The organism is Streptomyces sp. NPDC049970 (genome assembly GCF_040660235.1).
Taxonomy (GTDB): Bacteria; Actinomycetota; Actinomycetes; order Streptomycetales; family Streptomycetaceae; genus Streptomyces.
In genome coordinates this window covers 89,487-137,648 of the sequence record NZ_JBFALP010000018.1, presented here as the reverse complement: position 1 = coordinate 137,648, position 48,162 = coordinate 89,487, and the positions used below count along the sequence as shown (strand labels likewise).

Annotated in this window: 44 protein-coding genes; 14 read left to right on the top strand and 30 right to left on the bottom strand. The window is 72.7% G+C overall.

Translation table 11 applies throughout. The annotated features are described in order from the left end of the window. Positions 1-70 precede the first annotated feature (70 nt). The 6 genes from trpC to hisI form a co-directional block, all read right to left on the bottom strand. Positions 71-880 (bottom strand): indole-3-glycerol phosphate synthase TrpC, encoded by an 810-nt coding sequence (gene trpC / locus AB0I83_RS26215; RefSeq protein WP_356533641.1) that lies wholly within the window; start codon positions 878-880, stop codon positions 71-73. Positions 881-994: 114 nt separating this feature from the next. Next, entirely contained in the window at positions 995-1,438 is a 444-nt protein-coding gene (locus tag AB0I83_RS26210) for a DUF2752 domain-containing protein (protein WP_356841349.1), read from the bottom strand. Between the two features lie 125 nt (positions 1,439-1,563). After that, complete coding sequence (locus AB0I83_RS26205; protein WP_356533639.1) at positions 1,564-1,815, bottom strand: HGxxPAAW family protein; 252 nt, start codon at positions 1,813-1,815, stop codon at positions 1,564-1,566. A 94-nt stretch (positions 1,816-1,909) separates the two neighbouring features. After that, complete coding sequence (locus AB0I83_RS26200; RefSeq protein ID WP_356533637.1) at positions 1,910-2,569, bottom strand: TIGR02234 family membrane protein; 660 nt, start codon at positions 2,567-2,569, stop codon at positions 1,910-1,912. Positions 2,570-2,610: 41 nt separating this feature from the next. Continuing rightward, entirely contained in the window at positions 2,611-4,104 is a 1,494-nt protein-coding gene (locus AB0I83_RS26195) for an anthranilate synthase component I (protein WP_363306349.1), read from the bottom strand. A gap of 11 nt (positions 4,105-4,115) precedes the next feature. After that, a complete protein-coding gene (gene hisI / locus AB0I83_RS26190) occupies positions 4,116-4,496 on the bottom strand; it encodes a phosphoribosyl-AMP cyclohydrolase (RefSeq protein ID WP_356533635.1) in 381 nt (126 codons plus the stop codon). A gap of 84 nt (positions 4,497-4,580) precedes the next feature. Here hisI and AB0I83_RS26185 point away from each other — a divergent pair, with 84 nt between their 5' ends. Next, positions 4,581-5,213, top strand: a complete 633-nt coding sequence (locus AB0I83_RS26185) for a TIGR03085 family metal-binding protein (protein ID WP_363306348.1) — start codon at positions 4,581-4,583, stop codon at positions 5,211-5,213. Positions 5,214-5,240: 27 nt separating this feature from the next. On the opposite strand, the gene AB0I83_RS26180 is transcribed toward AB0I83_RS26185, so the two are convergent. The 3 genes from AB0I83_RS26180 to AB0I83_RS26170 form a co-directional block, all read right to left on the bottom strand. Continuing rightward, positions 5,241-6,842: a cation acetate symporter gene (locus tag AB0I83_RS26180; RefSeq protein WP_363306347.1), complete on the bottom strand. Its 1,602-nt coding sequence runs from the start codon at positions 6,840-6,842 to the stop codon at positions 5,241-5,243. Positions 6,843-7,177: 335 nt separating this feature from the next. Beyond that, positions 7,178-8,536: a helix-turn-helix domain-containing protein gene (locus tag AB0I83_RS26175; protein ID WP_363306346.1), complete on the bottom strand. Its 1,359-nt coding sequence runs from the start codon at positions 8,534-8,536 to the stop codon at positions 7,178-7,180. Between the two features lie 128 nt (positions 8,537-8,664). Beyond that, positions 8,665-11,466: a LuxR family transcriptional regulator gene (locus tag AB0I83_RS26170; protein WP_363306345.1), complete on the bottom strand. Its 2,802-nt coding sequence runs from the start codon at positions 11,464-11,466 to the stop codon at positions 8,665-8,667. 162 nt (positions 11,467-11,628) lie between these two features. On the opposite strand from AB0I83_RS26170, the gene AB0I83_RS26165 reads away from it, so the two are divergent. Next, entirely contained in the window at positions 11,629-12,402 is a 774-nt protein-coding gene (locus AB0I83_RS26165; protein ID WP_363306344.1) for an alpha/beta fold hydrolase, read from the top strand. A gap of 107 nt (positions 12,403-12,509) precedes the next feature. Here AB0I83_RS26165 and AB0I83_RS26160 read toward each other — a convergent pair whose 3' ends face one another. The 9 genes from AB0I83_RS26160 to hisD all read right to left on the bottom strand — a co-directional run bounded on the left by AB0I83_RS26160 (position 12,510) and on the right by hisD (position 19,362). After that, the gene (locus AB0I83_RS26160) at positions 12,510-13,442 is read right to left on the bottom strand and encodes an alpha/beta hydrolase (protein WP_363306343.1); all 933 of its coding nucleotides are present in this window, start codon (positions 13,440-13,442) and stop codon (positions 12,510-12,512) included. 189 nt (positions 13,443-13,631) lie between these two features. Then, the gene (gene hisF, locus AB0I83_RS26155) at positions 13,632-14,387 is read right to left on the bottom strand and encodes an imidazole glycerol phosphate synthase subunit HisF (RefSeq protein ID WP_356533624.1); all 756 of its coding nucleotides are present in this window, start codon (positions 14,385-14,387) and stop codon (positions 13,632-13,634) included. Further along, a complete protein-coding gene (locus tag AB0I83_RS26150; RefSeq protein ID WP_356533623.1) occupies positions 14,384-14,782 on the bottom strand; it encodes a RidA family protein in 399 nt (132 codons plus the stop codon). The genes hisF and AB0I83_RS26150 overlap by 4 nt, the downstream gene beginning before the upstream one ends. After that, a complete protein-coding gene (priA, locus tag AB0I83_RS26145; protein ID WP_356533622.1) occupies positions 14,779-15,504 on the bottom strand; it encodes a bifunctional 1-(5-phosphoribosyl)-5-((5-phosphoribosylamino)methylideneamino)imidazole-4-carboxamide isomerase/phosphoribosylanthranilate isomerase PriA in 726 nt (241 codons plus the stop codon). Before priA ends, AB0I83_RS26150 begins: the two co-directional genes overlap by 4 nt. After that, the gene (gene hisH, locus AB0I83_RS26140) at positions 15,504-16,145 is read right to left on the bottom strand and encodes an imidazole glycerol phosphate synthase subunit HisH (RefSeq protein WP_356533620.1); all 642 of its coding nucleotides are present in this window, start codon (positions 16,143-16,145) and stop codon (positions 15,504-15,506) included. The genes priA and hisH overlap by 1 nt, the downstream gene beginning before the upstream one ends. A gap of 7 nt (positions 16,146-16,152) precedes the next feature. After that, positions 16,153-16,320, bottom strand: a complete 168-nt coding sequence (locus tag AB0I83_RS26135) for a hypothetical protein (protein WP_356533618.1) — start codon at positions 16,318-16,320, stop codon at positions 16,153-16,155. After that, a complete protein-coding gene (hisB, locus tag AB0I83_RS26130) occupies positions 16,317-16,919 on the bottom strand; it encodes an imidazoleglycerol-phosphate dehydratase HisB (protein WP_356533616.1) in 603 nt (200 codons plus the stop codon). Before hisB ends, AB0I83_RS26135 begins: the two co-directional genes overlap by 4 nt. After that, positions 16,916-18,043 (bottom strand): histidinol-phosphate transaminase, encoded by a 1,128-nt coding sequence (locus tag AB0I83_RS26125; RefSeq protein WP_363306342.1) that lies wholly within the window; start codon positions 18,041-18,043, stop codon positions 16,916-16,918. The genes hisB and AB0I83_RS26125 overlap by 4 nt, the downstream gene beginning before the upstream one ends. Next, positions 18,040-19,362 carry a histidinol dehydrogenase gene (gene hisD, locus AB0I83_RS26120; RefSeq protein WP_356533612.1) on the bottom strand — a complete coding sequence of 441 codons (1,323 nt, stop codon included), beginning with the start codon at positions 19,360-19,362 and terminating at the stop codon, positions 18,040-18,042. The genes AB0I83_RS26125 and hisD overlap by 4 nt, the downstream gene beginning before the upstream one ends. A 160-nt stretch (positions 19,363-19,522) precedes the next feature. Here hisD and AB0I83_RS26115 point away from each other — a divergent pair, with 160 nt between their 5' ends. From AB0I83_RS26115 to AB0I83_RS26095, 5 genes are all read left to right on the top strand, one after another. Next, positions 19,523-21,124, top strand: a complete 1,602-nt coding sequence (locus tag AB0I83_RS26115; RefSeq protein ID WP_363306341.1) for an oxidoreductase — start codon at positions 19,523-19,525, stop codon at positions 21,122-21,124. 232 nt (positions 21,125-21,356) lie between these two features. Beyond that, on the top strand, positions 21,357-22,391 hold the full coding sequence (locus AB0I83_RS26110; protein WP_356533779.1) for a hypothetical protein: 1,035 nt from the start codon (positions 21,357-21,359) through the stop codon (positions 22,389-22,391). 11 nt (positions 22,392-22,402) lie between these two features. Continuing rightward, positions 22,403-23,179, top strand: coding sequence for an LON peptidase substrate-binding domain-containing protein (locus tag AB0I83_RS26105; protein WP_356533609.1), 777 nt, complete (start codon positions 22,403-22,405; stop codon positions 23,177-23,179). Between the two features lie 17 nt (positions 23,180-23,196). Beyond that, complete coding sequence (ybaK, locus tag AB0I83_RS26100; RefSeq protein ID WP_356533607.1) at positions 23,197-23,697, top strand: Cys-tRNA(Pro) deacylase; 501 nt, start codon at positions 23,197-23,199, stop codon at positions 23,695-23,697. 78 nt (positions 23,698-23,775) lie between these two features. Further along, a complete protein-coding gene (locus tag AB0I83_RS26095; protein WP_363306340.1) occupies positions 23,776-24,168 on the top strand; it encodes a TraR/DksA C4-type zinc finger protein in 393 nt (130 codons plus the stop codon). A gap of 29 nt (positions 24,169-24,197) precedes the next feature. Here AB0I83_RS26095 and AB0I83_RS26090 read toward each other — a convergent pair whose 3' ends face one another. The 5 genes from AB0I83_RS26090 to AB0I83_RS26070 all read right to left on the bottom strand — a co-directional run bounded on the left by AB0I83_RS26090 (position 24,198) and on the right by AB0I83_RS26070 (position 28,542). After that, on the bottom strand, positions 24,198-24,395 hold the full coding sequence (locus AB0I83_RS26090) for a hypothetical protein (protein WP_363306352.1): 198 nt from the start codon (positions 24,393-24,395) through the stop codon (positions 24,198-24,200). Positions 24,396-24,505: 110 nt separating this feature from the next. Further along, positions 24,506-25,243 carry an ABC transporter permease gene (locus AB0I83_RS26085; RefSeq protein ID WP_363306339.1) on the bottom strand — a complete coding sequence of 246 codons (738 nt, stop codon included), beginning with the start codon at positions 25,241-25,243 and terminating at the stop codon, positions 24,506-24,508. 34 nt (positions 25,244-25,277) lie between these two features. Continuing rightward, complete coding sequence (locus tag AB0I83_RS26080) at positions 25,278-26,126, bottom strand: ABC transporter permease (protein ID WP_363306338.1); 849 nt, start codon at positions 26,124-26,126, stop codon at positions 25,278-25,280. Positions 26,127-26,181: 55 nt separating this feature from the next. Next, positions 26,182-27,165 carry an ABC transporter ATP-binding protein gene (locus AB0I83_RS26075; RefSeq protein ID WP_363306351.1) on the bottom strand — a complete coding sequence of 328 codons (984 nt, stop codon included), beginning with the start codon at positions 27,163-27,165 and terminating at the stop codon, positions 26,182-26,184. Positions 27,166-27,288: 123 nt separating this feature from the next. Continuing rightward, the gene (locus AB0I83_RS26070) at positions 27,289-28,542 is read right to left on the bottom strand and encodes an NYN domain-containing protein (RefSeq protein WP_356533776.1); all 1,254 of its coding nucleotides are present in this window, start codon (positions 28,540-28,542) and stop codon (positions 27,289-27,291) included. 282 nt (positions 28,543-28,824) lie between these two features. Between AB0I83_RS26070 and AB0I83_RS26065 the strand changes: the two genes are divergently transcribed. Further along, positions 28,825-29,004 carry a hypothetical protein gene (locus AB0I83_RS26065; protein WP_356533599.1) on the top strand — a complete coding sequence of 60 codons (180 nt, stop codon included), beginning with the start codon at positions 28,825-28,827 and terminating at the stop codon, positions 29,002-29,004. Positions 29,005-29,082: 78 nt separating this feature from the next. On the opposite strand, the gene dnaE is transcribed toward AB0I83_RS26065, so the two are convergent. Next, positions 29,083-32,619 (bottom strand): DNA polymerase III subunit alpha, encoded by a 3,537-nt coding sequence (gene dnaE, locus AB0I83_RS26060; protein ID WP_356533597.1) that lies wholly within the window; start codon positions 32,617-32,619, stop codon positions 29,083-29,085. 222 nt (positions 32,620-32,841) lie between these two features. Here dnaE and AB0I83_RS26055 point away from each other — a divergent pair, with 222 nt between their 5' ends. The 4 genes from AB0I83_RS26055 to AB0I83_RS26040 all read left to right on the top strand — a co-directional run bounded on the left by AB0I83_RS26055 (position 32,842) and on the right by AB0I83_RS26040 (position 37,590). Further along, positions 32,842-34,167 (top strand): DUF2252 domain-containing protein, encoded by a 1,326-nt coding sequence (locus AB0I83_RS26055; protein ID WP_363306337.1) that lies wholly within the window; start codon positions 32,842-32,844, stop codon positions 34,165-34,167. A gap of 60 nt (positions 34,168-34,227) precedes the next feature. Continuing rightward, complete coding sequence (locus AB0I83_RS26050; RefSeq protein WP_363306336.1) at positions 34,228-34,950, top strand: hypothetical protein; 723 nt, start codon at positions 34,228-34,230, stop codon at positions 34,948-34,950. A 51-nt stretch (positions 34,951-35,001) separates the two neighbouring features. Then, on the top strand, positions 35,002-35,817 hold the full coding sequence (locus AB0I83_RS26045; protein ID WP_363306335.1) for a DsbA family protein: 816 nt from the start codon (positions 35,002-35,004) through the stop codon (positions 35,815-35,817). Between the two features lie 123 nt (positions 35,818-35,940). Next, positions 35,941-37,590: an alkaline phosphatase D family protein gene (locus tag AB0I83_RS26040; RefSeq protein ID WP_363306334.1), complete on the top strand. Its 1,650-nt coding sequence runs from the start codon at positions 35,941-35,943 to the stop codon at positions 37,588-37,590. A gap of 54 nt (positions 37,591-37,644) precedes the next feature. Here AB0I83_RS26040 and AB0I83_RS26035 read toward each other — a convergent pair whose 3' ends face one another. Further along, positions 37,645-38,223: a dienelactone hydrolase family protein gene (locus tag AB0I83_RS26035; RefSeq protein ID WP_356533589.1), complete on the bottom strand. Its 579-nt coding sequence runs from the start codon at positions 38,221-38,223 to the stop codon at positions 37,645-37,647. A gap of 37 nt (positions 38,224-38,260) precedes the next feature. Here AB0I83_RS26035 and AB0I83_RS26030 point away from each other — a divergent pair, with 37 nt between their 5' ends. Further along, positions 38,261-39,403, top strand: a complete 1,143-nt coding sequence (locus AB0I83_RS26030; RefSeq protein ID WP_363306350.1) for a mechanosensitive ion channel domain-containing protein — start codon at positions 38,261-38,263, stop codon at positions 39,401-39,403. 22 nt (positions 39,404-39,425) lie between these two features. On the opposite strand, the gene AB0I83_RS26025 is transcribed toward AB0I83_RS26030, so the two are convergent. The 5 genes from AB0I83_RS26025 to AB0I83_RS26005 form a co-directional block, all read right to left on the bottom strand. Next, entirely contained in the window at positions 39,426-41,012 is a 1,587-nt protein-coding gene (locus tag AB0I83_RS26025; RefSeq protein WP_356533586.1) for a Na+/H+ antiporter, read from the bottom strand. Positions 41,013-41,176: 164 nt separating this feature from the next. Beyond that, the gene (locus tag AB0I83_RS26020) at positions 41,177-41,653 is read right to left on the bottom strand and encodes a GNAT family N-acetyltransferase (RefSeq protein ID WP_363306333.1); all 477 of its coding nucleotides are present in this window, start codon (positions 41,651-41,653) and stop codon (positions 41,177-41,179) included. Beyond that, entirely contained in the window at positions 41,650-42,591 is a 942-nt protein-coding gene (locus tag AB0I83_RS26015) for an RluA family pseudouridine synthase (protein ID WP_356533583.1), read from the bottom strand. Before AB0I83_RS26015 ends, AB0I83_RS26020 begins: the two co-directional genes overlap by 4 nt. Positions 42,592-42,614: 23 nt before the next feature. Continuing rightward, entirely contained in the window at positions 42,615-43,208 is a 594-nt protein-coding gene (gene lspA, locus AB0I83_RS26010; RefSeq protein ID WP_363306332.1) for a signal peptidase II, read from the bottom strand. 99 nt (positions 43,209-43,307) lie between these two features. Further along, positions 43,308-44,138 (bottom strand): TraR/DksA C4-type zinc finger protein, encoded by an 831-nt coding sequence (locus AB0I83_RS26005; RefSeq protein WP_356844132.1) that lies wholly within the window; start codon positions 44,136-44,138, stop codon positions 43,308-43,310. Between the two features lie 564 nt (positions 44,139-44,702). Between AB0I83_RS26005 and ileS the strand changes: the two genes are divergently transcribed. After that, entirely contained in the window at positions 44,703-47,852 is a 3,150-nt protein-coding gene (ileS, locus tag AB0I83_RS26000; protein WP_363306331.1) for an isoleucine--tRNA ligase, read from the top strand. Positions 47,853-48,162: the final 310 nt, after the last annotated feature.

The following is a 48,162-nucleotide window of genomic DNA, read 5'->3' as shown; positions in this document are numbered from 1 at the left end:
CGCCCCCCCGGGGGGGGGGGGGCCCCCGGCCGGATGCGGGAGGCGGGACGGTCGGCGCGCACGGGTGGGGTCAGCTCCGTCCGTGCCGGAGCGCGGGGTGGGCGCCGGCGGCGACCAGGTCGGCCACGGCGGCCCTCGGGTCGCGGCCCGTGACCAGGGACTCCCCCACGAGCACCGCGTCGGCGCCGGAGTTCGCGTACGCGATGAGGTCGTGCGGACCCCGGACACCGGACTCCGCGACCTTGACGATGTGGTCGGGGATCTCGGGGGCGACGCGCTCGAAGGTGGAACGGTCGACCTTGAGGTCCTTCAGGTTGCGCGCGTTGACGCCGATGATCTTCGCTCCGGCGTCCACGGCGCGCTCCGCCTCCTCCTCGTCGTGTGCCTCGACGAGCGGCGTCAGGCCGATCGACTCGGCACGCTCGATCAGCGAGACGAGTGCCTCCTGGTCGAGGGCGGCGACGATCAGCAGCACGAGGTCGGCGCCGTAGGCCCGTGCCTCCCACAGCTGGTACGAGGTGACGACGAAGTCCTTGCGCAGGACCGGGATGTCGACCTTGGCGCGGACCGCCTCCAGGTCGGCGAGCGAGCCGCCGAAGCGGCGCTCCTCGGTGAGTACGGAGATGACGGACGCGCCGCCCGCCTCGTAGTCGGCGGCGAGCGCGGCCGGGTCGGCGATGGCGGCGAGCGCCCCCTTGGAGGGGCTGGAGCGCTTGACCTCGCAGATGACGGTCACGCCCTCGCCGCGCAGGGCGGCGACTCCGTCCTTGGCCCCGGGAGCGCGCGCTGCGCGTTCCTTGAGCTCGTCGAGGCTGACACGCGCCTGCCGCTCCGCGAGGTCGGCGCGGACGCCGTCAATGATCTCGTCGAGCACACTCACGCGAGCGGCCCCCTTCCGAAGCGGTGATGAGGATCAGGATCAGCCATCTCGATGGTATCCGCAGGATGGCGCTGACCCCGCATCCAGTGACCGTACGTCCCACCGGCTGGGCATTCAGGGAGCCAGCGCCGAGCCGATGGGAAGGTTCCTGATCACCGAGAAGACCAGCAGCAGCGCGCCGGCAGCCCACCAGTAGGCGGGCGCGAGGGCGATGCGCATGGGCCGGCCCCGGCTCGCACGGACCGCCCAGAGCAGCCAGACGACTGCGAAGACGGCGTAGCCGACGACGGCCAGGGCGTTGGAGCCCAGGGCCGCGGGGATGTCCCCGTGGGCGAAGGCGTGGGCGCTGCGCAGACCGCCGCAGCCGGGGCAGAGCAGTCCGGTGAACCGGAGCATGGGGCAGACCGGGTAGTGGCCGGATTCGTTCGGGTCGACCGCGGCGACGTAGCCGAAGGCGCCGACGACGACGGCCATGACACCGACGGGGGTGGCCAGCCGCCTGAGCCGGGAGGCCGGGGCGGGAGGCGGCGGGAACACGGGGCCGGGCGCGCGGGGCACGGGGGCCGGGTCAGGGGCGACGGGAGAGGCTGAGGCGTCCACGCGCCGATTCTCCCCGCTCGCGCGGAAAGGCGCAGCCCGGTCCGGGCTGCGCCTCGCTTCGTGTCGCCGTGGCGGCACCGTCCTCAGGCGGAGGTCTGCGCCTGTCCGGCGCGGGCCCTGGCCGCGGCGAGCTCGGACGACTCCTTCGGCATGCCGAGACCGGCGGCCTTCATCGCGAGACCGACGACCCCGCCGAGGAGGGTGACGGCGATGCCGGCCCAGAAACCGAGCGGGTTCGCCGCGACCATGAAGACGCCTGCGACGCAGAAGCCGATGAAGCAGATGATGACACCGGTCCAGGCGGCCGGGGTGTGTCCGTGGCTGCTGCCCGCCATGAGTTGCTCCTCGTTGGTGTTGCGCTGAAGGTGGCGCTGTGCTGAAAGCTCGGTTCCATTGTCCCGTACGTCCTGTGGGACCCGAGCCCGGGGGTCATGCCTCGCGCGTCGGGTCCTCGCCACGGTCCAGGGCCTTCCACAGTTCCTCGGGCCGGTCGGGGTCCGGGGCCGTGCGGGGGGCCTTGCGGGGTCGGGGGGTGCCGTCGCGCTCGTACCGGCCGGACATGGCGGGCCAGCGGCTGCCGAAGCGCAGGGCGAGCAGTCCTGCGAGCAGGATCAGCAGCCCGCCGGCTGCGGTGACGTAGGGCCAGGCCGTGTGGCTGAGGGCCTCGACGGTCGCGGACGCGTCGCCGGTGGTCTGCGCTGCCCGCTCGTCCAGGGCCGCACTGTCCGAGGCGCCGGCCCAGGCGCTCAGCCCGGCGCCGAGGCCGCTGAGGGCCAGCAGGCCGGCGACGACGGTCCGGCCCGCGCCGCGCACGGCGAAGACGGCGACGAGGGCGGCCAGGCCGACGACGGCCAGTGCGGCCGGGAGTCCGGTGACGTCCTGTCCGTCGGCGCTGAGCGGCAGGACTCCGCCGCCGACGGACGCCTTGCCCTCGGCCCAGGTCTGCCCCGAGGCGAGGAGTACGACGGTGGCTCCGGCGGCTCCGAGGAGCAGGCCGGCGCCCAGGCTCCGGCGGCTTCCCGCGCTGTCGGGCGCGGAGGCGGCACGGGCACGGGGCTGGGGTACGGGGACAGCACTCACGTACTCCACTATCCCCTACCGGCTCGGACCGCCCGGCGGACGGGTCGGTCTCAGCCGGTCCGGAGCCGGTTCGCCGTGTGGACCGCGCGCAGGACGGCCGCGGCCTTGTTGCGGCACTCGGTGTCCTCGGCGACGGGGTCGGAGTCGGCGACGACGCCCGCTCCGGCCTGGACGTACGCGGTGCCGTCGCGGAGCAGGGCGGTCCGGATGGCGATGGCGGTGTCGGAGTCCCCGGCGAAGTCGAGATATCCGACACAGCCCCCGTACAGGCCGCGGCGGCTCGGTTCGAGCTCCTCGATGATCTGCAGGGCCCGGGGCTTGGGCGCACCGGAGAGGGTCCCGGCGGGGAAGCACGCGGTGAGCACGTCGAAGGCGGTGCGCCCCTCGGCGACACGGCCGGTGACGGTGGAGACGATGTGCATCACGTGCGAGTACCGCTCGACCGACATGAAGTCGACGACCTCGACGCTGCCGGGTGCGCAGACCCGCCCCAGGTCGTTGCGGCCGAGGTCGACGAGCATCAGGTGCTCGGCGCGTTCCTTGGGGTCGGCCAGCAGTTCGTCGGCGAGGGCCTGGTCCTCGTGCGGGGTGGCCCCGCGGTGCCGGGTGCCGGCGATGGGGTGGACCATCGCGCGGCCGTCCTCGACCTTGACGAGCGCTTCGGGGCTGGAGCCGACGACGTCGAACCCGTCGAAGCGGAAGAGGTACATGTACGGCGAGGGGTTGGTGGCCCGCAGGACCCGGTAGACGTCCAGCGCGCTCGCCGTGCACGGGGTCTCGAAGCGCTGGGAGGGGACGACCTGGAACGCCTCGCCGGCCCTGATCCGCTCCTTGACGTCCTCGACGGCGTCCTGGAAGGCCTGGCCGCCCCAGAGCGCGGTGTACGGCGGGAGTTCGGAGGGGGGCAGCGCGGTGGGGACGTTCTCCACGGGCCGGGACAGGTCGCGTTCCATGGCGTCGAGCCGGGCGACCGCGTCGGCGTGGGCCTCGTCGACGCCGGTGTCCAGGTCGTTGTGGTTGATCGCGTTGGCGATCAGCAGGACGGTGCCGTCCCCGTGGTCGAGCACGGCGAGGTCCGAGGTGAGCAGCATCGTGAGTTCGGGGAGCCCGAGATCGTCGCCGCCGTGCTCGGTGATCCGCTCCAGCCTGCGTACGACGTCGTAGCCCAGATAGCCGACCATGCCGCCGGTGAACGGCGGCAGGCCGTCGCCGTCGACCAGGTCACGGGGGGTGTGCAGGGTCTCGACGGTGGCCCTCAGGGTCTCCAGCGGGTCGCCGTCGACCGGGACGCCCACGGGCGGGGTGCCGTGCCAGTGCGCCTGGCCGTCGAGTGCGGTCAGGGTGGCGGCGCTGCGTACCCCGATGAAGGAGTAGCGGGACCAGGTGCGGCCGTTCTCCGCGGATTCGAGGAGGAACGTGCCGGTGCGCTCGGCCGCGAGCTTGCGGTACAGCCCGACCGGGGTGTCGCCGTCCGCGAGGAGCCGGCGGCTGACGGGGATGACACGCCGGTCGACGGCGAGCTTGCGGAAGGTCTCGAGATCCATGGCGGCTGACCTTACCGGGGGCCGGTGATCGGGAGGACGTCCTCGTCGAAGCAGGTGCGGGCGCCGGTGTGGCAGGCGGCGCCCGTCTGGTCGACCTTGACCAGGACGGTGTCGGCGTCGCAGTCCAGGGCGACGGATCTCACCCGCTGGACGTGGCCGGAGGTGTCGCCCTTGACCCAGTACTCCTGGCGGCTGCGCGACCAGTAGGTGCAGCGGCCGGTGGTCAGGGTCCGGTGGAGGGCCTCGTCGTCCATCCAGCCGAGCATGAGCACCTCGCCGGTGTCGTACTGCTGGGCGACGGCCGGGACGAGTCCGTCGGGGCCGCGCTTGAGGCGGGCGGCGACGGCCGGGTCGAGATTGCTGGCGGGTACGGGGCCGGGCGTGCTGGTCATGATCCCCATTGTGCCGCCCCGGAGGGGGTGTCCGGCCGCACGTCCACTGGGCGGACGCCGTGCGGCGGCCGTACGCTGGCGGGCATGTCGACCCATGCGAAGCGTGAACGTCTCCTGCTCGCCGACCTGTTGGAAGCGGCGGGCCCGGAGGCCCGGACCCTGTGCGACGGCTGGAGGACGCGTGACCTGGCCGCCCATGTGGTGGTGCGCGAGCGGCGTGCCGACGCCGCGGGCGGGATCGTGCTGGGCGTGCTGAAGAACCGGCTGGAGCGGGTGCAGGCCGAATTCGCCGCCAAGCCGTACGAGGAGTTGATCCAGCTCATCCGTACGGGTCCGCCGCGGATGTCCCCCTTCGGCCTGAAGCAGTTGGACGAGGCTGCGAACACCGTGGAGTTCTACATCCACGCGGAGGACGTACGCCGGGCCCAGCCCGACTGGTCGCGGCGGGACCTGGATCCGGTCTTCGCCGACGTCCTGTGGTCGCGCACCGAGAAGAGCGCGCGGATGATGGGCCGTCGGGCGCCGGTGGGTCTGGTGCTACGGCGTCCCGACGGCCAGACCGTGGTGGCCCACAAGGGCACCCCGGTGGTGACGGTGACCGGGGAGCCGGGTGAGCTCCTGCTGTTCGCCGCGGGCCGCCAGGACGCGGCGCGGGTGGAGCTGGAGGGCGACAAGGACGCGCTGGCCAGGCTGCACACGGCGGAACTGGGCCTGTAGCGGGGACGCGGACCGGGCCCCCGTCGCTCAGGCTTCACCGCCGGGCCGGGCGGGTGCCCGCCGGGCCCGGTGGCGGGAGTGTTCCCCGGCGGTGGTGTCCGGGCCGGGGCGTGTTCCGAGCAGCCCCAGCAGGAAGCCCGCGGGGATCGTGACGAGGCCGGGTGTCTGGAGGGGGAACACGTCGAAGTCCCACTCCGGGAACAGGGCGACGGGCGTGCCGGAGAACGCCGGCGAGAGGATCATCAGTACCGCGATCAGGGGCAGTGTCCCGTACACGGTCAGTCGGACCCCGCGGGCGTCGAAGCCGGGCCGGAAGAGGGCGTACAGCAGGACGGGCGGCAGGATCGAGGCGGCCGCCGCGAACGACAGGGAGAGCAGCACCTGCGGGTTGCGGTCGTGGGTGTACGCCGAGAGGAGCACGGCCGTCGCCCCGATCGCGGCGACGGCCCAGCGTGCGCGGCGGATCTCCTTGCGGGAGGCCTTGCCCTCACCCTGGGCTCCCGAGTCCACCGCGAAGTCGCGGGTGACGGAGGAGGCGGCTGCGAGGGTGATGCCGGCGACGGCGGCCAGGGTGGTGGCGAACGCGGCGCAGGCGACGAGGGCGAACAGCGGGCTGTCGCGCGGTCCCGAGGCGCCCGGGTCGAGGGCCCCGGTCACCATCAGCAGGGCGGTGCCGCCGGCCGGGTCGGCCGCGCGCAGCAGGTCGCGGCCGACCAGCGCGGACGCCCCGAGTCCGACGACGACGATGCCGGTACAGAGGAGGGCGACCGGGGCGACGGCCCAGGCGCCGGTCCTGCGCGCGGTCCGGGCGTCGCGGATCGGGTGGAGCCGCATCATGATGTGGGGCATGCAGGCGGCGCCGAGCACGAGCGTGGCCTGGAAGCCGATCAGGTCGAGCCCGCCCGCGAGTCCGTGGCCGAACTGGAGCCCGGGCCGTGCGTAGGCGCCGCCCGCCTGGCTGCCGGTCCGCGCGGCGTCGAAGAGGGCGAACGGGGACCATCCGAAGCGCGCGAGGACGAGTCCCGCGAGGAGGGTGACGGCGCCGAGGACGACGGCCACCTTGAGGATCTGGATGTAGCCGGTGCCGCGCATGCCGCCGAAGGCCGAGTAGCAGACCATGAGCGTGCCGCTGGCGACGGTGCAGCCGGTGAGCGCGCCGTCGGGCAGTCCGAACATGGCCGTCATGACGTGCCCGGCGGTGGTGAGCTGCACGAGCAGCAGCGGGGCCAGCACGACGAGGGTGGCCACGCCCAGCGCACGGCGTACGGAGCCGTCGCCGAGCCGGTCCGCGAGGAAGTCGCCGAGGGTGAACACGCCCTTGCGGCGCAGCCGTTCGGCGAAGAGACGCATGACGAGGGCCAGGGAGGCGACGGTGGCCAGGGCGAACAGCAGTCCGTCGAACCCGGCCAGCGCGACGGAACCCGTGGTGGAGAGCAGCGTGGCGGCGGAGACGTAGTCCCCGGCGATGGCCAGGCCCCCGCCGACGGGGCCGAGGGCGGCGCCGCCCGCGTAGAAGTGTTCCGGGTCGTCCTGGTCGGCGGCGGCGAGTCCGCACAGCAGCAGGGACACGGCGACGAAGCCGAGGAAGATCACCACGGCCAGGGACCGGGCGTCGATCGCGCCGCTCACCGGACGCGCTCCGCCGGTACGGCTCTGCAGGCAGGTTGGGGCATGCGCGCCATGGCACCAGCCGGGGCGCGGACGGCACAGGGGGCGGGTGCGGTGCGCGGCGCCCGTACAGCGCGTACGGACAGGGTCTGTGCGGCCGCACAGGGCCGGGCGGCCGGAAGCCGGGAGTCCGCCCGGGTCGCCGGTGCACGCTCGGGAGGGGGCGCGGCCCCGGGCGGGCTCGTGCCCTGTGCCGGGAGCGCCGAAGTCGCGGCCTCGGGGCCCGGCCTCCGCCCGGGTCCGGGGTGTCCGGGGTGTCCGGGGTAGGGGCCGCGGCCGGTCGGCCCGGGGTGGGTTCAGCCCTCCAGCAGCCGCCGCGCGGCGAGGGCGAGTGACACCTCGACCGCGTCCGTGGGCCGCGTCAGGCAGCGCCCGGTCAGCTGCTCGAAGCGCCGCAGCCGGTTCAGCACGGTGTTGCGGTGGCAGTAGAGCCGGGCCCCCGCCCGCTGCGCCGAGCCGTCCGAGTCGAGCCACGCGGTCAGCGTCTCTATGAGCACGTCCCGGTCCGCCGGGTCGAGCCGGCCCAGCGGCCCGAGGACGCGGTCGGCGAGTGCCGCGCCGAGCCCGGGCGAGGACACCACGAGCGCGGCGGGCAGTTGTTCGTCGAGCAGGACGGTGCCGCCGGACGCCGGGCAGGTGCGCAGCGCGGTCTCGGCCATGCCCCGGGCGTCGCCGACGAAGGCGAGCCCGTCGACCACGGAGCTGATCCCGACCCTGGTCCCCGGAGGCGCCGTCAGCCCGGCGGCCAGCGCGGCGAGTTCGCCGTCCGCTCCGGGGCCGGCACCGGCGAGGGGGCCGGGGTCGGCGGCCGGGGTCCCGGCCTCGCCCGGCGGTTCGGTGTCCGCCGCGGGTTCCGCCCCGAGCGGCAGGATCGCCAGTTCGACCTCGCCCGCGGAGTGCCAGAGCGCCTGGGTACCCTCGGCCAGGGTGAGCGGGGGCCGGCCCGCGCCGTGCGGGGCTCGGCGGGCGCCGGCGACCGCGAGTACGGCGTACCGGCCCTGCACCGGCAGTCCCAGCATCGCCGCGGCGTCCGGCAGGTCCGCGATGCGTGCGGTGCCGTCCAGGAGTGCCGCGGTCATCAGGCGCTGCTGGTTCTCCCTGCGCCAGGAGAGCCGCCGCTCGGCCTGCCGGTAGGCCTCGGCGACCACCGCGCAGTGCTCGTCGACGAAGTTCCAGACGTCCGCGGCGACATGGACGAGCAGCCGGGTGTCCTCGGGGTGGCGCCGGGCGGTGTCGTCGACCAGGTCCTGCCAGACCATGGCCCCGCCCATCCGGAAGGCGTGCATGACCGCGTCCAGGGGTACGCCCTGTTCGGCGCGGCTCTCGCCGATCCACCGAGAGGTGCGGTGGGCGGCCTCGCGGAACTCCCGGGGCTGGATCAGTGAGGCGACGTTGTGCCGTAGCGAGTGGTGGACCTCCTGCCAGATCTCGGCGGGTTCGGTCTCCATGGCGGCGCGGTAGGCGGGCTCCTGCTCCCGCAGCGCCTCGACCAGCCGGTCGGTGAGCTCGGGCAGCGCCTCCAGCAGCACGCGGGCCGCCCGGTGGAGCACGGCCACGGCCTCGCGGTCGGCCAGCGAACGGAAGCGGCGCGGCAGGGGTGAGACGGGGGGCGGTCCGTGCAGCGCCCTGATCCGTGAACGTACGACCTGTGGCATGGCGGCCCTCCACCGGGAATCGGCCGGCCGCGGTTGGGCCGGCCCCGGTGTGCGCCCGGCCTCGCGTTGGGCAGGTGCACACCGATCGATCCTGACGACCGCAGAATGGCATACCGCCCGGTCGGTACCTAGGGGTGTGCGCGGTTCTTCTCATCACGGTCCTGCAACCTCGCCCCGGCCTCACGGTCCAGCAGCCGTGCCAGCTCGGTCCTCGAGCGGACGTTGAGCGCCGCGAAGACGTTGCGCAGATGGTGGTCGACGGTCCGGGGGCTCAACGAGAGCCTCAGCGCCACCTCACGGTTGGTGGCGCCCTCGGCGACGAAGCGGGCGATCCGCTGCTGCTGCGGGGTGAGTCCGGCCAGCGGGCCGGGGCCGCTCCTGTCCGGCCCGTCCACCGCCTCCCCGGCGGCCCGCAGCTCCCCGCCCGCCCGGTCCGCCCACACGCGGGCCGAGCAGCGTTCGAAGCCGACCAGCGCGTCACGCAACGGGCCGCGCGCCTCGCGGGTACGGCGCAGGCGTCGCAGCAACTGGCCGTGGAGCAGCCGCGTGCGGGCGCGCTCGAAGTCGCCGCCGGCGCGGTCGTGGTGGACCAGCGCCTCCTCGTACCGTGCTGCGGCCTCGTCGGGCGGTGCCAGCAGGGCGCGGCAGCGGGCCAGTTGCGCGGGGACCTGCGGGTCGGTGGTCCGGGCGGTCCACAGCGCGAACTCTTCGACCGCGCCCGCCAGTTCGGCGGCTCCCTCGTCCGCTCGGCCGGACAGCGCCATCGCCTCGACGTAACACGGCACCGCGAGCATCCGGGTGGCGAAGTGCCCGGTACCGGGGCCGGGCCTGACCAGTGGTCCGAGCCGTGCCGCCGCCTCGCCCGGCCGGCCGGCCGCCAGGTCCGCGCGGGCCACCGCCCAGGTCGCGAGCGTGGCGGCCTGGGCCAGGCCGTGCGGACCCGCGCCGGCCAGCGCCGCGTCGGCGTGGGCGGCGCACGCCTCGGCGGGCCCCTCGACGGAGGCCGCGAGCGCGAGCACGGCGTGCAGATGTGTCGCGGAGTTGGGCTGGCCCGTACGCCTCGCGGCGTGCAGCCCCTCCAGCGCGTGGGCCCGTGCCCTGGCGTGCTGCCCGGCCCGCAGTTCGGCGTAGGCGAGTTGTTCCAGGGCCTGCGGCAGCAGGGATTCCGGTCCCCGGGTGCGGACGGCGGCGAGCGCGCGGGCTCCCGCCCGGCAGGCCGCCTCGACCTCGCCGAGCACCAGAGCCGAGGCCGCCGCCCGCAGGAGCTCGCCCGCGCACTCGGCGCGGTCGGCCGAGTCCAGGCAGCGGCGCAGCAGGGCGTGGCCGCGGTCGGGGTGGCCGGCGAGCACGGCGCACATGCCGGCCCGGTACCGGGCCATGGACCGGTCGGCCGCCGCCACGGGTATGCGGTTCATGGCGTCCAGGTAGGCGATGGCGTCCCCCATGTGCCACGCGGCCTCCGCCGCGCCGAACAAGGCGTCCAGGGTGCGGCGCGGGTCGTGCGGGGCGAGTAGTTCGGCCGCGGTCAGCAGTGCCTCGCGGGCGTCGGCGGCGGGCCCGTCGCGCAGGGCGAGCATGCCGCGTACGTAGGGCGCCGCGCCCCCGGCGGGGCGCGGTCCGACGCGGGCCAGCATGGCTCGTGCCCGGCCGGTGTCCCCGGCCAGCCTCGCCTGCTCGGCGGCGGCCGTGAAGCGGGCGGCGCGCAGGGTGTCGTCGGCGGAGAGGACGGCGGCGCGGGCCAGCGCGGCCGAGCGTTCGCCGTGCGGGCACGGGGCGGCGGCGGCCGTCTCCAGCCGCTCCGCGAGGGCGGCGTCGGGTCCGGGCGCGGCACAGGCCCGCTGGACGAGCGCGGGCAGCGGGGGCGAGCCGGGTCCCGCGAGCAGGCCGGCCAGCAGTTGGTGCGCCGCGCGGCGGCGGCCGGGCGGCGCACGGTGCAGGACCGCGCGGCGCAGCAGCGGGTGGCTGAAGTGCACGCGGCTGCCCGCTCGCTGGAGGGCGCCGGCGGTCCCGGCGGGGGCGAACAGCACCTGGTCGAGCTGTGCGGTGGCCAGCCCCGCGCGGGCGCCGGCCCGCAGCAGCAGGGCGGCGTCCGAGCCGGCCCCGTCCGGCTCGTGCTCCTCCGCCGCCGCCGCGAGCAGCAGCAGGGTGCGGGTGTCGGCGGAGAGCTCGCCCAGGTGTTCGGCGTGGGCGTCCAGGACGCCCTCGGCGCCGGGCAGCGGATACGGCAGCGCGGTGCGTCCGGCCAGCTGGCCCGGGGTGAGGCGGCCGACGAGCCCGGTCAGCAGCCGCGGGTTCCCGGCGGCCTCGCGCAGGAGTTCGCAGCGTACGACGGGGTCGACGTCTCCCGCGGCGCCGGTCAGCCGGTCCAGGAAGGCGGTGGCGGCGTCGTCGTCGAGCGGGCCCAGGCGCAGCGCGGGGAGTCCGGCGAAGGCGGTCTCGTCGGCCGCGCCGATCACCACCGCGACCCGGCTGCCCGCGCCGAGCCTGCGGGCGGCGAATCCGAGGGCGGCACGCGAGTCGGGGTCCCAGGCGTGCGCGTCGTCCACGCACACCAGCAGGGGCTGTTCGGCGCCCAGGTCCCGCAGCACGCCGAGGAGGCCGCCCGGGGTGATCCCGGAGCGCAGGAGCGTGTCGGGCGGTACGGGCATGGGGCCCGGCGCGGAGCACAGGAGCGCGTGCAGCCCGCTGTAGGGCAGTCGTTGTTCGGTGGGGGCCGCGGCGGCGAACAGCACGGGGCCGCCGTGGCGTCCGAGGTGGTCGGCGGCGGTCCTGCGCAGCAGGGCGGTACGGCCCAGGCCGGGCGGCGAGGTCAGCACGAGCGCTCCGCCGTCCCCGCCCCGCAGCCGCCCCAACAGGGTTTCCAGGATGGCGAGTTCACCGCTGCGGCCGTACAGCCGGAGCGGACTGTGCACGGTCGTCGATGAGGTCACCCCATGCACGTTACTTCCGCGTAAACAGCGTCGGAAGGCTCGCGTCCGCTCCTGGTTCCCGGGCGGCGCGGTGCGGTGCGGGCTCCCAACACAACGGCGTCGGTACTGTGCGGGGGCACAGAACCGGGGCGTTCCCCGGCGGCACGCCCATAACTTCGTCACATGACGGATGAATTGCGTACACACGACGGTCTGACGCTGCGCTACTGGTCCTGGTCGCGGAATCCGGACGCCTCGCTGCCCCCGGTGGTGCTGCTGCACGGCTTCGCCGCCCACGCCCGGCTGAACTGGGAGGGCCCCGGGGTCGTGGAGGCGCTGGTGGCCCGGGGGCGCCGGGTGTACGCCCTGGACGCGCGCGGGCACGGCGAGTCGGACGGGCCGCACACCGACGCGTACTACGGGGAGTCGCTGATGGCCCGTGACGTGCGCCTGCTCATCGACCGGATCGGCGCGGACCGCGTGCACGTCGCGGGGTACTCCATGGGCGCCGTGGTCGCGATCCTGGCAGCGGCGGACGACGCTCGGATCAGCGGGCTGGTGGCCGGCGGGATAGGCGCGGGCGCGGTGGAGGTCGGCGGGCTGGACACCCGGGTGATACCTCCGGAACTGGTGTCGGCGGCGCTGACGGCCGAGGACGCGGCGGACGCGCCCGAGCGGACCCGGGCCTTCCGTGTCCTGGCGGACACCGCGGGCTGCGACCGGCTGGCCTTGGCCGCGCAGATCCGCTCGGTGCACCGGGACGCGCTGCCGCTGGACCGGATCGTGGTCCCGACGCTCGTCGTCGCCGGGGCGGGCGACCCCCTCGCGACCCGGCCCGAGGTGCTGGCGTCGGCGATCGGCGGGGCGGAGCTGGTGGTGCTGCCGGGGGATCATCTGACGGCGGTACGCGACCCCGGGTTCGCCGCGGCGATCGCCACGTTCCTCGCCCGGGGCTGATCCGGCCGCGCGGGTACGGGACCGGTCCGAGCACCTCGGACCGGTCCCGGGGCGCGGGAAGGGGCCGGGCCGCGGTACGCGCGGCCCGGCCCCGGCTGCCGGCGTGGTCAGGAGGTGTGCGGGCAGTTGCCCCTGTACTCGGCGATCGTCAGGCTGGTCGACGGCAGCGGGCACAGGAACTGCTCGTAGCGGGTGTCGTTGTCGATGAAGCGCTTCAGCCACGAGATGCTGTACTTCGCGATCGTCGTGTTGGAGGAGTTCGGGGTGAAGTGGCTCGCCCCTCGCAGCTCCAGGTACGCCTTGTCCAGCGAGCTGGGCAGCGAGTTGTAGAACGGCTCCGAGTGCGTGGCAACCGGGGCGACCGTGTCGCCGTCCGCACCGATGACCAGGGTCGGGGTCTTGACCTCGGGCCAGGTCTTGTCGGTGTTCCAGCCGGTCAGCGGGATGGCGGCCTGCAGCGACGGACGGTCCTTCGCGGCCTCCAGCGTGCCTCCGCCGCCCATCGAGTGCCCCATCACACCGAGCCGGGACGAGTCGATGCGGGTACGGGCCGAGCTCCTCTCCGTGAGGTAGTCCAGCGCGGCGAGCAGCTGGTCGCCACGGCTGGCGGGCTGGTCGACCGTGGTGTTGGTGTCGATGGTGAAGACCACGAAGCCCTGCGAGGCCAGACGCGGGCCGAGCCAGGCGATGCTCGACTGGTAGGCGGTGAAGCCGGGGGCGATGACTACGGCGCCGAACGTACCGTCGGAGGTGGACGTGGGGTAGTAGATCGTGCCGCCGCCGAAGCCGCTGACACCCAGTGAGGAGACGGTGGTCTGCGACGTGGCGTACGAGCCGCGGCTCGCCTCGATGCTGGAGTTGCTCGGGGCCGGACCGCGCTCGTAGGGGTTGTCGGCGGCCTGGGCGCCCGGCATCAGGGCGGTGACCAGACCGGCGGCGGCCGCCGCGGCCGCGACGGCGAGTCCGGCCGTACGGGAGCGGCTCTTCGACATCCGGTGGCGGCGCGGGGAGATGTCGCCGGAGGGGAGGTGCTGCTGCACGAGGGGGGATCCTCTCGGTTGTGGCGGCACCGCACGCGCCGGCCCTCGGCCCGTCGTCCGGGGGCCTCGGGTGGAGCACCGCGTGGGTGGCGCCGTCATTCGTTGACGATCGCCACTCTCGCGGCGCTCCCCCGGTGCGGACATCGGCGAGATCGCCGGTCCTCGCGTCGGGCGTGCTCCCCCGGCGGTTCAGCGGACCGGGTGTCCGGCCTCTCGCAGCGCGGCCTTGACCTCGGAGATCCGCAGGTCACCGAAGTGGAAGACGGAGGCGGCGAGGACCGCGTCGGCGCCCGCGCCGACGGCCGGCGCGAAGTCGTCCAGCCGGCCCGCACCGCCGGAGGCGATGACGGGGACGGTGACGTGGGCGCGTACGGCCTCGATCATCTCGGTGTCGTAACCGTCCTTCGTGCCGTCGGCGTCCATCGAGTTGAGCAGGATCTCGCCCGCGCCGAGCCCGGCCGCCCGGTGCGCCCACTCGACGGCGTCGATGCCGGTGCCCCTGCGGCCGCCGTGGGTGGTCACCTCGAAGGTGCCCTCCGGGGTGCGGCGGGCGTCGACGGAGAGCACGAGCACCTGGCGTCCGAAGCGTTCGGCGATCTCGCGGATCAGCTCGGGGCGGGCGATGGCCGCGGTGTTGACCCCGACCTTGTCGGCCCCGGCGCGCAGCAGCTTGTCGACGTCGTCGGGGGTACGGACACCGCCGCCGACGGTGAGCGGGATGAAGACCTGCTCGGCGGTGCGGCGCACCACGTCGTACGTCGTCTCGCGGTCACCGCTGGAGGCGGTGATGTCGAGGAACGTCAGCTCGTCCGCGCCCTCGGCGTCGTAGAGCTTGGCCATCTCGACGGGGTCGCCGGCGTCGCGCAGGTTCTGGAAGTTGACGCCCTTGACGACGCGGCCGTTGTCGACGTCCAGGCACGGGATGACCCGTACGGCGAGGGTCATCGCCCACCGGCCCGGAAGGCCTCGACCTCGACCTCGACGACCAGGGACGGGTCCACGAATCCGGACACGATGATCATCGAGGCGGCGGGGCGCACGTCGTCGAACAGCTCCTTGTGGGCGCGGCCGATCTCCTCCACGTCCCGGGAGTGTGTGAGGTACATACGGGTGCGGACGACGTCCTCGCGTCCCAGGCCCGTCTGCTTCAGCGCGTCGAAGGCGACCTGGAAGGAGGCGACCGCCTGCTCGTACGGACTGCCCGGTGTGATCCTGCCGTCGACGACCGAGGTGCAGCCGGACACCAGGACCAGCCCGCCGGGAAGCTGTACCGCGCGGGAGTAGCCGAACTCCTCCTCCCACGGGGCGCCGGAGGAGACACGGCGTACGGAGTCCGTCATGCGGAGACCGCCTTGAGTGCCTCCTCGAGGGTGAACTCCTTCGCGTACAGCGCCTTGCCGACGATCGCGCCCTCGACGCCTTCCGGGACGAGCAGGGAGATCGCGCGCAGGTCGGCCAGCGAGGAGACGCCGCCGGAGGCCACGACGGGCCGGTCGGTCGCGGCGCAGACGTCGCGCAGCAGGCCGAGGTTGGGGCCCTCCAGCGTGCCGTCCTTGGCGATGTCGGTCACGACGTACCGGGCGCAGCCCTCGGAGTCGAGGCGGGCGAGCGTCTCGTAGAGGTCGCCGCCGTCGCGGGTCCAGCCCCGGCCGCGCAGCGTGGTGCCGCGGACGTCGAGGCCGACGGCGATCTTGTCGCCGTGCTCGGCGATGACCTTGGCGACCCACTCGGGGCTCTCCAGGGCGGCGGTGCCGAGGTTGACCCGGCGGCAGCCGGTGGCGAGGGCGGCGGCGAGCGAGGCGTCGTCGCGGATGCCGCCGGAGAGCTCGACCTTGATGTCCATGGCGCCGGCCACCTCGGCGATCAGGGCGCGGTTGTCACCGGTGCCGAAGGCGGCGTCCAGGTCGACGAGGTGCAGCCACTCGGCGCCGGAGCTCTGCCAGGCGAGGGCCGCTTCGAGCGGGGAGCCGTAGGAGGTCTCGGAGCCGGATTCGCCGTGCACGAGGCGGACGGCCTGGCCGTCGCGCACGTCTACGGCGGGGAGCAGTTCAAGCTTCGGCATTACAGCGTCTCGATCCAGTTGGTCAGCAGCTGGGCGCCGGCGTCGCCGGACTTCTCGGGGTGGAACTGGGTGGCCCACAGCGCGCCGTTCTCCACGGCGGCCACGAACCGCTCGCCGTGCGTGGCCCAAGTGACCTTGGGGGCACGGATCTTGGCGTTGGTCACTTCGAGGGACCAGTCGTGCGCCGCGTAGGAGTGCACGAAGTAGTAGCGGGCCTCGGGGTCGAGGCCCGCGAAGAGCTGGGAGCCCTCGGGGGGTTCGACGGTGTTCCAGCCCATGTGGGGTACGACGTCCGCCTTCAGCGGTCCGACGGTGCCGGGCCACTCGTCGAGGCCCTCCGTCTCGACCCCGTGCTCGATCCCGCGCTCGAACAGGATCTGCATGCCCACGCAGATGCCCATGACGGGCCTGCCGCCGGCCAGCCTGCGGCCGACGACCCACTCGCCGCGGGCCTTCCTCAGTCCGGCCATGCAGGCCGAGAAGGCGCCTACGCCGGGGACGAGGAGCCCGTCCGCGTTCATCGCGGTGTCGAAGTCGCGGGTGATCTCCACGTCCCCGCCGACGTGGGCGAGGGCCCGCTCGGCGGAACGGACGTTGCCGAAGCCGTAGTCGAAGACGACGATCTTCTTCTTGTCGGTCACGGTTTCCTCAGCCCCAGAGTCCCTGGATCCGCATGACGCCCGCCACCAGGCACATCACGGAGCCGATTCCGAGCAGCACGACGACGCCCTTGGGCATGTCCTGCTTCCAGAAGGAGTAGACGCCGCCGGCCAGGAAGAGGCCGACGACGATGAGAACGGTGTTGAGGCCGGTCACAGGGCCCCCTTCGTGGAGGGCAGGATGCCGGCGGCGCGCGGGTCGTGCTCGGCGGCGTACCGCAGGGCGCGGGCCAGTGCCTTGAACTGGCACTCCACGATGTGGTGGGCGTTGCGGCCGTACGGGACGTGGACGTGCAGGGCGATCTGCGCCTGGGCGACGAAGGACTCCAGGATGTGCCTGGTCATCGTCGTGTCGTACTCGCCGATCATCGGCGCCATCTTCTCCGGCTCGGTGTGCACCAGGTAGGGGCGGCCGGAGAGGTCGACGGTGACCTGGGCGAGCGACTCGTCCAGCGGGACGGTGCAGTTGCCGAAGCGGTAGATGCCGACCTTGTCGCCGAGTGCCTGCTTGAAGGCGGCGCCGAGCGCGAGGGCGGTGTCCTCGATGGTGTGGTGCGAGTCGATGTGCAGGTCGCCCTCGGTCTTGACCGTGAGGTCGAAGAGCCCGTGCCGGCCGAGCTGGTCGAGCATGTGGTCGTAGAAGCCGACCCCTGTCGACACGTCGACCTTGCCGGTGCCGTCGAGGTTGATCTCGACGAGCACGGAGGTTTCCTTGGTGGTCCGCTCAACTCTTCCTACGCGGGCCTCGCGAGTCATGCGTCGTGCTCCTTCTTCAGTTCGCGCACCGCATCGAGGAACGCGTCGTTCTCTGCCGGGGTTCCCGCGGAGACCCGCAGCCACCCCGGTACGCCGTTGTCCCGTACCAGGACGCCCCGGTCGAGGATCTCCTGCCACGCGGCGTGGCTGTCGGCGAAGCGGCCGAACTGGACGAAGTTGGCGTCCGAGTCGGTGACGGCGAAGCCGAGCTCCCGCAGGCTGCCGACCAGCCGGTCCCGCTCGCTCTTGAGCTGCGCGACGTACCCGAGGAGCGTATCGGTGTGCTCCAGGGCGGCGAGCGCGGTGGCCTGGGTGACGGAGGACAGGTGGTAGGGCAGCCGCACCAGCTGGACGGCGTCCACGACGGCGGGGGCCGCCGCGAGGTAGCCGAGGCGCAGGCCCGCGGCGCCGAACGCCTTGGACATGGTCCGCGAGAGCACCAGGTGGGGGCGGCCCTCGATCAGCGGGAGCAGCGAGGGGTGGTGGCTGAACTCGCCGTACGCCTCGTCGACGACGACCATCGAGGGCTGGGCGGCCTGGGCCGCGTCGTACAGCGCGACGACGGTGTCCGCGTCCACGGCGGTGCCGGTGGGGTTGTTGGGCGAGGTGATGAAGACGACCTCGGGCCGGTGCTCCGCGATCGCCTTCTTCGCGGCCTCGACATCGATGGTGAAGTCGTCGTTGCGCGGCCCGGAGATCCAGCCGGTGCCGGTGCCGCGGGCGATGAGGGCGTGCATGGAGTACGAGGGCTCGAAGCCGATCGCGGTGCGCCCGGGGCCGCCGAAGGTCTGCAGCAGCTGCTGGAGGACCTCGTTGGAGCCGTTGGCCGCCCAGACCTCGGCAGCGGTGACCTGGTGCCCGGCGGTGCGGGTGAGGTAGCGCGCGAGCTCGGTGCGGAGCTCCACGGCGTCACGGTCCGGGTAGCGGTTGAGGTGGCGGGCGGCCTCGCGGACGCGCTCGGCGATGCGGTCGACGAGCGCGTCGGGCAGCGGGTAGGGGTTCTCGTTGGTGTTCAGCCGGACGGGTACGTCGAGCTGGGGCGCCCCGTACGGGGACTGGCCGCGCAGCTCGTCGCGGATCGGGAGCGCGTCCCAGGGGTTACCGGTGGTGCTGCTGTTCGTCACGCCTGCGGAACCTTCCAGCCGAACCTGGCCTTGAGCGCGGCGCCGTGGGCGGGGAGGTCCTCCGCCTCGGCGAGGGTCACCACGTGGTGGGTGACCTCGGCGAGCGCGTCGCGGGTGTAGTCGACGATGTGGATGCCGCGCAGGAAGGACTGCACGGACAGGCCCGAGGAGTGGCAGGCGCAGCCGCCGGTGGGCAGGACGTGGTTGGAGCCGGCGCAGTAGTCGCCGAGGGAGACGGGCGAGAAGGGGCCGACGAAGACGGCTCCGGCGTTGCGGACCCGGTCGGCGACGGCGGCGGCGTTCTCCGTCTGGATCTCCAGGTGCTCGGCGGCGTACGCGTCGACGACCTTGAGGCCGTCCTCCAGGTCGTCGACGAGGACGATCGCGGACTGGCGGCCGGCCAGCGCGGGCTCGATCCGGTCGGTGACGTGCTTGGTCGCGGCGACCTGCGGCCCCAGCTCGGCCTCGGTGGCGGCGGCCAGCTCCTCGGAGTCGGTGACGAGGACGGCGGCGGCCATCGGGTCGTGCTCGGCCTGGCTGATCAGGTCGGCGGCGACGTGCACCGGGTCGGCGCTCGCGTCGGCCAGGATCGCGATCTCGGTGGGGCCGGCCTCGGCGTCGATGCCGATGCGGCCCTTGAGGAGGCGCTTGGCGGCGGCGACGTAGATGTTGCCGGGCCCGGTGACGAGGTCGACGGGCAGGCAGTCCTCGGTGCCGTACGCGAACATGGCGACGGCCTGGGCGCCGCCGGCGGCGTACACCTCGTCGACGCCGAGCAGGGCGCAGGCGGCGAGGATCGTGGGGTGCGGCAGTCCGCCGAACTCCTTCTGCGGCGGGGACGCGACGGCGATGCCCTCGACGCCCGCCTCCTGCGCGGGGACCACGTTCATCACGACCGACGACGGGTAGACCGAACGCCCGCCCGGCACGTAGAGCCCGACGCGCTCGACCGGCACCCACTTCTCGGTGACGGTGCCGCCGGGTACGACCTGGGTGGTGTGCGTGGTGCGGCGCTGCTCGCGGTGGACGAGGCGGGCGCGGCGCACCGACTCCTCCAGGGCCGCCCGCACGGCGGGGTCGAGCCGCTCCAGCGCCTCGGTGATCGCGGCGGCGGGGACCCGGATCCCGGCGATCCGCACGCCGTCGAGTTTCTCCCCCCACTCGATCACTGCCGCGGAGCCACGATGGCGTACGTCCTCGCAGATGGGCCGCACCGTCTCCAGGGCGGCTTCCACGTCGAACTCGGCACGGGGCAGCAGGTCGCGCAGGGCGCCGCCCTCGGGGAGGGCGGTACCGCGCAGATCGATTCGAGAGATCACACCGCAATTCTCTCAGACCGGTTCCGGCCTCCGGTCGCCCGTATCACTGGCTGATACATGTCCCGGCTGTCACTGCTGACCGTTAGCGTTCACGTCGTCACACAGCGGGAAGAACGGTTGTACGAAGCGCGGGAAGGACCGCGCGGGCGGAGGTGGGGCAGTGACCGAGCCGCACGACGGAGAGATCCCGGACGGACTGAGCGCCGCGGAGCTGGGCATGTGGCAGTCCTTCCGGAACGGTACGACCTACGATCTGCGCTCCCACGACCCGGTGCGCGACGATCCGTTCGCACCGCACGTCTGGGGGCCCGAACGGAGCGTCGGGGCGAGGACGGTGGCCCGGCTGCTGCTGAGCGGGCCGGCCGCGCGACCGGGACGGGTGGCCGCCCTGAAGCTCCGGGGCGTCCGCATCACGGGGAAGCTGGACCTGGCCGGTGGGCGCGTCGCACCCTACGTGGAGCTGACGGGCTGCCGTTTCGAACAGGAGGTGGTGCTCCCCGAGTGCCATTTCACGACACTGCGGATGGTGGGCTGCGCGGTGCCGCGGCTGGACGCCGCACGGCTGCACACGGAGGGCGACCTGCACCTGCCGCGCTGCCGCATCGCGCGCGGCATCCGGCTGACCGACGCGCAGATCGGCACGGACCTGCTGATCAACCAGCTCTTCGCCGGCCCCGACCGGCGGGGCCGCGCCTTCGTCGGCGACGGCATGTCGGTGGCGCAGGACCTCCAGGCGGAGATGATCGACACGCGGGGCGAACTGAGCCTGCGCGGGGCGAAGGTCGGCGGTTCGCTGAGCCTGCGCGGCAGCCGGCTGCGCGCCTCGGACGGGCGGCGGGCGCTGAACGCCCCGCAGCTCAGCGTGGAGCGCACGCTCTACATGACCGAGGCCTGGGTCAGCATCGAGACGGGCAACCAGGGCACCACCCCGCCGTTCGGCATCGCACGCGGCGGCGGTCCCGCGCGCGGGACGCGGGCCCAGCCCTTCGAGTGCCGGGGCGCGGTGCGCCTGGACGACGGCCGGTTCGGGGACGCGGTGGACCTGCACAAGGCCCGGTTCGTCCTCGCCGGGCGGGAGGAGCTGTCACTGCGCCGCATCGTCACACCGGAGCTGCGCTTCAACGCGGAGCGCCCCCGCGAGGGGCGGGTCGTGCTGAACGGCGCGAAGGTCGTGACGCTGATCGACGTGTCGACCAGCTGGCCGGGCCCCGGCGGCCTGGCGATGGGCGGTTTCGTCTACGAGAACCTCGTCCCGTACGGCCACTTCCCGCTCTCCCGGCGCCTGGAGTGGGTGCTGGCCGCGACACCGGAGTACGTACCGGAGCCTTACGAGCGCCTCGCGACGGTGCTGCGCAGCTGCGGCGAGGACGCCGACGCCCGCGAGGTCCTGCTGGCCAAACAGCGGCGCAGGCGCGAGACGCTGCCGGCGGCGGGCCGGATCTGGGGCTACCTGCAGGACTGGACGGTGGCGTACGGCTACCGCCCGGGCCGCGCCCTGGTGTGGATGGCGGTGCTGTGGGCCGGGGGCGCGATCGCCTTCTCCCAGTACGACCCGGAGTCGATCAAGGGCGGCGAGCATCCGCAGTGGAATCCGGCGCTCTACGCGCTGGACCTGCTGGTCCCGGTGATCAACCTCGGGCAGGACGGCTACTGGATGATGAGGGGCGGTTGGCAGTGGACGGCGGCGGCGCTCGTGCTGCTGGGGTGGATATTGGCCACGACGGTGGCCGCGGGAGCCTCCAGGCTGCTGCGGCGCGGGTGACCGGCGAGGCCCCCCGAGGACTCGCCCGACTCGCCGGATCCCTGCGGCCACGGCGGTCGAAAGGTCTGTCGAGGCCCGGCAGGACGGGCGGTGCGCCATCGCCGGACCGTCGGAAATGAGCCGAACCGGAACGTTTCCTTTGCCTTTTCTTGACTCTTCTCGGGGCAACCCTTCCACTCACCACAGAAGCTTCACAGTGCCCCTCTGGCGCCGCCTCCACCTGCGTTTTTCAATGGTCTGCACCATGGCATTCCTTCGTGCACTGCTGAGTTCCACGCACGCGCTCCGGTACGGCCCCGGGCTCACTGCCGGGCTCCCGGCGGACGACGCGGTGCTGCTCGACGCCCCTGACGAAAGGCTCTCCCCGGCACTGGTCTCCGCTGCCCTGGGGGACTTCGAACCCGCGGCCAAGCTCCTCGCCACCACCCGGGACGCCGCCGACTGGGAGACCCGCGACCGCTGCCTGGTCCGGCTCACGGCCTTCGCCCGCAACCGCGACGGCTGGCTCACCGAATGGCTGGCCGCCTCCCCGCGCGACCCGGACGCCCTGCTCGTCAAGGCCGAACTGGCGGTGCGCCGCGCCTGGGCGTCCCCCGCCCACGCCGAACTGCTGCGCGAGGTCGGCCCGCTGATCACGGCCGCCGCCGAGGCCGACCCCAGGGACCCCGTGCCGTGGCGGCTCGCACTGGACCACGCGCGTGGCACCCACGCACCGCACACGGTCTTCGAGTCGCTGTGGGAACAGGCCGTGCGCCGCTGCCCGCACCACTACGGCAGCCACGTCGCCGCCCTCAGGTACCTCTCGGCCGCCTGGTACGGCTCGCACCGGGAGTGCTTCGACTTCGCGGAGCGGGCGGCCGACGACGCCGCCGCCGACTCCCTGGTGCAGGCGCTCCCCGTACGGGCGGCGTTCGCGCTGCTGCGGGACGAGAAGGCCGCCGGGCGGGCCACCCCCGTGCAGCGGGACCGGGTCGACGCCGCCGCCGACCGGGCGATCGCGCTCTCCGCCGGGTTCCCCGCCGGTGACCCCTGGTCGGCCGAGGTCCGCAACCTCCTCGCGTACGTCCTGGTCGCGGGGGGCCGCGCGGACGACGCGCTGGATCAGTTCCGCCTGATCGGGCCGTACGCCACGTCGTTCCCGTGGGCCTCCGTGACCGGCGAGGCGCTCGGCGGATTCCTGGACGCACGGGCCGACACCCGGCTCCGCGTCGCCTCTTCCACGCCCTGGCGGGTGAGGCCGGAGCACAGCGGGCGCCGCGGCCATTAGGCTTGCCCGTTGTGACCACCGCTCGCCTGCCACTGTTCCCGCTGAACGCGGTGCTGTTCCCCGGCCTCGTGCTGCCCCTCAACGTCTTCGAGGAGCGGTATCGCGCCATGATGCGCGAGCTGCTCGAGATCGACGAGGACGAACCGCGCCGCTTCGTGGTGGTCGCGATCCGCGACGGCCGCGAGACCGCACCGACGGCCACCGGGATGCCGGACACGGTCTCCGCCGCGCCACCCGCGGAGCGGGCGCCGGCCGACGGCTTCGGACCCGATCCGGTCCAGAGCTTCCACCGGGTCGGCTGCGTCGCCGACGCGGCGAAGATCCGGGAGCGCGCCGACGGCAGCTACGAGGTCCTCGCCACCGGCACCACACGGGTCAGGCTGCTCTCCGTCGACGCGAGCGGCCCGTTCCTGACGGCCGAGGTCGAGGAGCTGCCCGAGGATCCGGGGGACGGCGAGGCCGACGACGGGCCGTCGGACGAGGCCGGAGCCCTCTCCGAGGGGGTCCTGCGGGCCTTCCGCAGCTACCAGAAGCGGCTCGCCGGAGCCAGCGAGCGCTCCCTGACGACCGGTGCCGACCTGCCGGACGATCCGTCGGTGGTCTCGTACCTGGTGGCGGCCGCCGCGGTCCTTGACATCCCCTCGAAGCAGCGGCTGCTCCAGGCCCCGGACACCGCGACCAGGTTGCGCGAGGAGCTGGCGCTGCTGCGCAAGGAGACCGCCGTCATCCGGCACCTGCCGTCGCTGCCGGCCACCGAGCTGACCCGCGCCCCGACACACCCCAACTGAGCCCGAGGACGAGTCCGGTGGCGAAGAAGCCCAGGAAGCAGCAGTCCGGCGGAACCCCGGCCACGGTCGCCCTGACGTCGGCCGGTACCGCGTTCACGGTCCACTCCTACGACCACGACCCGTCCGCGCCGTCGTACGGCGAGGAGGCGGCCGAGGCGCTGGGGGTGCCGCCCGACCGGGTGTTCAAGACCCTGCTGGCCGACGTGGACGGCGAACTGGTCGTCGCCGTCGTCCCGGTCGCCGGATCCCTGGACCTGAAGGCCCTGGCGTCGGCGGTGGGCGGTAAACGGGCGGCCATGGCGGACCCCGCGGCGGCGGAGCGCACCACAGGCTACGTGCGTGGCGGCATCTCCCCGCTGGGCCAGCGCAAGCGGCTGCGCACGGTGCTGGACGCGTCGGCGGGATCGCATGCCACGATCTGCGTCTCGGCGGGCCGCCGGGGCCTGGAGGTCGAACTGTCCCCTTCGGACCTGGCGGCCCTGACGGACGCCGTCCTGGCCCCGGTCGGCCGGGCGTGACGGAGGCCGTCCGCGGGCGGGGCGGCGCGCGGAGGTCCCACGCGGAATGCGGTTCCGGGCGGGACCGTTGTCGCACAGGTGAACCCGTTTTCCAGACCTGAGCGAGCCGGACGGGACGACCGCGCCTCCGTCCGCGAGCGGCTGGAGGCGGAGCGCCGCGACACGGATGCCCGGATCACCGCCCTGCGCGGCGATTTCGAGGGGATCGTCGAGGCCAACGCACTGGTCGCGGTCGACGACGAGCACGACCCCGAGGGCGCGAGCACCGCGTTCGAGCGGGCCCACGTCGCCTCGCTGCTCGCTCAGGCCCTGGTCCACCTGGACGAGGTGGGCCGGGCGCTGGAGCGACTGGAGCGAGGCGCCTACGGCTGCTGCGAAGGGTGCGGTGAGCCGATCCCGCCCGGCCGCCTGGAGGTGCGCCCGGCAGCGACGACCTGTGTGCGGTGCGCCGCCGCCCGCACCCCCCGTTGACCCGTGCGGTGCCCGTCGGCGGCTCGGGGTCAGGGCCTGAGGGTGTCCTTCGACTTCTCCTTGGCGGCCCTGCCCTTGCCACGGGCCTCGAGCGCCGCGCCCTTGGCGGCGGTGGTGTCCCTGCCGGCCGCGTGGGCTACCTTGCGTACGGCCTTCCCGACGATCTGCTCGGTCCTGGCCTTGGTCTTCTCTCCGGCGCCCATGTCGGTCCTCTCGTAGGTGCTCACCTGGTCACCTGCCCTTGACCAGGGTGCGGAAACGCTCCTGGGACCCCGGTCGCCCCGGTCTCGCCGGAGCGGCGTGGCGCGGACCGCGCGCCGCGCCGTACGGGCCCGGACTACGAGCGCTCCGGCCACTCCCCCCGCGCCTTGCCGTTCCCGGCGGGACCTTCCGGACCCGGCCCGAAGGCCGCTCCGGGCTCGGAGGCCGAAGGGGCCGCAGCATCGGGCGCCCCGTACGGGACACCCCACTCCGGCTCGGGGTCCCTCGGCCCGAACAGCGCGGTGAGTCCCAGGTGCACGATCATCGCGGCGATGGGCCAGGCGAGCATCGCCGCTCCCACCGCGTGCAGTTCGAGCGGCGCGTCGAAGGTGACCCCCTTGCCCACCTCCTTGGCGTGGGCGACCACGTCCGAGGTCGGCCCGAACCACGTGCCGATCCCCCACGCCAGCAGGGAGCCGAGGAGCCCTCCGAGGGCGAGTCCCACCACCAGCGGGATACCCCCGCGCCTGCGGTAGAGGAAGACGGCGGTCGCGGACACCAGGCCGAAGGCCAGTGCGAGCAGTACGAACGTGCCGTCGGCCCCGATGGCCTGTTCGCCCTCGCTGTTCTTGAGGAACACGGCCGTCTCGTCGGAGACCAGCGGCACCCGGGGCGCAAGCAGCAGCCAGAGGAGCCCGAGCACTGCTCCCGCGACCGTCAGCAGTACGGCGATCACGGCGCCCTGCCGCAGTTCCGCCCGCCGGTCGTCCGTCTCCGGCTGTTCTCCGCCCGGCACGGCGTGCGACCCGGACGGCGGGTCCTGCCAGGGGTCGTGGGGCTGGGGCTGGTGAGGCGGAGTCAACGGTGCGGTCACGGTGCCATCGTGCCAGGCCGCCCGGCGTCCCGCCTCACCGGACCGCCGCCCGGCGGTACGCCCATGTGGCCACGGCGAGCGACAGCACGCCCACCGCCGCACAGACCGCGAGGTCGAGCCCGACGACCGCCCAGTCGGGATGCGCGTCGAAGGAGCGCGACAGCGCCTCGACGCCGTACGTCGAGGGCAGCAGGTCGCGCGCCCACCCGACGGGGCCGGGCAGCCGCTCGGCCGGCAGCACCCCCAGCAGCAGCGCGGCGGACATGCCCAGCTGCCCGAGCAGCGTCGCCAGCTCCTGTCTCGGCGCCAGCAGACCGAGCGCGGCGCCCAGCCCGGAGAGCGCGGCCCCCGAGAGCGGGATGACCGCGACGAGTACCCACAGATGCGTCATGGGCAGTCCGAACAGCGCGCTTCCCGCCACCGCCGTGACGATGGTGCCGGGCACGGTGAACGAGGCGTACGCGCCCGCCGCCCCCAGCACCACCGCGGCGGGCGGCACCGGCAGGGTGGCGTAGTGGTCCAGCCCGCCGTCGGCCCGGAGCCGGCCGAAGTACTGGGCGAGCAGGTTCAGCGCGACGAAGGCCACGACCAGCACGCTGGAGCCGGCGACCACGGCACGTGCCTCGGCGCCGCCGTCCACGACCCCGCGCATCAGCACCATGATCCCGATGGACTGGAAGGTCGCGACGAACAGCAACGGGATCCGCGCGACCCGCGCCCGCGAAAGCTGCGCCCGGTACACGGCGGCCAGCGACGGCAGGAGCCGGGCCCGTGGCGCGAGGGGGGCGGGCGCGGTACGGGCGGGCCGGCTCGGCCGTACCGCCGCGGTCCGCGCCCTCGGTCCCGTCGTCTTCGCGGACTCGGTGGGAACGATGCTCGTCACCTGGTGCTGCTCCCGTTCCACTCCGACTCGTGTCCCGACACGTACTCCGCCATGCTCACGCCTTCACCAGTCCCTCGGTGGCCCTGGCCGCGTCGCCGCCGAGCGCCAGATAGACGTCCTCCAGGCTGGGCGTGGCCAGTGTGAAGTCGTCGAGCGACGAGAAGGCCGCCCCGCCGGTCACCGCAGCCACCGCCGCACGTGCCTCGTCGGGTCCGAGCCGCAGCACCCACCGGCGCCCCGACTCCTGTGCGGACGCGCGCAGTGCCGCGACCTCCGGGACGTCCAGGGGTGCCCGCTCGCGCCACACCAGCTCGACCCTGACCTCGCCGGCCACCCGCTCCTTGAGCCCGGCCGGGGTGTCGCACGCGATGACCTTGCCGCGCTCCAGGACGGCGACCCGGTCCAGGACCGTCTCCGCCTCGATCACGTTGTGGGTGACGAGCAGCACCGTCGCGCCGTTCTCCGCGCGACGCCGGTCGACGGCGGACCAGACGGCGCGCCGGGCCACCGGGTCCATCCCGGTCGTCGGTTCGTCGAGCACCAGGACGGGTCGCTCGCCGACCAAGGCCGCGGCGAAGCAGGCGAGCCGCCGCTGGCCGCCGGACAGCTTGTTCAGCGGACGTGCGGCGAGCCCGGTGAGACCCAGTTCCTCCAGCACGTCGTCGCGCGCGGCCCGCGCCTTACGCACCGGCATGCCCCTGAGCCGCCCGGTGGTCTCGGCGGCGAGCGACACGGTCAGTTCGTCGAGGGCGGTGGACTCCTGGCCGAGGTAGCCGATGAGCCGGGAGGCCCGCTCGGGGTGGCGCACGAGGTCGTGCCCCAGCACCTCGACGCTCCCGGAGTCGGGTCGCATCAGTCCGGTGAGCTGGCGCACGAGCGTCGACTTGCCCGCGCCGTTGGGTCCGAGCAGGCCGAAGATCTCACCGCGCCGGACGTCGAGGCCGACCCCGTCGGTCGCCCGCACCTCGGGGGTGGCGGCCCGGCCGCGCCGGCCGCGTACGGCCGGGTAGGTCTTGACCAGATCACGCACCGCGCACACGGTCTGTGCCTGTGCCGTGCCCGAAGCCTGTCCTGTGCCCGTACTCACGAGGAACGAGACTACGGGGTCGGATGCCCCGTTTGACGCCCGGGGCCGGGCGGCGCCGCCCTTTCGCGGCCGGGGTCAGTCCCCCGCGGGAGCGTGTTCGGCCGCGGCCCGTACGTCGACCTCGCGCCAGAACCCCGCCCTGATGGCGTAGCGGTCGTGCTCGTCGATCTGGTCGTCCTTGTGCGCGAGCAGGCCGAAGCGCGCCGCGTACCTCAGCAGTTCCCCGTCGATGCGGTGCGGGATGCGGGGGTACATGGTGGACAGCTTCTGCAGGTGGACCGTCTCAGCCAGCCGTTCCATCCAGCGCCGGGCGAAGACCTGGCCGACCTCGAAGGGGTCGCCGCCGACGGTGGTGATGTCCTCCTCCCGGTCCGCCCAGCGCTGCTCGGCGCTGGTGAGCTGGGCCAGGGTGGGCAGCGACGCGGTCTCCGCGGGCTCGCCGAGGGGGCCTCCGCGCTCCACCCACCCCTTGTCGGACGACCAGCGCAGGGTCGCGTTGGCGACGGGGTGCGGCGCGGGGTGCTGCGCCGCCTGGGCACCGGGGGCGCGCAGGCTCGCCAGGTCCTTGGGGGTGGGTACGCCCTTGTGGCCGGGCGCGGACTGCGTGTGGGACGCGGCCTCGTCGGCCGGTGCGCCGGTGCCGGCCACGGCGGCCCGGGCCTCCGACGCGCGCTCGGCCGACGCGGCGAGCGCGGCCTCGGGCAGGGGGGCGGAGAGGATCGCCGCGATCTCGGGGCGCGGGACCGGGGGCGGCGCGCAGACTCCGCCGGTCTCCTTGGCGCGTACGGCCTTGGTGATCCAGGCCCGGTCGAGCACCCGGCGTTCGTCGGCCTCGGCGACCAGGTCCTCGGACTGGTTGTAGTCGCCGTCCGCAGCCTGCACGGCCCAGAGGTGGACGGCCACGCCGTGTTCCTTGGCGGACATCAGCCCCGGCAGCAGGTCCCCGTCCCCGGTCACGAGCACCACGTCGGAGCAGGCACGGTTTCTGGCCAGTTCGGTGAGCTCCGCGTGCATGGCGGCGTCGACGCCCTTCTGCGCCCACCGGCCGTCACTACGGGTGAGGGCGCCCAGTCGAACGGTCACCCGGGGCATGACCCGCAGCCGGCGGTGTTCGGGCTGCGGTACGCGGTCGGGGGCGCCGTCGAACCAGTAGATGCGCAGCAGCGGCTGTTCCGTGTCGGCCTCGGCGCGCTCGCGCAGGCCCTGGATCAGCGCCGCGTGGTCCACGGTGATGCGGGAACGGGCGGGCTCTCCGGCCAGCAGGCTCGCGGCTGCGCCGAGCAAGTAGCCGGCGTCCACCAGGACGACGCAACGGTCCACGCGTTCCACCCTCTTCCAGGAATTCGTGAGCGGATCAGCGGGCCCGGACATGGGGGGTGGGTCCGCTTACCCGGGGTTCGCTCACTCAGGGTTTCCTTCGAGTCTGCCCGACGGCGAGGGGGTTGAGGTCCGGAACTCGATCATCGGCGTGGCGGATCCGGAAAACCGCGCATGATACCTCCCCTACTACGCTGGGTAATGATCCAACATGCGGCTTATAAGGTGCTATGTGAGTCTGACAGCGGCTCTGGACCCCCCGGAGCCCTCTCCCTCACAGGAGGCATCAGCACCATGGCGAAGAACAAGAACCGCAAGCAGGGCAGCCAGCACGACCGCGCTTCCGCCGCCGAGCGCGGCTCGGAGGAGGCCAAGTCGACGGCGTACGAGTCGCAGACCCAGCCGCAGTCGCAGGCTCAGGGCAGCCCCTCCGACGTTGCCCGCAAGCACCAGAAGCGCTTCGGCCACAACTGACGGTCCGCGTGGCCGACAGGCCGAGAGGGGCGCCCCGCCGATGGCGGGGCGCCCCTCTCGCGGGTGCGGTGGAGGCCGTCAGCCGGCCAGGCAGGACGGGCCGAGCAGCACCTTCAGATCGCCGAAGAGGGCGGGATCGGGCTTGACGCGGTGCCGGTCGAGCCGGAGCACCGTGGTCTTGCGCGGCCCCTGGAGCCTGATGCGCACCTCCGTGTCGCCCCGGTGGTTCTTGAGGACCTCACCGAGCCGGCTGACCATGGGCGGGGTGACCCTGACCGTGGGGATGGTCAGCACGACGGGGGCGTTGGTGCCGGCCGACGAGATGTCGGGGACCTGCATCTCCATCGCGACCAGCCGGGGCACGTCCTCGCGCTTGTCGAGGCGCCCCTTGACGAAGACGACGGTGTCCTCGACGAGCTGGGTGGAGACCAGCTGGTAGGTCGCGGGGAAGAACATGCACTCGATGGAGCCCGCGAGGTCCTCGACGGTGGCGATGGCCCAGGCGTTGCCCTGCTTGGTCATCTTGCGCTGGAGGCCCGAGATGATGCCGCCCACGGTGACGATCGCGCCGTCGGAGTGCTCTCCGCCGGTGAGCTGGGAGATCGCCGCGTCCGACTTGTCGGACAGGACGTGCTCCAGCCCGAAGAGCGGGTGGTCGGAGACGTAGAGCCCGAGCATCTCGCGCTCCTGCGCGAGCAGGTAGGACTTCTCCCACTCGATGTCCGAGAACTCCACGTCGAGGCCGAAGCCGGGCTCGCCGCTGTCCTCCTCGCCACCGCCGAAGAGGTCGAACTGCCCCTCGGCCTCCTTGCGCTTGACCTGTACCACGTTGTCGATCATCGGCTCGTGGTGGGCGACGAGCCCCTTGCGGGTGTGGCCCATCTCGTCGAAGGCACCGGCCTTGATGAGTGATTCGACGGTGCGCTTGTTGCAGACGACCGCCTCGACCTTGTCGAGGAAGTCGGGGAACGTGGAGTACTTCCCCTTCGTCTTGCGGCACCTGATGATCGAGTCGACGACGTTCTGGCCGACGTTGCGGATGGCCGTCAGCCCGAAGAGGATCACGTCGTCACCCTGGGCGGCGAAGTTCGACTCGGACTCGTTGACATTCGGCGGGAGCACCTTGATGCCCATGCGCCGGCACTCGTTGAGGTAGACGGCCGACTTGTCCTTGTCGTCCTTGACCGAGGTCAGCAGGGCCGCCATGTACTCGGCCGGGTAGTTGGCCTTGAGGTACGCGGTCCAGTAGGTGACCAGGCCGTACGCGGAGGAGTGCGCCTTGTTGAAGGCGTATCCGGCGAAGGGCACCAGGACGTCCCACAGGGCCTTGATGGCCGCGTCGGAGAAGCCGTTCTTCTTGGCGCCCGCCTCGAAGAGGACGAAGTTCTTGGCCAGTTCGTCGGCCTTCTTCTTGCCCATCACACGGCGCAGGATGTCGGCCTCGCCGAGCGAGTACCCGGCGACGATCTGGGCGGCCTTCTGCACCTGCTCCTGATAGACGATCAGGCCGTAGGTGAGGCCGAGGACCTCCTTGAGGGGCTCCTCCAGCTCCGGGTGGATCGGGGTGATCTCCTGCCGGGCGTTCTTGCGCTCGGCGTAGTTCGTGTGGGAGTTCATTCCCATCGGGCCCGGGCGGTAGAGCGCCGAGACGGCGGAGATGTCCTCGAAGTTGTCGGGCTGCATCTGGCGGAGCAGCGAACGCATGGGCCCGCCGTCGAACTGGAACACGCCGAGCGTGTCGCCTCGGCAGAGCAGTTCGTACGTCTTGGGGTCGTCCAGCGGCAGGGCGAGCATCTCCAGGTCGATGCCCTTGTTGGCCTTCACCATCTTGATGGCGTCGTCCATGATCGTCAGGTTGCGCAGGCCGAGGAAGTCCATCTTCAGCAGGCCGAGCGACTCGCACTGCGGGTAGTCCCACTGCGTGATGGTGACGCCGTCGGAGTGCCGCACCCAGACCGGGGCGTGGTCGACGATGGGTTCGCTGGACATGATCACGCCGGCCGCGTGCACACCCATCTGCCGGACGAGGCCCTCGACGCCCTTCGCGGTGTCGATGACCTTCTGGACGTCCGGCTCGTTCTCGTACATCCCCCGGATCTCGCCCGCCTCGCTGTAACGCGGGTGCTTGGGGTCGGTGATGCCGCTGAGGTCGATGCCCTTGCCGAGGACGTCTGCGGGCATGGCCTTGGTGAGCCGGTCGCCCATCGCGTAGGGGTAGCCCAGGACGCGCGCGGAGTCCTTGATCGCGTTCTTGGCCTTGATCTTGCCGTAGGTGCCGATCATGGCGACCTTGTCGGCTCCGTACTTCTCGGTGACGTACCGGATGACCTCGACGCGCCGGCGCTCGTCGAAGTCGATGTCGACGTCGGGCATGGAGACGCGCTCGGGGTTGAGGAAGCGCTCGAAGATCAGCCCGTGCGTGATCGGGTCGAGGTCGGTGATGCCCATGGCGTACGCCACGATCGACCCGGCGGCCGAGCCACGGCCGGGGCCGACGGCGATGCCGTTGTTCTTGGCCCACATGATGAAGTCGGCGACGACGAGGAAGTACCCGGGGAACCCCATCTGGATGATGATGTCCATCTCGTACTCGGCCTGCTTCTGCCGGTCGTCGGGGACGCCGTCCGGGTAGCGGCGGCCCATGCCGACCCGGACCTCCTCCTGGAACCAGGTGACCTCGGTGAAGCCCTCGGGGATCTCGAACTTCGGCATGAGGTCGCGCTTCTCGAACATGCCCGTGGTGTCGATCTGCTGCGCGACCAGCAGGGTGTTGGCGCAGCCCTCCTGCCAGGCGTCGGAGGAGTCGACGCCGTACATCTCGTCCGTCGTCTTGAGGTAGTAGCCCGTGCCGTCGAAGCGGAAGCGGTCCGGGTCGGAGAGGTTCTTGCCGGTCTGGATGCAGAGCAGGGCGTCGTGCGCGGTCGCCTCGCCGGCGTAGGTGTAGTGCGAGTCGTTCGTCACGAGCGGCGGGATGCCGACCTTCCGGCCGATCTCCAGGAGCCCGTCGCGGACCCGGCGCTCGATCTCGATGCCGTGGTCCATCAGCTCCAGGAAGTACCTGCCCTCGCCGAAGATGTCCTTGTAGTCGGAGGCCGCCTGGACCGCCTCGTCGAACTGCCCGAGCCGCAGCCGTGTCTGCACCTCGCCGGAGGGGCAGCCGGTGGAGGCGATCAGGCCCTCGGACCACTGGGAGATCGTCTCCCGGTCCATGCGGGGCCACTTCTGGAGCCAGCCCTCGGCGTACGCGTCCGAGGAGAGCTTGAAGAGGTTGTGCAGTCCGGTGCTGTTCGCCGCCCAGATCGTCTTGTGGGTGTAACCGCCCGAACCCGAGACGTCGTCCCGCTTCTGGTGCGGCTGACCCCACTGGATCTTGCGCTTGTGCTTGCGGGACTCGGGGGCGACGTAGGCCTCGATCCCGATGATCGGCGTCACCCCGGCCTTCTGTGCCGAGTGGAAGAAGTCGTACGCCCCGTGGAGGTTGCCGTGGTCGGTCATGGCGATGTGCGACATGCCCATGCTGTTGCACGCCTCGAACATGTCCTTGAGCCGCGCGGCACCGTCCAGCAGCGAGTACTGGGTGTGGACGTGCAGGTGCGTGAAGGGCGGCTTGCTCACGGCGCTGTGCCTCCGGGATCGGTAACGGTGGGGCGCGTGGCGCCTCGGCGAGGGGTGGTGGCGGGGTGACTGGACGGGCGGTGACGGCTTGGGGGGACAGCGTGGAAGTCTACGTCTTGGCAGTGACGGACGGCGGGCACTCCGGGGTACGGTCGCGCGTTGGAAGGGCGGGGACACCCGTCCCATTTGTCATGCACGCCATGCACCAGGAGGCACCCAGCGATGTCGGACACGCAGACCGGCGCAGAGCAGCGCGGGGAGCAGATTCTCGCCGTTTTCGACACCGCGTTCGGCGAGCTCCTCGCCGCCGATCCCGCCGCGTTCCGGGTCAAGTTCCGCAAGATGGCGGGCTCCGCGTTCGCCTTCTACCGAGGCTCGGCCGGTCTGTTCTACGCCGATCTGGACCGCGAGCAGAACGCCGGCCCGTATGTGGACGAGCGGACCAGCCGGGTGTGGATCCACGGCGACCTGCACGCCGAGAACTTCGGCACCTACATGGACGCCAACGGCCGGCTCGTGTTCAACGTCAACGACTTCGACGAGGCCTACGTCGGCCCGTTCACCTGGGACCTCAAGCGCTTCGCCGCCTCCGTCGCCCTGATCGGCTACGCCAAGGCACTGGGCGACGACCAGATCTCCGAGCTCGTCCGGGTCTTCGCGAACGCCTACCGCGAGCGGATCCGCGCCCTGGCGACGGGTGCCAAGAACGACGAGGTGCCGCCCTTCACCCTGGACACCGCCGAGGGCCCGCTGCTCGGCGCGCTGCGTGACGCCCGGTCCCTGACCCGTTTCGGCCTGCTGGACTCGATGACGGAGATCCGGGACTCCGAGCGCCGGTTCTCCGCGGGCGGGGGTGCGATCGACCTGGACGCCGCGACGCGGTACAAGGTGCTCGCCGCGTTCGACGGCTATCTGGAGACGCTGCCGGAGTCGAGCCTCACGCGGCCCGACTCGTACCGGGTCAAGGACGTCGTCGGCCGCCGCGGCATCGGCATCGGGTCGGCCGGCCTGCCCTCGTACAACATCCTCCTGGAGGGCAACAGCGACGCCCTGGAGAACGACGTGGTGATCTACCTCAAGCAGGCGCAGACACCGGCGGTCTCCCGGCACATCACCGACGCGGCGGTGCGCGACTACTTCCAGCACGAGGGGCACCGCACCGTGATCTCGCAACGCGCCCTCCAGGCGCACGCGGACCCGTGGCTGGGCTGGACCGAGCTGGACGGGTCCGGTCAGCTGGTCGCCGAGGTCTCGCCGTACGCGGTCGACCTGGACTGGTCCGACATCGACGAGCCCGAGGAGTTCGCGGAGGTGATCGCCGACCTCGGCCGGGCCACGGCCACGATGCACTCGGCGGCGGACGACGAGAGCGGGCACACCCTGGTGCCGTTCTCCACGGAGCGCGCGATCGACGCGGCCATCGCGGGCGACGAGGAGGGCTTCGCGGAGCTGCTGGTCGACTTCGCGCACGACTACGGCGCCCGCGCGCGGGCGGACCACCAGATCTTCGTGGACCTCTTCCGCAACGGCCGGATCCCGGGCCTGTAGGCCCTGCGCCCGCGGATCCTCACGGCTCCCATACAGGAACGCATGGCACACTCTCCGGCGATGGACGTATCAGGGACGCAGATCAGAGCGGTACGCGCGGCGCTGTTCACCGCGCTCGTCGTCACGCTCTCGTCCGCCTCCCACGTGCTGCTCTCCCGGGTGCCGCTGCCGGTGACGGCGGTGGCGCTGCTGGCCGGCGCCGTCTTCGCCGTGGCGTTCGCGCTCGCGGGCCGGGAGCGCGGCTTCGGGGCCATCGCCGGGCTGCTGGTTCCGCTGGAGCTGGCCGCCGACACGGTCTTCACCACCGGCCAGCACCTCTGTTACGGGGCGGCGGGCGGCCCGATCGCGGGTCCGCTGCGCTCCGTGGGCGTGGACGTGCTCTGCGGCGGTGAGGCCGGGGCGGACCCCGACGGGCTCACGGGTGTGGCCGCGGTCGGCACACCCCTGGCCGGGGTGGCCGGCACGGGCGGTCACGCCGCTCTGCTGGCCTCGCCGGGGCCTGCCGTGCCGTGGCTGCTGCTGGCCGCGCACGTCACGGTGGGCCTGCTGGCGGCGGCCTGGCTGCGCCGGGGCGAGTCCGCGCTCGCCGGGCTCCTGCGCTCCGCGGCCGACTTCGCGTTCAGGCCGCTGCTGACCGCGGCCGCCGTGGCGCGGACGACGGGACGACGGGCCCGCCCGGGCATCCGCCGCACCGGACGCCCGCACCCGCTCGCCCCGGTCCGCCTCCTGGTGCACTCCGTGGGACGGAGGGGTCCTCCGCGCTCGGCACAGGCCTTCGCCTGAGCACGCGGAACGACCCCCGAGCCACCACCCCCACGTCTACGGAGCACACCCATGAGCAGTCGCAACAGCCAGGCCAACAAGTCCGCCGCCCGCGAGCGGCTGCGCGCGGAGCGCGAGCGCCAGGCCAAGAAGGACAGGACCCGCAAGCAGATCGTGGTGGGCGTCTCGGTCGTCGCCGTGCTGGCGGTGGCAGGCGCCGTCAGCTACGGCGTGATGCAGCTGAACAAGCCGTCCGCCTGGGAGGCCGCGGCCGACGCGAAGAACATCACCGCTCCGAAGAACACCTCGGGCGACGACGGCACGACCGTCGTCATCGGCAAGTCGAGCGCCAAGAAGACCCTGGAGCTGTACGAGGACTCGCGCTGCCCGATCTGCGCCACCTTCGAGCAGACGGTCGGCCCGACGGTCGGCAAGGACGTGGAGGCCGGCAAGTACAAGATCAAGTACGTCGGTGCGACCTTCATCGACAACTCGGACAGCGGCGAGGGTTCGAAGAACGCCCTGAGCGCGCTGGGCGCGGCCCTCGATGTGAGCCCCGAGGCCTTCCTGGAGTACAAGACCGCGCTGTACTCCGCGAAGTACCACCCGGAGGAGACCGCCGACAAGTTCGCCAAGGACAGCTACCTGATCGAGGTGGCGGACACCGTGGACGCGCTGAAGGGCAACAAGGCGTTCCAGAAGGACGTCGAGGACGGCACGTACGACGCCTGGGCGATGAAGATGTCCAAGGCGTTCGACAAGAGCGGTGTGCAGGGCACGCCGACGCTGAAGATGGACGGCAAGACGCTCACCGCCGAGGGCAGCAAGAACGCCCCGATGACGGTGGCCGACTTCGACAAGGCGGTCACCGCGGCCCTGAAGGGCTGACGGGAGAACCCGCGGCCGCTCGGGGGCCACGGGCGTAACTCCGGGCGTCATCCGGCCAACAGGCGGGCGAACTTCCTCCGTTCGCCCGCCTGTTCGCTCTACTCGCCAGTAGGGTGATCGGCCGTGACCAGACACCTCTCAGCAGCACCCAGCCGCCGCACGGTCGTCAAGGCCGCCGCCGCCACCGCGGTCGCCGTGCCCGCGCTCTCGGCCGCCACCAGCGCCCGGGCCGCAGCCGGCCCGGCCTTCCTGCACGGGGTCGCCTCCGGCGACCCGCTGCCCGACGGCGTACTCCTGTGGACCCGTGTCACCCCCGCCCCGGACGCCGTGCCCGGCTCCGGCCTCGGCGGCGACACGGCCGTGGACTGGGAGATCGCCGAGGACAAGGCGTTCTCCCGCGTCACCGCCCGGGGCACCACCGTGTCGCGTGCCGGCTCCGACCACACCGTCAAGGCCGACGTACGGGGGCTGCGCCCGGCCACGGCGTACTGGTTCCGCTTCTCGGCGGGCGACGGACAGCGGGTCCTCTCCCCCGTCGGCCGCACCCGCACGGCGCCCGCGGCCGGTGCCGCCACGCCCGGCGTCCGCTTCGGAGTGGTGTCCTGCGCCAACTGGGAGGCGGGCTGGTTCTCGCCGTACCGGCATCTCGCGGCCCGTGCCGACCTGGACGCCGTCCTGCACCTGGGCGACTACATCTACGAGTACGCGTCGGGCAGCTACCCCACCCAGGACACCGTCGTACGCCCGCACGCCCCGCTGCACGAGATCCTCACCCTGGCCGACTACCGCACCCGCCACGCCACCTACAAGACGGACACCGACCTCCAGTCGCTGCACGCGGCACATCCGGTGATCGCGATCTGGGACGACCACGAGTTCGCCAACGACGCCTGGTCGGGCGGGGCCGAGAACCACACCGCCGGCGCGGAGGGCTCCTGGACGGCCCGGGTGGCCGCGGCGAAGCAGGCGTACTTCGAGTGGATGCCGGTGCGCGCCTCCACCGAGGGAACCGTCTACCGGCGGCTGCGCTTCGGCGACCTGGCCGAACTGCACCTGCTCGACCTGCGCAGCTTCCGCTCGGAACAGGCGTCGATCGGCGACGGTGCGGTCGACGACCCGGAGCGCTCGATCACCGGGCGGGCGCAGCTCGACTGGCTGAAGGCCGGGCTCGCCGCGTCGGACGCCGCCTGGAAGCTGGTCGGCACCTCCGTGATGATCTCCCCGGTCGCCTTCGGCGCGCTGCCGGCCCATCTCCTGGCGCCCCTCGCGGAGCTGCTGGGACTGCCCGCCGAGGGGCTGGCCGTCAACGTCGACCAGTGGGACGGCTACACGGACGACCGCAGGGAGCTCATCTCCCACCTGCGTGACAGGGGGATCCGGGACACCGTCTTCCTGACCGGTGACATCCACATGGCATGGGCCAACGACGTGCCCGTGAAGGCGGCGACCTACCCGCTGTCCGCGTCGGCCGCGACCGAGTTCGTCGTGACGTCGGTGACCTCGGACAACCTGGACGACATCCTGCGGGTGGCCCCGCAGACGGTGTCGCTCGTCGCGGCGGCGGCGGTGAAGGCGGCCAACCGCCATGTGAAGTGGGTGGATCTGGACTCGCACGGCTACGGCGTCCTCGACGTGACGGCCGAGCGCTCGCAGATGGACTACTACGCGGTCTCCGACAAGACGGCGAAGGACGCGACGTCGTCCTGGGTCCGCTCCTACCGCACGCTGAGCGGCACCCAGCGGGTCGAGCGGGTGAACGCCCCGGTCCGCTGACCGGCGGACCGTCCGCGGGGGCCGTGCGCCGGAGAGCGCGCGGCCCCGGGACGGCTACAGCGTGGCGAGGAAGCCCAGCGCGACCTTCCAGGTCAGGTCGGCCGCGTCCTGGTCGAAGTCGTGCAGGTCGGGGTCGGTGTACAGGTGCCCGGCCCCGGGATAGCGGTAGACCTCGACATCGGCCCCCGTCCGCCGCATCTGGAGGTACCAGCTGTTCAGCCAGTCCGGCGACTCGAAGGCGTCCGGGTCGGCGACGTGCAGCTGCACGGGCAGCTCGTCCACCGAGGCGTTCTCGGCGATGTCCGACGTGCCGTGGAGCAGCAGCAGGCCGCGGGCCTTGTCGTCACCGAGCGCGAGGGTCTGCGCCACCGACGCCCCGAAGGAGAAGCCCGCGTACACGAGGCCCTGGTCGGAGTAGGGGGCGGCGGCCAGCACCGCGCGCTTGAGCAGCTCGTCCTTGCCCACCTCTTCCTGGAAGGCCATTCCCTCCTCGACCGTCTCGAAGGTGTGCCCCTCGAAGAGATCGGGCACGCGCACCTCGTGCCCGGCCGCGCGCAGCCGCTCGGCCGACGCGTGCACGGCCGGCCTCAGACCGTAGGTCGAGTGGAAAAGCATGATGTTCATGCGGTCCATGGTGCCAGGCGTGCCCCGACTCTTGGAGGACGACGGAATGGAGAACGTACTGCGACCGCTGCTCGTGGTGGGCGGGTCGCTGGTGATCACCCTGCTGGTGGGCTGGCTGGTCGATCTGCTGCTGCGGCGCGCCGACGGGCGGCATCGCGAGACGCCCGTCTGGGGTCTGCTGCGCCTCTGCCGGCCACCCCTGCAGGTCGTGCTCTGCACGGCGCTGCTCAGGGCCAGCTTCGGTCAGCTGCGGCTCGCCGTGGTGCGGGACCACCGGGCGGGGATCGGCCAGGTCCTGACGCTGGTGCTGATCGCGGCGTCCGCCTGGCTGGTGATCCGCGTCGCGGCCACCGTCGTGCAGTCCTCGTACGCGCGATACGCGACCGGCACCCGCGATCCCGCCCGGGTACGCCGGGTCCGTACCCAGGTCACCCTGATCCAGCGCGTGGTCACCGCCGTGGTCGCGACGGTAGCGATCGCGGCGATGCTGCTGACCTTCCCCGAGATGCGCGCCGTCGGCACGTCGATGCTGGCCTCGGCCGGTGTGCTCGGCATCGTCGCCGGTGTCGCCGCGCAGTCGACGCTCGGCAACCTCTTCGCGGGTTTCCAGATCGCCTTCGGCGACATGGTGCGCATCGGCGACACCGTGGTGGTGGACGGCGAGTGGGGCACCGTGGAGGAGATCACCCTGACCTTCCTCGCGGTACGGACCTGGGACGAGCGGCGGATCACCATGCCCGTGTCCTACTTCACCAGCAAGCCGTTCGAGAACTGGTCGCGCGGCGGGGTGCAGATGACCGGCACGGTCTTCCTCCAGCTCGACCACTCCGCCCCGGTCCCCGCGATGCGCGACAAGCTGCGCGACATCCTCGGCGAGTGCGCCGCGTGGGACGGCCGCGACTGGTCGCTGGCCGTGACGGACACCACTCCGTCGACGATCGAGGTGCGGGCCGTGGTCACGGCGAAGGACGCCGACGACATCTGGACGGTGCGCTGCGCCGTGCGGGAGCAGCTGATCGGCTGGCTGCGCGACCACCACCCGTACGCGCTGCCGCGGATCGTGACGTCCCCCGCGGCGCTGCCGCCCGGGGACCACTGGCGGGAGCTGACCGGCGCGGAGTCCGTGGGCGCTTCATCCGACGCCGGCCCCGCCGAGCTGGACAAGGCCCCGCGCACGGGCCGCGGCTGACCCGACCGCCCGGCGGAGTGCCTCAGCGCAGGCTGCGTACGTCGAGGTAGCGCAGCACCCGGTCCACGACCTCCGGGTCCGAGCCGGGTTCGCTGCGGGCCGAGAGCACCTCGTGGCGGGCGGCCGACAGCAGCTCGCGCTGGACCCGGCCGACCGCCCTGAAGCGCTCGGCGCGCTGGGCGTAGGCCTCGCGCCGCTCCTCGTCGACCATGTCGGGGCTGATGCGCGCACCGATGTCGTACGCCGCCCGCTGCAGCCTTTCCAGGACATCCTCGGGGAAGTCCTCGACGTCCTCGATCTCCTTGAGGCGGTGCCGGGCCGCCTTGGCCGCGCGGATCGCCAGTTCGCGTTCCAGGGCCTGTTCCGCGTCCGTGTCCGCCCGGACCCCGAGTCGGCGTACGAGCCACGGCAGGGTCAGGCCCTGGAAGACGAGGGTGGCCATGATGACGGCGAAGGCGATGAAGACGATCTCGTCCCGGCCGGGGAACGGCTTGCCGTCGTCCGTCTCCAGGGGGATGGCCAGGGCCAGCGCGACCGAGGCCACCCCGCGCATCCCCGCCCACCACATGACGACGGTCTCCCGCCAGCTGGTGGGGATCTCCTCGCTGTAGTCGCGCCGGGTGTGCAGCCGCTTGGCGAGCCAGGTCGCGGGCAGCAGCCACAGGAGCCGCACGCCGACGACCACGGCGACGATCGCCAGGCCCCAGCCGACGAGTTCCAGCTCACGGCCGTCCGCGGTGCCGAAGACGCTGTGCAGTTCGAGCCCGATGAGGCCGAACGCGACACCGGTCACCAGGGTGTCGACGATCTCCCAGAAGGAGCGGCCGGTGAGCCGCCCGAGTACGTCGTCGGCGTCCGCCGTGTGCTCGGCGAGGAAGAGCGCCGTGGTGAGGACCGCGAGCACGCCGGAGCCCATCAGCTCCTCGGCGAGCACGTAGCTGACGAAGGGCACCAGCAGGGTCAGGCCGACCTGGAGGGTGGCATCGCCCAGCAGTCCCATCAGCTTGATGGTCAGCCAGCCGAGCAGCAGGCCCACAGCCACGGCGACGACCGCGGAGAGGATGAGCAGCCCGAACGCCTCGGGGACCGAGAAGGTGCCGCTGACGGCCGCGGCGATCGCCACGTGGTACAGGACGATGGCCGTGACGTCGTTGAAGAGGCCCTCCCCCTCCAGGATCGAGACGAGGCGGCGCGGCAGGCCGACCGAGCCGGCGACCGCAGTGGCCGCGACGGGGTCGGGCGGGGCCACGAGCGCGCCGAGCGCCACCGCCGCGGCGACGGGCAGACCGGGGACGATCGCGTCGGCGACCGCCGCGACGGCCGCCGTCGTCACGAAGACGAGTGCCACCGCCAGCAGGAAGATCGGCCGCTTGTTGGCCGCGAACTGGCGCCAGGAGGTGCGCTGCACGGAGGCGTAGAGCAGCGGGGGCAGCAGGGCGGGAAGGATGATCTCCGGCGGGATGTCGATGTCGGGTACGAAGCTCGCGAAGGCCATGCCGATGCCGGCGAGCGTCATCAGCACCGGCGCGGGCAGACCGAGCCGCTCCCCCAGCGGCACCGTGACCACCGCTCCGAGGAGAAGCAGGAGCAGGAGTGCCATCTGGTCCACGTTGTGCCTTCCGCAGGGCGCCGGGCCCCGGGCCCGTTGATCAGCCGGTCAGGGCCCCAGCCTGCCACGCCGGCCGGGTGGACCTGCGGCAACCCTCTGCGGGCCGGGCTGTCGGAGCGCCCGGCGCACGGCCCGGTGCGGCGTCCCGGCCGCGGGCCGGGCTGTCAGAGCGCCCGGCGCATGGCCCGGTGCGGCATCCCGGCGTCGGGGAACTCGGGGCCGTACGCCTGGTAGCCGAGGCGTTCGTAGAAGCCGAGCGCGTGCGTCTGGGCGTGCAGGTCCACGGAGGCCAGGCCCAGTGTGCGGGCCTCCTCCTCGATGGCGCGGACCAGGGCGGCTCCGACGCCGAGTCCGCGTGCCGCACGGGTCACCGCGAGGCGGCCGAGCGAGCCGGCGGTGGGGTCGCCACCGGTGCGGCCGGCCGCCGCCGCGCCGTGCAGCAGCCGTCCGGTACCGAGCGCGGAACCGTCCGCGGCGACGGCGAGGACGTGCACGCACGTGGCGTCGTGGGCGTCGTACTCGACCTCCTCGGGCACCTGCTGCTCGCCGACGAAGACCTCCTTGCGCACCTGGAAGCAGGCCGCCAGGTCGCTCTCCTCCAGGGCCCTGCGGGTGCTGTACTCGACGGGCCCCGAGATCATTCGCTCTCCGCCGCGATCGTCTCCAGGGCCAGGCGCAGGTCGTCCGGGTAGGTGCTGGCGAACTCGACCCAGCTGCCGTCGGCGGGGTGCTCGAAGCCGAGCCGGACCGCGTGCAGCCACTGCCGGGTCAGGCCCAGGCGCTTGGCCAGCGTGGGGTCGGCACCGTAGGTCAGGTCGCCGACGCAGGGGTGGCGGTGCGCGGACATGTGCACACGGATCTGGTGGGTACGGCCGGTCTCGAGCTTGATGTCGAGCAGGCTGGCCGCGCGGTAGGCCTCGATGAGGTCGTAGTGCGTCACGGAGGGCTTGCCCTCGGAGGTGACGGCCCACTTGTAGTCGTGCTGCGGGTGGCGGCCGATGGGGGCGTCGATGGTGCCGCTCATCGGGTCCGGGTGGCCCTGCACCAGCGCGTGGTACTTCTTCTCGACGACGCGGTCGCGGAACTGGGCCTTGAGCAGGGTGTAGGCGCGCTCCGACTTGGCGACGACCATCAGACCCGAGGTGCCGACGTCGAGCCGGTGCACGATGCCCTGGCGCTCGGCGGCACCGGACGTCGAGATGCGGTAGCCGGCCGCCGCGAGGCCGCCGATGACCGTGGTGCCGGTCCAGCCGGGGCTGGGGTGCGCGGCGACGCCGACCGGCTTCATGATGACGACGATGTCGTCGTCGTCGTGGACGATCTCCATGCCCTCGACGGGCTCCGCGACGATCTGGACCGGGGCGGCTGCCTGAGGCATCTCGACCTCCATCCAGGCGCCCCCGTGCACCCGCTCGGACTTCCCGGCCACCGCACCGTCCACCTGGACCTTCCCGGCAGCGGCCAGCTCGGCGGCCTTGGTGCGGGAGAAACCGAACATCCTGGAGATGGCGGCGTCGACGCGCTCGCCCTCCAGGCCGTCCGGTACGGGCAGGGTGCGGACCTCGGGATACGTACTCACCTGTCGAGTATGCCTTGCGCCCACTAGTCCTTGTGCACGGTGCCGTCGGGGTCCAGGCCCTTGAAGGAGAGGATCACGATCAGGAACCCGCCGCACACGATCGCGGAGTCCGCGAGGTTGAAGACGGCGAAGTGGGCGGGGGCGATGAAGTCCACCACCGCGCCCTTGAAGACGCCGGGGGCACGGAAGATCCGGTCGGTCAGGTTGCCGAGCGCCCCACCGAGCAGGAGGCCGAGCGCGATCGCCCAGGGCAGGCTGTAGAGCTTGCGGGCCAGCCGGACGATGACGATGATCACGACGGCCGCGATGGCCGTGAAGATCACGGTGAACGCCTCGCCGATCCCGAACGCGGCACCCGCGTTGCGGATCGCGTCGAACTTCAGCCAGTCGCCGATGATCTCGACGGGCTCCTCGTGCTCCAGCTTCGCGACCACGATCATCTTGCTGATCAGGTCGAGCAGATAGGCGAGGACCGCCACCACGAGGAGTACCAGGATCTTCTTCCTACCCCGCCCGGCCGGGGTCGAGCCCTCGGAGGACTGCTGAGGCCCGGCCCCGTCGCCCCCCTCGGCGTCAGGGATGTCCGGCGTACCGATGATGCGCTCCGCCTCTGCCACGTGAGTCCCTCAACCTAGGTGCCTGACTGAGGACGAGGGTACGACACGCCCCGGCGGTCAGGGGCCTCAGGCCCCTGACCGCCGGGGCGTCCGGCGTCCTCAGCCGCGCCGCTCCTGCCTCTGCTTGTCCTCGACGCAGAGCGTGGCACGGGGGAACGCCTGCATCCGGGCCTTCCCGATGGGATTCCCGCAGACCTCGCAGAGCCCGTACGTCCCCGCGTCGAGCCTGTCGAGCGCGTGCTCGGTCTGGTCCAGGGTCTCCTGCGCGTGGGCAGCCAGGGAGAGCTCGTGCTCCCGGGTGATGTTCTTCGTGCCGGTGTCGGCGTCGTCGTCGCCCGCCCCGTCACCGGAGTCACGCATCAGGCCCGCCAGGGCCGCGCCCGACGCCTCCAGCTCGGTGCGCAGCCGTGCGGCCTCGCCGGTCAGCTCCGCCCGAGCCGCGTCGACCTCCTCCGGCGTCCAGGGGTCCTCGCCCGGCCGGACCGCGAGCTCTCCGGGGGCCGTCGCGACGCGGGCCTGCGGCACCGCCGTCGCACCGCCCTTTCCGACAGCCGTGGTCCGGCCGGCGCTCTTCTTGGCTACCACCGTGTGGGCTCCTGTCTGCTCGGCGGCCTGTGCCGCCCCCGTTGCCTTCTTCGAAGCCTTCTTGGCCGTGCTCTTCTTCGCCGCGCCCTTGCCGGCCGCGCTCTTCTTCGCCGCGCTCTTCTTCGCCGGCCCGTGGGGCGCGGGGTCCTGACCGGCCCCCTCCGGCGGTTGCGCGGCCGTCCCCTTCCGGCTCCGGGCCGTCTTCCTCGCCGGTCGCGTGACCGACTCCTCCTGGTCCGCCTCCGCGCCGGACTTCCCGCCCTCGCTCCCGGTGCTCTCCCCGGCAGCCGCAGCCGTGGATCCTTCGGACGCCGTTCTCGATACGGCGGTCTTCTTCGCCACCATGGCCGCGGCCCCTTCACATATTGTGATCTTGCACGCGAATCGTGCTGGGACGATAAATCGACCCAGGCTCCGCGGCAACGGGGCACGCCGCCGGTTCGCCCCTCCCCGCGGTCCGGCAGTGGCGCGCCTGCAAGCGTTGTGCCCAGCTCCCCGCGCCGTAATCCGCGTGACCACCCGCTCCGGCAGTACTTCCACACCGTCTGGCCATTCGGGTCACGCCCCGCCCCGAGGACGAACCGGTCGGCCGTCGCCCGTACGGGCCCGTACACTGGCCGCAGCGAGAGGCATGGACGGGACGAGTAGCGTCGTACGCAGCCAGGAGCGACCCGGGGACGGTGGGAGCCCGGGGGCGAGCGCGCCGTGAACATCACCCCGGAGCCGCCGGAAGAAAGCTTTGGACCGCGGGTTCCACCCACGGGCGCAAGGCCACTAGACCCGGCATCGCTACCCCAATGAGGGGGCCGAGGGCTCACGCCCGCGGCCAAGGAGGGTGGTACCGCGGGAGCCTGCCGGTTCTCGTCCCTCCGACGGAAGTGGAAGACGTCCGCCGGAGGAAGCCCGCACATGACATCGCCGCAGTACCGCCAGGTACCAGCCCAGGTCGACCTGCCCGCCCTCGAGCACGCCGTGCTCGACTTCTGGCGCGAGGGCAAGGTCTTCGCCAAGAGCCTCGAACAGTCCGAGGGCCGCCCCGAGTGGGTCTTCTACGAGGGCCCGCCGACCGCCAACGGCATGCCGGGCGCCCACCACATCGAGGCCCGCGTCTTCAAGGACGTCTTCCCACGCTTCCGCACCATGCAGGGCTACCACGTCGGCCGCAAGGCCGGCTGGGACTGCCACGGCCTGCCGGTGGAGCTCGCGGTGGAGAAGGAACTGGGCTTCAACGGCAAGAAGGACATCGAGGCGTACGGAATCGCCGAGTTCAACGCCAGGTGCCGCGAGTCCGTGACCCGCCACACCGACGCCTTCGCCGAGCTCACGACCCGCATGGGCTACTGGGTCGACCTCGACGACGCCTACCGCACCATGGATCCGGAGTACGTCGACTCCGTGTGGTGGTCGCTGAAGGAGATCTTCGACAAGGACCTGCTGGTCCAGGACCACCGCGTCGCACCCTGGTGCCCCCGTTGCGGCACCGGCCTCTCGGACCACGAGCTCGCCCAGGGGTACGAGACGGTCGTCGACCCCTCGGTCTTCGTCCGCTTCCCGCTGACGAGCGGCCCGCTGGCCGGTGAGGCCGCGCTGCTGGTCTGGACGACGACCCCCTGGACGCTGGTCTCCAACACCGCGGTCGCCGCGCACCCCGACGTCGCCTACGTCGTCGCGACGGACGGCGCGGAGAAGCTGGTCGTCGCGGAGCCGCTGGTCGAGAAGGCGCTGGGCGAGGGCTGGGAGCTCACCGGGCAGTCCTTCACCGGCCGGGAGATGGAGCGCTGGACGTACGAGCGCCCGTTCCAGCTCGTCGAGTTCCCGGCCGAGGCCCACTACGTCGTCAACGCCGAGTACGTGACGACCGAGGACGGTACGGGCCTGGTCCACCAGTCCCCCGCCTTCGGCGCCGACGACCTCGTCGTCTGCCGCTCGTACGGCCTGCCGGTCGTCAACCCGGTGCGCCCCGACGGCACGTTCGAGGAGGACGTCCCGCTGGTCGGCGGCGTGTTCTTCAAGAAGGCCGACGAGGCGCTCACCGAGGACCTCGCCGCGCGCGGCAAGCTCTTCCGCCACGTCCCCTACGAGCACAGCTACCCGCACTGCTGGCGCTGCCACACCGCTCTGCTCTACTACGCGCAGCCCTCCTGGTACATCCGCACGACGGCGGTCAAGGACCGGTTGCTCCAGGAGAACGAGAAGACCAACTGGTTCCCGGAGTCGGTCAAGAACGGCCGCTTCGGCGACTGGCTGAACAACAACGTCGACTGGGCGCTGTCCCGCAACCGCTACTGGGGCACCCCGCTGCCCATCTGGCGCTGCGAGGACGGCCACCTCACCTGCGTGGGATCGCGCGCCGAGCTCACCGAACTGACGGGCACGGACCGGTCGGACCTCGACCCGCACCGCCCGTTCATCGACGAGATCACCTTCACCTGCACGCACGAGAGCTGCCAACTGGAGGCGTACCGCGTCCCGGAGGTCATCGACGCCTGGTACGACTCGGGTTCGATGCCGTTCGCCCAGTGGGGCTACCCGTACAAGAACAAGGAGATCTTCGAGAGCCGCTACCCGGCACAGTTCATCTCGGAGGCCATCGACCAGACGCGCGGCTGGTTCTACACGCTGATGGCCGTCGGCACGCTCGTCTTCGACAAGTCGAGTTACGAGAACGTCGTCTGCCTGGGCCACATCCTCGCCGAGGACGGCCGGAAGATGTCCAAGCACCTGGGCAACATCCTCCAGCCGATCCCGCTGATGGACCAGCACGGGGCCGACGCGGTCCGCTGGTTCATGGCGGCCGGCGGCTCCCCGTGGGCGGCTCGGCGCGTGGGCCACGGCACCATCCAGGAGGTCGTCCGCAAGACGCTGCTGACCTACTGGAACACCGTGGCCTTCCAGGCCCTGTACGCCCGTACGTCGGGCTGGGCCCCGTCGGCTGCCGACCCGGCACCCGCCGACCGCACGGTCCTGGACCGCTGGCTGCTGAGCGAGCTGGGCACCCTGGTGGAGCAGGTCACCGCGGCGCTCGATGGCTACGACACCCAGCGCGCGGGCAAGCTGCTCTCGGCGTTCGTCGACGACCTCTCCAACTGGTACGTCCGCCGCTCGCGCCGCCGCTTCTGGCAGGGCGACAAGGCCGCACTCCGCACGCTGCACGAGGTCGTGGAGACGGTCACCCGGCTGATGGCCCCGCTGACCCCGTTCATCACGGAGCGGGTCTGGCAGGACCTGATCGCCCCGGTCGACCCGGAGGCCCCCGAGTCGGTGCACCTGTCCACGTGGCCGAAGGCGGACCCGGCTTCGGTCGACCCCGCGCTCTCCTCGCAGATGGCCCTCGTACGCCGCCTGGTCGAGCTGGGCCGGGCCACGCGCGCCGAGTCGGGCGTGAAGACCAGGCAGCCGCTGTCCCGGGCTCTGATCGCCGTCTCGGGCTTCGAGTCGCTCACGCCCGAACTGCGCGCCCAGATCACCGAGGAGCTGAACGTCTCCTCGCTGGCCTCCCTCGCCGAGGTCGGCGGCTCGCTGGTCGACACCACGGCGAAGGCGAACTTCCGCGCACTGGGCAAGCGGTTCGGCAAGGGCGTCCAGGCGGTGGCCAAGGCCGTCGCGGACGCCGACGCCGCCGCGCTCTCCCTGGCCCTGCGCGAGGGGACGGCCTCCGTCGAGGTGGACGGCGAGCAGGTCACCCTCGCCCCCGACGAGGTCATCATCACGGAGACCCCGCGCGAGGGCTGGTCGGTCGCTTCCGACTCGGGCGCGACGGTCGCCCTGGACCTGGAGATCACTCCGGAGCTGCGGGCCGCGGGACTGGCCCGTGACGCGATCCGGCTGATCCAGGAGGCCCGCAAGAACAGCGGCCTGGACGTGTCCGACCGCATCGCGGTGCGCTGGACCTCGACGTCCGCCGAGACGGCGGAGGCCCTGGCAGCGCACGCCTCCCTGATCGCGGACGAGGTCCTGGCCCTGGACTACGCGCAGGGCGAGGCGGACGACACCTACGGGACGCCGTTCCAGGACGAGGGCCTGTCCCTCACCTTCCGTCTCCGCAGGACCGAGGGCTGACCCGAACCGACCGAAAGGCCCGCCCATCCGACCGGATGGGCGGGCCTTTCACGTCTCTGCCTCACCCACTCCGTGCCGGCCGCCCCATAGACCGGTCCCGCCCGGCCGACCGCCGGTCCCGCCGGACACGGGCCGCGTGACCGCCCTGTGCCTGTGGCGGAGCGGGTCTGCCTGCGGCGGAGCGGGTGTCTGGGGCCGGAGCGCCCGGACACGGGTGGGGACAGGCCCTGTGCAGCGGCCCCGCCCACGGCAGAGGGCCGGGGGGCGGGGGGGGAGCCGGGGGCGGGCCCCGCGCGCGCGCCGGGGGGGC

Bases quoted from the DNA above. Each gene is read 5' to 3' on its own strand.
- AB0I83_RS26205 (WP_356533639.1), bottom strand. From the start codon at position 1,815: ATGGCGGGCAGCAGCCACGGACACACCCCGGCCGCCTGGACCGGTGTC.
- AB0I83_RS26195 (WP_363306349.1), bottom strand. From the start codon at position 4,104: ATGGATCTCGAGACCTTCCGCAAGCTCGCCGTCGACCGGCGTGTCATC.
- hisI (WP_356533635.1), bottom strand. From the start codon at position 4,496: ATGACCAGCACGCCCGGCCCCGTACCCGCCAGCAATCTCGACCCGGCC.
- AB0I83_RS26185 (WP_363306348.1), top strand. From the start codon at position 4,581: ATGTCGACCCATGCGAAGCGTGAACGTCTCCTGCTCGCCGACCTGTTG.
- AB0I83_RS26175 (WP_363306346.1), bottom strand. From the start codon at position 8,536: ATGCCACAGGTCGTACGTTCACGGATCAGGGCGCTGCACGGACCGCCC.
- AB0I83_RS26165 (WP_363306344.1), top strand. From the start codon at position 11,629: ATGACGGATGAATTGCGTACACACGACGGTCTGACGCTGCGCTACTGG.
- hisF (WP_356533624.1), bottom strand. From the start codon at position 14,387: ATGACCCTCGCCGTACGGGTCATCCCGTGCCTGGACGTCGACAACGGC.
- AB0I83_RS26150 (WP_356533623.1), bottom strand. From the start codon at position 14,782: ATGACGGACTCCGTACGCCGTGTCTCCTCCGGCGCCCCGTGGGAGGAG.
- priA (WP_356533622.1), bottom strand. From the start codon at position 15,504: ATGCCGAAGCTTGAACTGCTCCCCGCCGTAGACGTGCGCGACGGCCAG.
- hisB (WP_356533616.1), bottom strand. From the start codon at position 16,919: ATGACTCGCGAGGCCCGCGTAGGAAGAGTTGAGCGGACCACCAAGGAA.
- AB0I83_RS26110 (WP_356533779.1), top strand. From the start codon at position 21,357: ATGGTCTGCACCATGGCATTCCTTCGTGCACTGCTGAGTTCCACGCAC.
- AB0I83_RS26065 (WP_356533599.1), top strand. From the start codon at position 28,825: ATGGCGAAGAACAAGAACCGCAAGCAGGGCAGCCAGCACGACCGCGCT.
- AB0I83_RS26055 (WP_363306337.1), top strand. From the start codon at position 32,842: ATGTCGGACACGCAGACCGGCGCAGAGCAGCGCGGGGAGCAGATTCTC.
- AB0I83_RS26050 (WP_363306336.1), top strand. From the start codon at position 34,228: ATGGACGTATCAGGGACGCAGATCAGAGCGGTACGCGCGGCGCTGTTC.
- AB0I83_RS26045 (WP_363306335.1), top strand. From the start codon at position 35,002: ATGAGCAGTCGCAACAGCCAGGCCAACAAGTCCGCCGCCCGCGAGCGG.
- AB0I83_RS26035 (WP_356533589.1), bottom strand. From the start codon at position 38,223: ATGGACCGCATGAACATCATGCTTTTCCACTCGACCTACGGTCTGAGG.
- AB0I83_RS26030 (WP_363306350.1), top strand. From the start codon at position 38,261: ATGGAGAACGTACTGCGACCGCTGCTCGTGGTGGGCGGGTCGCTGGTG.
- AB0I83_RS26020 (WP_363306333.1), bottom strand. From the start codon at position 41,653: ATGATCTCGGGGCCCGTCGAGTACAGCACCCGCAGGGCCCTGGAGGAG.
- AB0I83_RS26005 (WP_356844132.1), bottom strand. From the start codon at position 44,138: ATGGTGGCGAAGAAGACCGCCGTATCGAGAACGGCGTCCGAAGGATCC.
- ileS (WP_363306331.1), top strand. From the start codon at position 44,703: ATGACATCGCCGCAGTACCGCCAGGTACCAGCCCAGGTCGACCTGCCC.